General features: G+C 73.2%; 47 protein-coding genes and 3 tRNA genes (1 of these 50 running past the window's edge). 29 read left to right on the forward strand and 21 right to left on the reverse strand.

Features of this window, described 5'->3' with window-relative positions; genetic code table 11:
• Positions 1-153: 153 nt before the first annotated feature.
• The 3 genes from ACH4OA_RS03520 to ACH4OA_RS03530 form a co-directional block, all read right to left on the reverse strand.
• Positions 154-230, reverse strand: a tRNA-Ile gene (locus ACH4OA_RS03520).
• A 176-nt stretch (positions 231-406) separates the two neighbouring features.
• Positions 407-479, reverse strand: a tRNA-Asn gene (locus ACH4OA_RS03525).
• A gap of 6 nt (positions 480-485) precedes the next feature.
• A tRNA-Asn gene (locus ACH4OA_RS03530) sits at positions 486-558 on the reverse strand.
• A 158-nt stretch (positions 559-716) separates the two neighbouring features.
• On the opposite strand from ACH4OA_RS03530, the gene ACH4OA_RS03535 reads away from it, so the two are divergent.
• The 4 genes from ACH4OA_RS03535 to ACH4OA_RS03550 all read left to right on the forward strand — a co-directional run bounded on the left by ACH4OA_RS03535 (position 717) and on the right by ACH4OA_RS03550 (position 6,423).
• The gene (locus ACH4OA_RS03535; protein ID WP_365875770.1) at positions 717-1,022 is read left to right on the forward strand and encodes a YtxH domain-containing protein; all 306 of its coding nucleotides are present in this window, start codon (positions 717-719) and stop codon (positions 1,020-1,022) included.
• Between the two features lie 156 nt (positions 1,023-1,178).
• Positions 1,179-2,618, forward strand: a complete 1,440-nt coding sequence (locus ACH4OA_RS03540) for an FGGY family carbohydrate kinase (RefSeq protein ID WP_365875768.1) — start codon at positions 1,179-1,181, stop codon at positions 2,616-2,618.
• A 146-nt stretch (positions 2,619-2,764) separates the two neighbouring features.
• Positions 2,765-4,498 (forward strand): ABC transporter ATP-binding protein, encoded by a 1,734-nt coding sequence (locus tag ACH4OA_RS03545; RefSeq protein ID WP_397947620.1) that lies wholly within the window; start codon positions 2,765-2,767, stop codon positions 4,496-4,498.
• A complete protein-coding gene (locus ACH4OA_RS03550; protein WP_397942284.1) occupies positions 4,498-6,423 on the forward strand; it encodes an ABC transporter ATP-binding protein in 1,926 nt (641 codons plus the stop codon). The genes ACH4OA_RS03545 and ACH4OA_RS03550 overlap by 1 nt, the downstream gene beginning before the upstream one ends.
• A gap of 49 nt (positions 6,424-6,472) precedes the next feature.
• On the opposite strand, the gene ACH4OA_RS03555 is transcribed toward ACH4OA_RS03550, so the two are convergent.
• The 5 genes from ACH4OA_RS03555 to ACH4OA_RS03575 form a co-directional block, all read right to left on the reverse strand.
• Positions 6,473-7,705 carry an RNA polymerase sigma factor gene (locus tag ACH4OA_RS03555; protein ID WP_397942282.1) on the reverse strand — a complete coding sequence of 411 codons (1,233 nt, stop codon included), beginning with the start codon at positions 7,703-7,705 and terminating at the stop codon, positions 6,473-6,475.
• A gap of 139 nt (positions 7,706-7,844) precedes the next feature.
• Entirely contained in the window at positions 7,845-9,755 is a 1,911-nt protein-coding gene (dnaG, locus tag ACH4OA_RS03560) for a DNA primase (protein WP_397942281.1), read from the reverse strand.
• 47 nt (positions 9,756-9,802) lie between these two features.
• A complete protein-coding gene (locus ACH4OA_RS03565; protein WP_397967453.1) occupies positions 9,803-11,068 on the reverse strand; it encodes an NAD(P)/FAD-dependent oxidoreductase in 1,266 nt (421 codons plus the stop codon).
• Positions 11,069-11,162: 94 nt separating this feature from the next.
• Positions 11,163-12,440, reverse strand: a complete 1,278-nt coding sequence (locus tag ACH4OA_RS03570; RefSeq protein ID WP_397967456.1) for a deoxyguanosinetriphosphate triphosphohydrolase — start codon at positions 12,438-12,440, stop codon at positions 11,163-11,165.
• An 81-nt stretch (positions 12,441-12,521) separates the two neighbouring features.
• Positions 12,522-13,307 carry a sirohydrochlorin chelatase gene (locus ACH4OA_RS03575; protein WP_397967458.1) on the reverse strand — a complete coding sequence of 262 codons (786 nt, stop codon included), beginning with the start codon at positions 13,305-13,307 and terminating at the stop codon, positions 12,522-12,524.
• Positions 13,308-13,691: 384 nt separating this feature from the next.
• Here ACH4OA_RS03575 and ACH4OA_RS03580 point away from each other — a divergent pair, with 384 nt between their 5' ends.
• The 6 genes from ACH4OA_RS03580 to ACH4OA_RS03605 all read left to right on the forward strand — a co-directional run bounded on the left by ACH4OA_RS03580 (position 13,692) and on the right by ACH4OA_RS03605 (position 21,097).
• Entirely contained in the window at positions 13,692-14,303 is a 612-nt protein-coding gene (locus ACH4OA_RS03580) for an ElyC/SanA/YdcF family protein (RefSeq protein ID WP_365875752.1), read from the forward strand.
• 103 nt (positions 14,304-14,406) lie between these two features.
• A complete protein-coding gene (locus tag ACH4OA_RS03585; RefSeq protein ID WP_397967460.1) occupies positions 14,407-16,626 on the forward strand; it encodes a molybdopterin oxidoreductase family protein in 2,220 nt (739 codons plus the stop codon).
• Positions 16,627-16,635: 9 nt separating this feature from the next.
• Positions 16,636-17,466, forward strand: a complete 831-nt coding sequence (locus ACH4OA_RS03590) for an arylamine N-acetyltransferase (protein ID WP_397967461.1) — start codon at positions 16,636-16,638, stop codon at positions 17,464-17,466.
• 172 nt (positions 17,467-17,638) lie between these two features.
• Positions 17,639-19,288: a M4 family metallopeptidase gene (locus ACH4OA_RS03595; RefSeq protein WP_397967463.1), complete on the forward strand. Its 1,650-nt coding sequence runs from the start codon at positions 17,639-17,641 to the stop codon at positions 19,286-19,288.
• Positions 19,289-19,766: 478 nt separating this feature from the next.
• Positions 19,767-20,312 carry a hypothetical protein gene (locus ACH4OA_RS03600; protein WP_397967466.1) on the forward strand — a complete coding sequence of 182 codons (546 nt, stop codon included), beginning with the start codon at positions 19,767-19,769 and terminating at the stop codon, positions 20,310-20,312.
• Between the two features lie 122 nt (positions 20,313-20,434).
• On the forward strand, positions 20,435-21,097 hold the full coding sequence (locus tag ACH4OA_RS03605; protein WP_397967854.1) for a class F sortase: 663 nt from the start codon (positions 20,435-20,437) through the stop codon (positions 21,095-21,097).
• 3 nt (positions 21,098-21,100) lie between these two features.
• Here ACH4OA_RS03605 and ACH4OA_RS03610 read toward each other — a convergent pair whose 3' ends face one another.
• Positions 21,101-21,445 (reverse strand): winged helix-turn-helix transcriptional regulator, encoded by a 345-nt coding sequence (locus tag ACH4OA_RS03610; RefSeq protein WP_397942267.1) that lies wholly within the window; start codon positions 21,443-21,445, stop codon positions 21,101-21,103.
• Between the two features lie 99 nt (positions 21,446-21,544).
• Here ACH4OA_RS03610 and ACH4OA_RS03615 point away from each other — a divergent pair, with 99 nt between their 5' ends.
• The 6 genes from ACH4OA_RS03615 (at position 21,545) to ACH4OA_RS03640 (ending at position 28,226) form a co-directional block, all read left to right on the forward strand.
• A complete protein-coding gene (locus ACH4OA_RS03615) occupies positions 21,545-22,432 on the forward strand; it encodes an NAD(P)-dependent oxidoreductase (RefSeq protein WP_397942265.1) in 888 nt (295 codons plus the stop codon).
• 142 nt (positions 22,433-22,574) lie between these two features.
• Complete coding sequence (locus ACH4OA_RS03620; RefSeq protein WP_397947628.1) at positions 22,575-23,798, forward strand: NAD(P)/FAD-dependent oxidoreductase; 1,224 nt, start codon at positions 22,575-22,577, stop codon at positions 23,796-23,798.
• Positions 23,799-26,408 (forward strand): nitrite reductase large subunit NirB, encoded by a 2,610-nt coding sequence (gene nirB, locus ACH4OA_RS03625; RefSeq protein WP_397947630.1) that lies wholly within the window; start codon positions 23,799-23,801, stop codon positions 26,406-26,408.
• Positions 26,405-26,764, forward strand: coding sequence for a nitrite reductase small subunit NirD (gene nirD / locus ACH4OA_RS03630; RefSeq protein ID WP_365880091.1), 360 nt, complete (start codon positions 26,405-26,407; stop codon positions 26,762-26,764). The genes nirB and nirD overlap by 4 nt, the downstream gene beginning before the upstream one ends.
• 32 nt (positions 26,765-26,796) lie before the next feature.
• A complete protein-coding gene (locus ACH4OA_RS03635; RefSeq protein WP_397942260.1) occupies positions 26,797-27,381 on the forward strand; it encodes a TetR/AcrR family transcriptional regulator in 585 nt (194 codons plus the stop codon).
• Between the two features lie 77 nt (positions 27,382-27,458).
• Complete coding sequence (locus ACH4OA_RS03640; RefSeq protein WP_397967468.1) at positions 27,459-28,226, forward strand: SDR family NAD(P)-dependent oxidoreductase; 768 nt, start codon at positions 27,459-27,461, stop codon at positions 28,224-28,226.
• Between the two features lie 33 nt (positions 28,227-28,259).
• On the opposite strand, the gene ACH4OA_RS03645 is transcribed toward ACH4OA_RS03640, so the two are convergent.
• Genes ACH4OA_RS03645 through ACH4OA_RS03655 form a run of 3 tightly spaced genes read right to left on the reverse strand, consistent with a single transcriptional unit; the run spans position 28,260 to position 31,241 of the window.
• A complete protein-coding gene (locus ACH4OA_RS03645) occupies positions 28,260-29,093 on the reverse strand; it encodes a carbohydrate ABC transporter permease (protein WP_397942256.1) in 834 nt (277 codons plus the stop codon).
• Entirely contained in the window at positions 29,086-29,988 is a 903-nt protein-coding gene (locus ACH4OA_RS03650) for a carbohydrate ABC transporter permease (protein WP_397967470.1), read from the reverse strand. The genes ACH4OA_RS03645 and ACH4OA_RS03650 overlap by 8 nt, the downstream gene beginning before the upstream one ends.
• On the reverse strand, positions 29,985-31,241 hold the full coding sequence (locus ACH4OA_RS03655) for a sugar ABC transporter substrate-binding protein (RefSeq protein ID WP_365883641.1): 1,257 nt from the start codon (positions 31,239-31,241) through the stop codon (positions 29,985-29,987). The genes ACH4OA_RS03650 and ACH4OA_RS03655 overlap by 4 nt, the downstream gene beginning before the upstream one ends.
• A gap of 210 nt (positions 31,242-31,451) precedes the next feature.
• On the opposite strand from ACH4OA_RS03655, the gene ACH4OA_RS03660 reads away from it, so the two are divergent.
• Positions 31,452-32,003 (forward strand): DUF4232 domain-containing protein, encoded by a 552-nt coding sequence (locus tag ACH4OA_RS03660; RefSeq protein WP_365883640.1) that lies wholly within the window; start codon positions 31,452-31,454, stop codon positions 32,001-32,003.
• 133 nt (positions 32,004-32,136) lie between these two features.
• Entirely contained in the window at positions 32,137-32,586 is a 450-nt protein-coding gene (locus ACH4OA_RS03665) for an excalibur calcium-binding domain-containing protein (RefSeq protein WP_397942251.1), read from the forward strand.
• Between the two features lie 37 nt (positions 32,587-32,623).
• Here ACH4OA_RS03665 and ACH4OA_RS03670 read toward each other — a convergent pair whose 3' ends face one another.
• Positions 32,624-32,989: an ATP-binding protein gene (locus ACH4OA_RS03670; RefSeq protein WP_397947637.1), complete on the reverse strand. Its 366-nt coding sequence runs from the start codon at positions 32,987-32,989 to the stop codon at positions 32,624-32,626.
• 247 nt (positions 32,990-33,236) lie between these two features.
• Here ACH4OA_RS03670 and ACH4OA_RS03675 point away from each other — a divergent pair, with 247 nt between their 5' ends.
• Positions 33,237-33,686, forward strand: a complete 450-nt coding sequence (locus ACH4OA_RS03675) for a hypothetical protein (RefSeq protein ID WP_397967471.1) — start codon at positions 33,237-33,239, stop codon at positions 33,684-33,686.
• A gap of 16 nt (positions 33,687-33,702) precedes the next feature.
• Positions 33,703-34,059, forward strand: coding sequence for a hypothetical protein (locus tag ACH4OA_RS03680; RefSeq protein ID WP_397967473.1), 357 nt, complete (start codon positions 33,703-33,705; stop codon positions 34,057-34,059).
• Between the two features lie 126 nt (positions 34,060-34,185).
• Here ACH4OA_RS03680 and ppdK read toward each other — a convergent pair whose 3' ends face one another.
• On the reverse strand, positions 34,186-36,906 hold the full coding sequence (ppdK, locus tag ACH4OA_RS03685; RefSeq protein WP_397944572.1) for a pyruvate, phosphate dikinase: 2,721 nt from the start codon (positions 36,904-36,906) through the stop codon (positions 34,186-34,188).
• Between the two features lie 455 nt (positions 36,907-37,361).
• Complete coding sequence (locus ACH4OA_RS03690; protein ID WP_397967475.1) at positions 37,362-38,582, reverse strand: ROK family protein; 1,221 nt, start codon at positions 38,580-38,582, stop codon at positions 37,362-37,364.
• 120 nt (positions 38,583-38,702) lie between these two features.
• On the opposite strand from ACH4OA_RS03690, the gene ACH4OA_RS03695 reads away from it, so the two are divergent.
• The 3 genes from ACH4OA_RS03695 (at position 38,703) to ACH4OA_RS03705 (ending at position 43,998) form a co-directional block, all read left to right on the forward strand.
• On the forward strand, positions 38,703-40,187 hold the full coding sequence (locus ACH4OA_RS03695; protein WP_397967477.1) for an MGH1-like glycoside hydrolase domain-containing protein: 1,485 nt from the start codon (positions 38,703-38,705) through the stop codon (positions 40,185-40,187).
• Positions 40,184-42,121 carry a glycogen debranching N-terminal domain-containing protein gene (locus ACH4OA_RS03700; protein WP_365883272.1) on the forward strand — a complete coding sequence of 646 codons (1,938 nt, stop codon included), beginning with the start codon at positions 40,184-40,186 and terminating at the stop codon, positions 42,119-42,121. Before ACH4OA_RS03695 ends, ACH4OA_RS03700 begins: the two co-directional genes overlap by 4 nt.
• A 116-nt stretch (positions 42,122-42,237) precedes the next feature.
• Positions 42,238-43,998 carry a sulfatase-like hydrolase/transferase gene (locus ACH4OA_RS03705; RefSeq protein WP_397967479.1) on the forward strand — a complete coding sequence of 587 codons (1,761 nt, stop codon included), beginning with the start codon at positions 42,238-42,240 and terminating at the stop codon, positions 43,996-43,998.
• A 9-nt stretch (positions 43,999-44,007) separates the two neighbouring features.
• Here the strand turns inward: ACH4OA_RS03705 and dusB are convergent, their stop codons facing one another.
• Positions 44,008-45,141, reverse strand: coding sequence for a tRNA dihydrouridine synthase DusB (gene dusB, locus ACH4OA_RS03710; protein WP_365941665.1), 1,134 nt, complete (start codon positions 45,139-45,141; stop codon positions 44,008-44,010).
• Positions 45,142-45,345: 204 nt separating this feature from the next.
• Between dusB and ACH4OA_RS03715 the strand changes: the two genes are divergently transcribed.
• Positions 45,346-46,800, forward strand: coding sequence for an MFS transporter (locus ACH4OA_RS03715; RefSeq protein ID WP_365882479.1), 1,455 nt, complete (start codon positions 45,346-45,348; stop codon positions 46,798-46,800).
• A gap of 70 nt (positions 46,801-46,870) precedes the next feature.
• Here ACH4OA_RS03715 and ACH4OA_RS03720 read toward each other — a convergent pair whose 3' ends face one another.
• On the reverse strand, positions 46,871-47,464 hold the full coding sequence (locus ACH4OA_RS03720) for a TetR/AcrR family transcriptional regulator (RefSeq protein WP_397942916.1): 594 nt from the start codon (positions 47,462-47,464) through the stop codon (positions 46,871-46,873).
• Between the two features lie 25 nt (positions 47,465-47,489).
• Complete coding sequence (locus ACH4OA_RS03725) at positions 47,490-48,527, reverse strand: aldo/keto reductase (protein WP_397967481.1); 1,038 nt, start codon at positions 48,525-48,527, stop codon at positions 47,490-47,492.
• A 171-nt stretch (positions 48,528-48,698) separates the two neighbouring features.
• On the opposite strand from ACH4OA_RS03725, the gene ACH4OA_RS03730 reads away from it, so the two are divergent.
• A complete protein-coding gene (locus tag ACH4OA_RS03730) occupies positions 48,699-49,754 on the forward strand; it encodes a chitinase (RefSeq protein WP_397967857.1) in 1,056 nt (351 codons plus the stop codon).
• Between the two features lie 64 nt (positions 49,755-49,818).
• On the opposite strand, the gene ACH4OA_RS03735 is transcribed toward ACH4OA_RS03730, so the two are convergent.
• On the reverse strand, positions 49,819-51,201 hold the full coding sequence (locus ACH4OA_RS03735; RefSeq protein WP_397942913.1) for a glycine--tRNA ligase: 1,383 nt from the start codon (positions 51,199-51,201) through the stop codon (positions 49,819-49,821).
• Positions 51,202-51,361: 160 nt separating this feature from the next.
• Here ACH4OA_RS03735 and ACH4OA_RS03740 point away from each other — a divergent pair, with 160 nt between their 5' ends.
• The 4 genes from ACH4OA_RS03740 (at position 51,362) to ACH4OA_RS03755 (ending at position 54,481) form a co-directional block, all read left to right on the forward strand.
• Entirely contained in the window at positions 51,362-52,318 is a 957-nt protein-coding gene (locus ACH4OA_RS03740; protein WP_397942911.1) for a metal ABC transporter substrate-binding protein, read from the forward strand.
• Positions 52,319-52,335: 17 nt separating this feature from the next.
• The gene (locus ACH4OA_RS03745; protein WP_365882492.1) at positions 52,336-53,106 is read left to right on the forward strand and encodes a metal ABC transporter ATP-binding protein; all 771 of its coding nucleotides are present in this window, start codon (positions 52,336-52,338) and stop codon (positions 53,104-53,106) included.
• On the forward strand, positions 53,106-54,008 hold the full coding sequence (locus tag ACH4OA_RS03750) for a metal ABC transporter permease (RefSeq protein WP_397967483.1): 903 nt from the start codon (positions 53,106-53,108) through the stop codon (positions 54,006-54,008). Before ACH4OA_RS03745 ends, ACH4OA_RS03750 begins: the two co-directional genes overlap by 1 nt.
• A gap of 62 nt (positions 54,009-54,070) precedes the next feature.
• Positions 54,071-54,481 carry a transcriptional repressor gene (locus ACH4OA_RS03755; protein WP_365879950.1) on the forward strand — a complete coding sequence of 137 codons (411 nt, stop codon included), beginning with the start codon at positions 54,071-54,073 and terminating at the stop codon, positions 54,479-54,481.
• Here ACH4OA_RS03755 and ACH4OA_RS03760 read toward each other — a convergent pair.
• Together ACH4OA_RS03760 and ACH4OA_RS03765 are read right to left on the reverse strand one after the other, a co-directional pair.
• Positions 54,478-55,806 carry a histidine-type phosphatase gene (locus ACH4OA_RS03760; protein ID WP_397942907.1) on the reverse strand — a complete coding sequence of 443 codons (1,329 nt, stop codon included), beginning with the start codon at positions 55,804-55,806 and terminating at the stop codon, positions 54,478-54,480. The genes ACH4OA_RS03755 and ACH4OA_RS03760 overlap by 4 nt on opposite strands.
• Before the next feature lie 38 nt (positions 55,807-55,844).
• Positions 55,845-56,096, reverse strand: the 3' portion of a protein-coding gene (locus ACH4OA_RS03765) for an isoprenyl transferase (RefSeq protein ID WP_397942905.1). 597 nt of this gene lie beyond the right edge of the window; 252 of the gene's 849 nt are visible here — the last part of the coding sequence; the start codon falls outside the window, past its right edge; its stop codon occupies positions 55,845-55,847.

The following is a 56,096-nucleotide window of genomic DNA, read 5'->3' on the forward strand; positions in this document are numbered from 1 at the left end:
CGTACGGGGGCCGCCCGGTCTTTCTCACGTGCCGTCAGAACTCTCGGGCACCTATCGGGCACCCAAACGCCCTTGCACCGCTCGGGTGACGCTTCGGCGTGGTGGCGCTTTCGGTATCGGCGCAGGTGAGAACGTATCTGCGCCTGTGGCGCCTGGTGGGGCGGGTGGGACTCGAACCCACGGCCGACGGATTATGAGTCCGCTGCTCTAACCGGCTGAGCTACCGCCCCATAGCGGCGTGTCGCGTACAAGTGTGCGCGCCGTCTGCCGCAGCATAGCCGCTCATACGATCTCCTGCCTCGGCTGGTCGGCTGTCGCGGCCGCTCCTGACCTGGAGGACAGCGTGGGGGGTCCGGCGGTTCCCGGGGACATGAAAAAGGACCCCTCCCGGGGCCCTCGTTCAGCGCTCCCCCGACTGGACTCGAACCAGTAACCTGCCGGTTAACAGCCGGCTGCTCTGCCAATTGAGCTACGGAGGACCGAAGCTCCCCCGACTGGACTCGAACCAGTAACCTGCCGGTTAACAGCCGGCTGCTCTGCCAATTGAGCTACGGAGGATCGCTTCGTCTGCATCGAACGGACCTACCCGGGTATTCGCCAGGGGGCGGGCGCTCGCTGCGACACATACATTAGCGCAAGCAGGGGGGTGCTCCGCCAATCGGTACTCTCGGCGCCAGCGCCGCACCAGATACCTACGCACCGGAAGGGTGGCAGCCATGCGCTACCGGCTCACGTTCCTCGCCGGACTGGCTCTCGGTTACGTACTCGGCACGAAGGCCGGTCGTGAGCGCTACGAGCAGCTGAAGAAGTCGGCCCGGCAGATCGCGCAGAACCCCGCGGTCCGGAACACCGCCGAGACCGCCGCCCAGCAGGGCCGCTCGTACGCGGGCAAGGCCCTGCACACGGTCAGCGACAAGGTCGGCGACCGGGTCCCGGCGTCCGTGGCCCAGCGGGTGCGCTCCCTGCGCGAGCGCAACGTCGACGGCAGCCCCGGGGACGACTGGGGCACCAGCACCACCTAGGGCCTCTCGTGCGGATCATGCCGGGCTCGTGGGAGTCCGGCATGATCCGTGCGAAAGACCCTGGGGTGGCGCCGGGCGCGGGACTCCGCCCGGGGCCGGAGCGGTGATGGGGCACCCGGGCCCGGCGGCCCCCGCGGATGCTGCAAAATTCTCCGCATGGGGATAGTCGCCGGTTTGGACAGCTCGCCTGATTTCACTCGCATCGTGGTCTGCGACACGGACACCGGTGCCGTACTGCGGCAGGGATACGCGCCGCATCCGGTGGAGGGGCGTCCCAGCGACGTGGACCCACAGGTCTGGCTGCTCTCCCTCGGCGAGGCCGCCGGCGGCGGTCTGCTGGAGGGGGTGCAGGCCATCGGGGTGTCGGCGCAGGCGAACGCGGTGGTCCCGCTGGACGCCCAGGGCAACACCGTCCGTCCGGCGCTGGCCGGCGGCGACAAGCGCGCCCAGGTCGCGGCGGCCGATCTGGTGGACGCGCTCGGCGGCCGGGAGGCCTGGGCGCAGGCGGTCGGCTCCGTGCCGCAGGCCGCCCAGTCGGTCACGAAGCTGCGCTGGCTGGCCAGGAACGAACCGGAGAACGCGCAGCGCACGGCCGTCCTGCTCCAGGCGCACGACTGGCTCGTCTGGCAGCTGCTCGGGCGGCCGGTGCGGCGGACCACCGACCGCGGCGGGGCCTCCGCCACCGGGTACTGGTCGGCGGCCACCGGCGCCTACCGGCCCGAGCTGGTCGAGCTGGCCCTCGGTCACCAGGCGGTGCTGCCGGAGGTGATCGGCCCTGCGGACGCGGCCGGTACGACCCCGGAGGGGCTGCTGATCTCCGCCGGCACCGGCGAGACCATGGCCGCCGCGTTCGGGCTCGGCATCGGCCTGGGCGACGCGGTGGTGTCGCTCGGGGCCTCCGGGTCGGTGATGGCCGTGCACCCGGAGCCGCTGGCCGACCAGTCCGGGATGATCACCTCGCTCGCCGACGCCACCGGCCTGCACCTGCCGGTGGTCACCACGCTGAACGCCGTGCGCGCCCTGCGCGGCACCGCGGAACTCCTCGGCCTGCCGGATCTGGAGAGCCTGTCCGAGCTGGCGATGAAGTCCACGCCCGGGTCGCACGGGCTGGTGCTGCTGCCGTACCTGGAGGGCGAGCGGACGCCGAGCCTGCCGCACACCGCCGGGACGCTCGCGGGGCTGCGGCGCGAGTCGATGAAGCCCGAGCACCTGGCGCGGGCCGCCTTCGAGGGCATGCTGTGCGGGCTGGCCGACGCGCTGGACGTGCTGCGCGGGCGGGGCGTGGCGGTGCGGCGGATCTTCCTGCTGGGCGCCGCCGCGGAGCTGCCCGCGGTGCAGGCGGCGGCACCGTCGCTGTTCGGCGCGCAGGTCGTCGTACCGCAGCCGGCGGACTACGCGGCGATCGGCGCGGCCCGGCAGGCCGCCTGGGCGCTCGGTGTGTCGCAGGGCACCCTCGATCCGCGGACCCCGCCGGCCTGGCAGGGCGCGGCGGCGCAGGTGCTGGAGCCGGGCGAGGAGCTGGCCGTGGGGCAGGCGGTGCGGCAGCAGTTCACGGCGGTGCGGGAGCAGACCCACCCGGGAGCGTTCGCCTCATAGGCGGACACGACGGGACGCAATACCCCGAAACCACAAGGCCGGCGGACGCCGTCGGATTAATGGGTTGAGGTAACGCGGGTGGAGTGTCCGACGATAGGGGCGAAGGGCAACCGATCGCCCCTGTCGCCGACTCCGAGAGACGTAGCGTGCTCATACGACTTCTGCGGACCTATCTCAGGCCCTACAAGAAACCCATCGTCCTCCTGGTGGTGCTCCAGCTCCTCCAGACCTGCGCCACCCTCTATCTGCCCACGCTGAACGCGGACATCATCGACAACGGTGTCGTGAAGGGTGACACGGGCTACATCCTGTCCTTCGGTGCCCTCATGATCGGCATCTCGCTGGTCCAGGTCGTGTGCAACATCGGTGCCGTGTACTACGGCGCCCGGACCGCCTCCGCGCTCGGCCGGGACGTGCGCGGTGCCGTCTTCGACCGGGTGCAGTCCTTCTCGGCGCGTGAGGTCGCCCACTTCGGGGCGCCCTCGCTCATCACCCGTACGACGAACGACGTGCAGCAGGTCCAGATGCTGGCCCTGATGACGTTCACGCTGATGGTGTCGGCGCCCATCATGTGCGTGGGCGGGATCGTGCTGGCGCTCGGCCTGGACGTGCCGCTGTCCGGGGTGCTGGTCGCCGTCGTGCCGGTGCTCGGCGTGTCCGTGACGCTGATCGTGCGCCGGCTGCGGCCGCTGTTCCGGTCGATGCAGGTCCGGCTGGACACGGTGAACCGGGTGCTGCGCGAGCAGATCACCGGCAACCGCGTCATCCGCGCGTTCGTCCGGGACGAGTACGAGCAGGGCCGGTTCGGCAAGGCCAACACCGAGCTGACCGACATGCAGCTGGCCACCGGCCGGATGCTCGCCCTGATGTTCCCGATCGTGATGACGGTGGTGAACCTGTCGTCCATCGCGGTGGTGTGGTTCGGCGCCCACCGGATCGACGGCGGCCAGATGGCCATCGGCGACCTGACCGCGTTCCTCGCCTATCTGATGCAGATCGTCATGTCCGTGATGATGGCCACCTTCATGTTCATGATGGTGCCGCGCGCCGAGGTGTGCGCCGAGCGCATCCAGGACGTCCTGGACACCGACTCCAGCGTCGTGCCGCCGACGGCCCCCGTGACCGAATTGCGCGCCCACGGGCACCTGGAGATCCGCGGCGCGGGCTTCCGCTACCCGGGTGCCGAGGAGGCGGTGCTGAAGTCCGTCACCCTGGTGGCCCGGCCGGGTGAGACCACCGCCGTGATCGGCTCCACCGGCAGCGGCAAGTCGACGCTGCTCGGGCTCGTCCCCCGGCTGTTCGACGCCACCGAGGGCGAGGTCCTGGTGGACGGCGTGGACGTCCGGGAGGTCGACCCGGTGCTGCTCGCCAAGACCGTCGGGCTCGTGCCGCAGAAGCCGTACCTGTTCGCGGGCACGGTCGCCACCAACCTGCGCTACGGCAACCCGGACGCCACCGACGAGGAGCTGTGGCACGCGCTGGAGGTGGCGCAGGCCAAGGAGTTCGTGCGGAAGCTGGAGGGCGGCCTGGACGCGCCGATCGCGCAGGGCGGCACCAATGTCTCCGGCGGCCAGCGGCAGCGGCTCGCCATCGCCCGTACGCTGGTGCAGCGCCCGGAGATCTACCTCTTCGACGACTCCTTCTCGGCACTCGACTACGCCACCGACGCGGCCCTGCGCGCGGCGCTGGCCCGGGAGACCGCGGAGGCGACCGTGGTGATCGTCGCCCAGCGGGTGGCGACCATCCGGGACGCCGACCGGATCATCGTGCTGGACGAGGGCCGGGTGGTCGGCTCCGGCCGGCACGCGGAACTGATGGCAGCCAACGAGACCTACCGGGAGATCGTGCTCTCCCAGCTGACGGAAGCGGAGGCCGCCTGATGGCCGGTCCCATGGGACGCATGATGGCCGGGGGTCCCGACCAGCGCTCGATGGACTTCAAGGGGTCGGGGAAACGGCTCGTCGCCATGTTCCGGCCCGAACGGCTCACGATCTACGGCCTGCTGCTGTGCGTGGTGGTCAGCGTGGGCCTCAGTGTGATCGGCCCGAAGATCCTCGGCCGGGCCACCGACCTGGTGTTCGCCGGCATCATCGGCCGGGAGATGCCGAAGGGCGCCACCAAGGCGCAGGTGCTGGACTCCATGCGCGCGCACGGCCAGGGCCGGATGGCGGACATGCTGGGGGGCACCGACTTCACGCCCGGCGAGGGCATCGACTTCGATGCCGTCGGGCACGTGCTGCTGTACGCGCTCGGCACGTTCCTGGTCGCCGGTCTGCTGATGGCAGTCGCCACCCGGCTGGTCAACCGGGCCGTGAACCGCACGATGTACCGGATGCGGCGGGACGTGCAGGCGAAGCTGTCGCGGCTGCCGCTGTCGTACTTCGACAAGCGGCAGCGCGGTGAGGTGCTGTCCCGGGCGACGAACGACATCGACAACATCGGGCAGACGCTCCAGCAGTCGATGGGCCAGCTGATCAACTCGGTACTGACCATCATCGGCGTGCTCGTGATGATGTTCTGGGTGTCCTGGATCCTGGCGCTGGTGGCCCTGGTCACCGTGCCGCTGTCGTTCGTGGTCGCCACCCGGGTGGGCAAGCGGTCGCAGCCGCACTTCGTGCAGCAGTGGCGCTCCACCGGCAAACTGAACGCCCACATCGAGGAGATGTACACCGGGCACGCCCTGGTGAAGGTGTTCGGCCGGCAGGAGGAGTCGGCGCAGCAGTTCGCCGAGCAGAACGAAGCGCTCTACCAGGCCGCGTTCAAGGCCCAGTTCAACAGCGGTGTCATGCAGCCGCTGATGATGTTCGTGTCGAACCTGAACTACGTGCTGGTGGCGGTCGTCGGCGGCCTGCGGGTGGCGTCCGGCGCGCTGTCCATCGGCGATGTGCAGGCGTTCATCCAGTACTCGCGGCAGTTCTCGATGCCGCTGACGCAGGTCGCCTCGATGGCGAACCTGGTGCAGTCGGGTGTCGCGTCGGCCGAGCGGGTCTTCGAACTCCTCGACGCCCCGGAGCAGGAGGCGGACCCGGTGCCGGGCACGCGGCCGGAGCGGCTGCGCGGCCGGGTGTGCCTGGAGCACGTGTCGTTCCGCTACGACCCCGACAAGCCGCTGATCGAGGACCTCTCGCTCACGGTGGAGCCGGGGAACACGGTGGCGATCGTGGGACCGACCGGCGCGGGCAAGACCACGCTGGTCAACCTGCTGATGCGGTTCTACGACGTCTCGGGCGGCCGGATCACCCTGGACGGCGTGGACATCGGGAGCATGACCCGGGACGAACTGCGGTCCGGGATCGGCATGGTGCTCCAGGACACCTGGCTGTTCGGCGGCACCATCGCGGAGAACATCGCGTACGGCGCCGCGCGCGAGGTCACCCGGGGCGAGATCGAGGAGGCGGCGCGGGCCGCGCACGCGGACCGCTTCATCCGCACGCTTCCCGACGGCTACGACACCGTGATCGACGACGAGGGCAGCGGGGTCAGCGCCGGTGAGAAGCAGCTCATCACGATCGCGCGGGCGTTCCTGTCCGACCCGGTGATCCTGGTGCTGGACGAGGCGACCAGCTCCGTGGACACGCGGACCGAGGTGCTGATCCAGAAGGCGATGGCCAAACTGGCCGCCGGGCGCACGTCGTTCGTGATCGCGCACCGGCTGTCGACGATCCGGGACGCGGACACGATCCTGGTGATGGAGAACGGCTCCATCGTCGAACAGGGCGCGCACGCCGAGCTGCTGGCGGCGGACGGGGCGTACGCCCGGCTGTACCAGGCGCAGTTCGCGCAGGCCGTGGCCGAGGTGGACTAGGGCCTCGCGTTCGGATCACGCCGGGGGCCGCCGCGCGGCGGCGGCCCCTTCAGTCCAGATAGCCCCTCAGCTGGTCCGCGAAGGCGTGGTCCCGCAGCTTGCCGAGGGTCTTGGACTCGATCTGCCGTATCCGCTCCCGGGTGACCCCGAACAGCCGGCCGATCTCCTCCAGCGTGCGCGGGCGCCCGTCGGCCAGGCCGTACCGCAGCTGGACGACCTTGCGCTCGCGCTCGCCCAGCGTGGACAGCACCGCGTCCAGGTGCTCGCGCAGCAGCAGGAACGCCGCCGACTCCACCGGGCTCGCCGCGTCGCCGTCCTCGATGAGGTCACCGAGGGCGACGTCGTCCTCCTCGCCGACCGGGGCGTGCAGCGACACCGGTTCCAGGGCCAGGCGCAGCACCTCGCGGACCCGCTCGGGCGGCAGGTCGAGATGGGCGCCGACCTCCTCGGCGGTGGGCTCGTGGCCGCGTTCCTGGAGCATCCGCCGCTGGACGCGGACGACCCGGTTGATCAGCTCCACCACGTGCACCGGGACCCGGATGGTGCGGGCCTGGTCGGCCAGCGCCCGGGACATCGCCTGCCGGATCCACCAGGTGGCGTAGGTGGAGAACTTGTAGCCGCGGGCGTAGTCGAACTTCTCCACGGCCCGGATCAGCCCGAGGTTGCCCTCCTGGACGAGGTCGAGCATGGTCAGGCCGCGGCCGACGTAGCGCTTGGCGACGGAGACGACGAGCCGCAGGTTCGCCTCGATGAGCCGGCGCTTGGCCAGCCGGCCCAGGACGACGAGCCGGTCCAGGTCGAGCGCCAGCTCGCTGTCCAGGTCCGGGGTGGTGCCCAGTTTCTCCTCCGCGAAGAGGCCGGCCTCGACCCGGCGGGCGAGTTCCACCTCCTCGGCGGCGCTGAGCAGCGGGATCCGGCCGATCTCGCGCAGGTACTGGCGGAACAGGTCGGCCGAGGGGCCGCCGGACTCGGCCCGGGCGACGGCCGGGATACCGGTGTCGGGCGGCTCGTCCGGTTCGTCCGCCTCCGGCGCCTCTTCGGCGGGCGGCTCGGCCGCCTCCGGGTGCCCGGCGGCGAGGCTCTGCGGGGGCACGGCCCCGAGGACACCGCTCGGCGCTTCCGGCTCGCTCGTGGTGGTGCTGGTGGCGCCGGTACTGCTGTCGGTCTGGGTGAGGGTCTGGGTCTGCACGTGGGCGACCTCCAGGATGATCGCTGCTGAAGGTGTGCGGCAGCGCGCGCTCCGAGGACTCGGGCACCGCCCCCAGTGTGGGGTACGACACAACACCGCCACGAGGGGCGTGCGGTGACTTTTTGCATCCGTGCGGTGACCGCCTGGTGATGCGGTACGGCGGACTATGCGGCCGGCACCTGCCGGGCCGGACGGCCGCGCAGGAGGGCGGCGGGCAGCGGCCGGCCCCCGCTCACAGCGCCTGTGCGCCCCGCTCCCGCAGCGCCTGGTCGTACTGCTGGAGGACCCACATCTCGTTCTGCACGGCGGCGAGCTGGGCGGGGTCGCCGCCGGTGGACAGGCGGGTCAGCTGGGACTGGATGTCGTGGATGCGGCGCTCCACGGCGCGGCGGCGGATCTGGACCAGGACCGTGCCGGCGTAGGTCTCGTCCACCGTGCGGCGCAGGATCGGTTCGACGGCCAGCTCGGTGACCATCGCGCGGACCGTGTCGTCGGACGCGGCCTCGCGGACCCGGACCAGGTACTCCTGCGGGTCCGACAGGCCGTACTCCGCGCCGCCCGCCTCCGCGATGGTCTGGCGCACGGCCGCGTACGGCGGGGCCGTGAACTCGTCCACGCCGTAGGCGTCGAAGGCGGGCGAGACCAGTTCGGGGCGCTGGAGGGCGAGTTTGAGCAGCTCGCGTTCGGCGGCGAAGACCGGGTTGCGCAAGGTGAGCGCCGGCCCGGAGCTGGCGGGGCGCGGCGCCTCGGCCCACTGCTGCCCGCCGGCCGGGCGGCGCCGGTCCTGCTGCTGCGCGCCCTTGCCGCCCTCGCGGGCCCAGCGGGCGAGCTGGGCGACCCGGCGGACCACGAACTGGGTGTCGAGGATGCCGAGCATCCCGGCCAGGTCCACGGCGACCTCGTGCTGCGCGCCACTGTTCTTGATCTTGGCGACGATCGGCGCGGCCTCGTCCAGGGCGGCGGCGCGGCCGGCCGGGGTGTCCAGGTCGTACCGGCCGAGGATCTGGCGGAGCGCGAACTCGAAGAGCGGGGTGCGGGGTTCGACCAGGTCGGCCACCGCCTCGTCGCCCTTGGCCAGCCGCAGGTCGCAGGGGTCCATGCCGTCGGGCGCGATCGCGATGTAGGTCTCGGCGGCGAACTTCTGGTCGTCCTCGAAGGCGCGCAGGGCCGCCTTCTGCCCGGCCGAGTCCCCGTCGAAGGTGAAGATCACCCGGGCCGAGCCGTTGTCCATCAGCAGCCGGCGCAGGATCTTGATGTGGTCGCCGCCGAAGGCCGTGCCACAGGTGGCGATGGCGGTCGTGACCCCGGCGAGGTGACAGGCCATGACGTCGGTGTAGCCCTCGACGACCACCGCGCGGCTGGTCTTGGCGATCTCCTTCTTCGCCAGGTCGATGCCGTACAGCACCTGGCTCTTCCGGTAGATCGCCGTATCGGGCGTGTTGAGGTACTTCGGGCCGGTGTCCGCCTCGTACAGCTTGCGGGCGCCGAAGCCGACGACCTCGCCGCCGATGTCCCGGATCGGCCACATCAGCCGGCCCCGGAACCGGTCGATCGGGCCGCGGCGGCCTTCCTGGGCCAGTCCGGACAGGAGCAGTTCCTTGTCGGTGAAGCCCTTGCCGCGCAGGTAGCGGATGAGGTGGTCCCAGCCCTGCGGGCTGTAGCCGACGCCGAAGTGGACGGCGGCGGCCTGGTCGAAGCCGCGCTCGGCGAGGAAGATCCGGCCGGTCTCGGCCTCGGCGCTGGTGGCGAGCTGCTCGGCGTACCACTGCGCGGCGGCCTTGTGGGCCTCGACCAGGCGGATGCGTTCGCCGCGCTGGTGCGCCGGGTTGTACCCGCCCTCCTCGTAGCGCAGCGTGATGCCGGCCTGCGCGGCCAGCCGCTCGACCGCCTCCGAGAAGGAGAGGTGGTCCACCTTCATGACGAAGGTGAGGGTGTCGCCGCCCTCCTGGCAGCCGAAGCAGTGGAAGAGTCCCTTGCTCGGGCTGACCTGGAAGGACGGCGACTTCTCGTCGTGGAACGGGCACAGGCCCTTGAGGTTGCCGCCGCCCGCGTTGCGCAGCTGGAGGTACTCGGAGACCACGGCGTCGATCGGGACCGCGTCCCGTACCGCCTTCACGTCCTCGTCGTTGATCCGTCCGGCCACGGATGAATTCTACGGGGGCGCGGTGACCGCGGCGGTGCGCGCCGGGGTCAGGGGAGGAGGCTCGCGAGCGGTACGTGCGGGTCGGAGAGGGCGTCGGTGTTCACCCGGGCCCGGGACCTGATCAGGTTCTGGATGGGTTCTGTGACATCCCACACGTTCACGTTCATCCCGGCCAGCACGCGTCCCTCCTTCACCCAGAACGCGATGAACTCCCGCTTGCCGGCGTCGCCGCGGATCACCACCTCGTCGTACGTCCCGGGCGGCGCCCAGCCGCTGTACTCCATGCCCAGGTCGTACTGGTCGGTGAAGAAGTACGGCACCCGGTCGTGGACCGCCTCCCGGCCCAGCATCGCGCGGGCCGCCGCCGGGCCGCCGTTCAGGGCGTTCGCCCAGTGCTCCACGCGCAGCCGGGTGCCGAACAGCGGGAGCGGGAAGGAGGCCACGTCGCCGGCCGCGTAGATGTCCGGGTCGCGGGTGCGCAGCCGCTCGTCCACGAGGATGCCGCCGCCGTCCGCGGGACCGGCGATCTCCAGTCCGGCCGCCTCGGCGAGCGCCACCCGCGGTGCCGCGCCGATCGCCGCGAGCACGGCGTGCGCCGGGTGCTCCTCGCCGTCGTCCGTGCGGGCCGCGAGGACCACTCCGTCCTGGCCGACGATCTCGGCGAGCCGGGCGCCGAAGTGGAAGCGGACGCCGTGCTCGCGGTGCAGCTCGGCGAAGACGGTGCCCAGCTCGGGGCCGAGGACGCCGTGCAGCGGGGTCGGCGCCGGTTCGATCACCGTGACCTCCGCGCCGTACTCGCGGGCCGCCGCGGCGACCTCCAGGCCGATCCAGCCGGCCCCGGCGATCACCAGGTGCCCGTTGTCCCGGCCGAGGTGCTGCAGGACGCCCTTGAGGCGCTCGGCGTGGGCGAGGCGGCGCAGGTGGTGGACGCCCGCCAGGCCGGTGCCGGGCACGTCCAGGCGGCGCGGTTCTGCGCCGGTGACCAGCAGCAGCTTGTCGTAGCGCACGAGCGTGCCGTCGTCGCCGAAGCGGACCGTCTTCGCGGTGCGGTCGATCCGGTCCACGGTCTGGCCGAGGTGCAGTTCGACGTCGTGGCGCGCGTACCAGGCGGGCTCGTGCACGAAGACGCTGTCGCGCTCCTCCTTGCCGAGCAGATAGCCCTTGGACAGCGGCGGTCGCTCGTAGGGGTGGTCGCGTTCATCGCAGATCAGTATCACCCGTCCGCTGAAGCCCTCCGCCCGGAGCGTCTCGGCCGCCTTCGCGCCGGCGAGACCGCCGCCGACGATGACGAATGTCTGATCCGCGTCGACCACTTGTTTGCCTCCTCGTCAGGGTGCCGCCACAGGGGAGCGTCCCGCACTCGGCGTGCTGCGGGAAGAGGGTGTGACCCGATCAGGCCACGGGGTGTCATGTGCCGTTCACATATGCCCGGTCGGTCAGTGCGGCGTGCAGGGAGAGCGCGGAGGCGTCGGTGAGGGAGGCGATCTGGTCGACGATCACCCGCTTGCGCGCCCGGTCGTCGTCCGCCGCGTCGAACAGCGCCCGGAACTGCGGGTCGAGGCCCTCGGGGGCGCGGGCGGTCAGCGCCTCGGCCAGCTCGGCGACGATCACCCGCTGGTCGGCGCGGAGCCGTTCCTGCTCGGCGCGCTGCATCACGTACCGGTCCGCGACCGCCTTGAGCACCGCGCACTCCATCCGGGTCGCGCGGGGTACGACGAGCCGGGCGGCGTACCGGGTGAACCGCCCCGGGCCGTACTCGGCGCGCGTGGCGGCCTCGGCGGCCAGGCAGAACCGGCCGATGAGCTGGCTGGTGGCGTCCTTCAGCCGGGCCTGGGCGACGGCCGTGCCGTCGTAGCCGTGCGGCCACCACTCCTGGTCCTGGAGGCGGTCCAGGGCGGCGGCGAGTTCGGCCGGGTCGGTGTCCGCGGGCACGTACCGGCCGACGGCCACCTCGAACACCGCCTGCCGTTCCGGCTCGGCGCGCAGGGAGCCCGGGTCGACGTGGCCGGCGTGCAGCCCGTCCTCCACGTCGTGCACCGAGTACGCCACGTCGTCCGACCAGTCCATCACCTGCGCCTCGAAGCAGGTGCGGGTGCCGGGCGCGCAGGCGCGGACCCAGTCGAACACCGGGCGGTCGTCCTCGTACACGCCGAACTTCGGGGACGCCGGGTCGGTGGGGTGGGCGCCGCGCGGCCAGGGGTACTTGGTGGCGGCGTCCAGGGTGGCGCGGGTGAGGTTCAGGCCGACGGAGCGTCCCCCGGTGAAGCGCTTGGGCTCGGTCCGGGTGAGCAGCCGCAGCGACTGGGCGTTGCCCTCGAAGCCGCCGCAGTCGTCGGCGAACTCGTTCAGCGCGCTCTCGCCGTTGTGGCCGAAGGGCGGGTGGCCGAGGTCGTGGGCGAGGCAGGCGGCCTCCACCAGGTCCGGGTCGCAGCCGAGGGCCGCGCCCAGTTCCCGGCCCACCTGGGCGCACTCCAGGGAGTGGGTGAGCCGGGTGCGGGGGCTGGCGTCCCCGGCGTGGCCGCGGGTGCCCGGGGTGACCACCTGGGTCTTGCCGGCGAGGCGGCGCAGGGCGGCGGAGTGCAGGATGCGGGCGCGGTCACGCTGGAAGGCTGTGCGGCCGGGCCGTTTGTCGGGTTCGGGGGCCCAGCGTTCGGCGGACTCCGGGTCGTATGCGGTGCCTTCCATGGGACGACAGTAAGCCCATCGCCCGCCGGGCCCGGCTTCCGGGTGGCCGCGGGCCCGTCGTGGCTCCCCGCGCGGGCCCGCTCAGGCGGCCGACGCCCACGGCGCCGCGAGGCTCTGGTCGTACCGGTGCAGGACCAGGCGGGCCATGGCCTCGTGCGCTCCCAGCGGGGCCGAGGCGATCCACGGCGCCGCCTCGGCGCACTGGGCGGCGAAACGGCCCGGGGCCGTGAAGTACGAGGCGAGGGCCACCCGGCGCCGGCCGCGGGCCGCCAGGGCGCGCAGGGCGGCCGGGACCGTCGGGGCCGCCGCCGAGGCGTAGGCGGGCAGGACGGGGACGCCGAGGCGGTCGGCCAGGAGGCGGGCGGTGCGGCGGGTGTCGGCGGCCGAGCCGGGGTCGCGGGAGCCGGCCGCGGCCAGGACGACGGCGCTGTCCCGGCGGGCGGCGCCGTCCGGGGCGGCCGGCCAGCCGGCCTCGCGCAGCCGGGCGTGCAGGGTCTCGGCGAGCAGCGGGTGCGGGCCGAGCGGCCCGGCCACGCGCGTGGGAACCGCGGCGGCCGCGGCCATCTGCGGGATGTCGTGTCCGACGTGGTAGCCCCGGCCGAGGAGAAGCGGGACGAGGACGGCGTACGGTCCACCGAGGGCCGCGAGTGTGTCGGGCAGCAGGGGCTCGTTCAGCTCGATGTGGCCGAGGTGCACGGAGAGGGCGGGGCGCAGCGCGCGTACCCGGTGCGTCAGGGCCCGCACGGTGGTGAGCGCCCGGGGGTCGCGGCTGCCGTGGGCGACCAGGACGAGGGCGGGCGGTGCCGGGCGGCGGCCGGGCACGGAGAGCGGCCGGCCGGCGGTGCGGAAGGGGAGCGACGCCGTCATGACGACGATCGTGGTCCCGCGAGGTTGCGCGGCCGTTGCCGGGCCGTCACGGACGTTTTCCATCCGGTCACCGCGGCCGGCGGCGCGGTGTGAGGCCGGTGCGGCGAACCGGACCGGCGCCGTGGACGTCCTTACCGGTCGGAGACGGTATGGGGGAATCACATGGAGCGTCGTGCGGAGGCCTCGGGGCGTGCGGAGGACACGGGTCGCACGGGGGGCTCGGGGCGTGCGGAGGACACGGGTCACACGGGGGGCTCGGGGCGTGCGGAGGACACGGGTCGCACGGGGGGCTCGGGGCGTGTGGAGGACACGGGTCGTGCGGAGGGCCGCCGGCCGCGCGGGCCGCGTACGCGGGCCGGGCGGCGGCTGCTGGTGCGGGCGGTGATGGCCGGGTGTGCGCTGGCGCTGCTGCCGGCGGCCTGGCTGCGGGTGTCCACCGAGGACCGGCTGCGCACGGTGGCGGACGTGCCGCGCACCGAGGTGGCGGTGGTGTTCGGGGCGGGACTGTGGAACGGCCGGCCGTCGCCGTACCTCGCGCACCGGCTGGACGCGGCGGCCGAGCTGTACCGGTCGGGGCGGATCCGGGTCGTCCTGGTCACCGGGGACAACAGCCGGGAGGAGTACGACGAGCCGGACGCCATGCGCGCCTACCTCGTCCGGCACGGCGTGCCGGACCGGCGGATCGTCGGCGACTACGCCGGGTTCGACACCTGGGACTCCTGCGTCCGGGCCAAGCGGATCTTCGGCGTGGACCGGGCGGTGCTGATCAGCCAGGACTTCCACATCCGGCGGGCGGTGGCGCTGTGCGAGGCGGCGGGGGTGGACTCGTACGGCGTCGGGGTGGCCGCGAAGCACGACGCGACCTGGTACTACGGCGGGACGCGCGAGGTGTTCGCGGCGGGCAAGGCGGCGCTGGACGCGCTGTTCCGGCCGGACCCGCGGTTCCTCGGACCGCGGGAGCCGGGGGTGGCGCGGGCGCTCGCGGCCGGGCGGTGACGGCCCCCTCACGGCGTCCGGGGCGGCGCGGGGAGGCGGCCGTGCCGGGCGCGTAACCCGGGACGGCCCGGGGCCGTAACACGGCCGGCGCACGCTGGGCCGCATGGAGAACACCTCGACGCCCACCCACTGCCCGTACTGCGCCTTGCAGTGCGGGATGAACATCACGCCCCTGCCGCAGGGGGGCGTCGAGGTCACCGAGCGCCCGGACTTCCCGGTGAACCGGGGCGCGCTGTGCGGCAAGGGCCGGACGGCGGCCGAGGTGCTGTCCCCGGCGGTACGGCTGACCACGCCGCTGGTGCGCGAGGGCGGCCGGCTGGTCGAGGCGGACTGGCCGCGGGCGCTGGACCGGATCGCCGGGCAGCTCGCGCGGACCCGGGAGCGGTACGGCCCGGACGCGCTCGGCGTGTTCGGCGGGGGCGGGCTGACCAACGAGAAGGCGTACGCGCTGGGCAAGTTCGCGCGGGTGGTGCTGGGCACCTCGCAGATCGACTACAACGGCCGGTTCTGCATGTCCTCGGCCGCGGCGGCGGGCACCAAGGCGTTCGGTCTGGACCGCGGGCTGCCGTTCCCGCTGGAGGACATCCCGCGGACCGGGTGCGTGATCCTCGTCGGGTCCAACCTCGCCGAGACCATGCCGCCGTCGCTGCGCTTCTTCTCGGAGCTGCGGGAGAACGGCGGCACGCTGATCGTCGTCGACCCGCGCCGGACCCGGACCGCGGACCAGGCCGACCTGCACCTGGCGCCCCGGCCGGGCACCGATCTGGCGCTGGCGCTCGGCCTGTTGCACCTGGTGGTGGCCGAGGGCCGGACCGACGAGGAGTACATCCGGGAGCGGACCACGGGCTGGGCCGAGGCACGGGCCGCGGCGATGGCCCACTGGCCGGAGTACGTGGAGCGGATCACCGGTGTGCCGGTGCCGCGACTGCGGCAGGCGGTGCGGATGTTCTGCGAGCCCGAGGCGGCGATGGTGCTCACCGCGCGCGGACCGGAGCAGCAGTCCAAGGGCACGGACACCGTGGGCGCGTGGATCAACCTGTGCCTGGCCACCGGCCGGGCGGGCCGCCCGCTGTCCGGGTACGGCTGCCTGACCGGGCAGGGCAACGGGCAGGGCGGGCGCGAACACGGCCAGAAGGCCGACCAGTTGCCCGGCTACCGCAAGCTGGACGACCCGGCGGCGCGACGGCACGTGGCCGGGGTGTGGGGCGTGGACCCGGACACGCTGCCCGGTCCGGGGCGCAGCGCGTACGAACTCCTCGACGCGCTCGGCGGGGACGTGCGGGCGCTGCTGCTGATGGGCTCCAACCCGGTGGTGTCGGCCCCGCACGCGGCGCACGTGGAGGAGCGGCTGCGGTCGCTGGACTTCCTCGCGGTGGCCGACGTGGTGCTGTCGGAGACGGCGGAACTGGCGGACGTGGTGCTGCCGGTGACCCAGTGGGCGGAGGAGACGGGCACGACGACCAGTCTGGAGGGCCGCGTCCTGCTGCGCCGCCAGGCCGTCACCGCCCCGCCCGGTGTCCACAGCGACCTGTACGTCCTGCACGAACTGGCCGGCCGCCTCGGCGTGGAGAAGGGCTTCCCGACCGACCCGGAGGAGGTCTTCGAGGAACTCCGCCGCGCCAGCGCCGGCGGCCCGGCCGACTACTCCGGCATCACCTACCGCCGCCTGACGGAGGAAAACGGCGTCTTCTGGCCCTGCCCGGAGGGAACGACGGGGGGCGGGGGTTCGACGGGGGCTGGGGAACGGGGTACGGCGGGGGCCGGGGGCCCTGCGGCGGTCGCAGCCGGGGACGTGGCCGGGGGTCCCGGGTCGGTTCATCCCGGTACTCCTCGGCTCTTTCTCGACCGGTTCGCCACGCCGGACGGGCGGGCGCGGTTCGTGGCGGCCGGGTACCGGGCGACCGCCGAGGAGCCGGACGCCGAGTACCCGCTGCTGCTGACCACCGGCCGGGTGGTGGCCCAGTACCAGTCGGGGGCGCAGACCCGGCGCGTGGCGGAGCTGAACGCGGCGGCGCCCGGCCCGTTCGTGGAACTGCACCCGCGGCTCGCGGCCCGGCTGGGCGCGGCCGACGGCGAACCCGTGGCGGTGGTCTCCCGGCGCGGCCGTGCCGTCGCGCCGGCCCGGATCACCGACACCATCCGCCCGGACACCGTGTTCATGCCCTTCCACTGGCCGGGCGAGGGCCGCGCCAACACGCTCACCAACCCGGCGCTCGACCCGACGTCCCGGATGCCGGAGTTCAAGTCCTGCGCGGTGCGGGTGGAGGTCCTCGGCCCCGGCAGTGACCCGGTGGGTGCGGCGGACGCGGAGAGGCTCACGTAGGTTCGCGGTATGTCCGACACCGACCCGTACGACCTCGACGCCTATCTCGACCGCATCGGCTGGAAGGGCGAACGGCACGCCGGCCTCGCCACCCTGCGGGGCGTGCACCTGGCACACGCGCTGTCGCTGCCCTTCGAGAACCTGGACCCGCTGCGGGGCACGGCCCCCTCGCTCGCACCCGCCGACCTGATGGCCAAGATGGTGCACGGCCGGCGCGGCGGCTACTGCTACGAGCACAACACCCTGCTGCGGCTGGCCCTGGAGGCGCTCGGCTTCCCCGTGACGCCGCTGGCCGCCCGGGTGGTGGCCGGCGCCGGGACACCGGAGAACCGGCCGCGCACGCACGCGCTGCTCAAGGTGGAGGTGCCGGGCGAGCCGCGGCCGTACCTGGCGGACGTCGGCTTCGGCGCGGCCGGGGCGCTGCTGCTGCCGGTGCCGCTGGCGCCCGGCACCGAGCACGAGGGCGCCGGGCGCCGGCACCGGCTGGCGCGGGCGGCGCACGACGGCCCGCTGGAGCTGTGGGAGTTGCAGGCGTACGACCGGCGGACCGGCGAGTGGGCCGGCCAGTACCGGTTCACCGAAGAGCCGTTCACCGCGGCCGACTTCGAGGTGTTCAACTGGTTCGTCGGCACCCATCCGCGCTCCCCGTTCACCCGCCGCCCCTACCTCCAGCGGACCACCGCCGCGTGGCACCTCTCCCTGGACGGCGCCCGGCTGACGCGGACGGCGGCCGACGGCACGGTGACCGAGCGCACGCTGACCGACGAGGCCGCGGCGCGGCGCCTGGCGGCACAGGAGTTCGGCATCGAGGTGCCCGAGGGGCTGGCGCTGCTCGACTGAACCGGCGGGGGCCGGCCGGCGGCCGTTCACGAGCACGGGAACGCCGCCATACCCGCGCCGGCCCCCCACACATCTCCCCACGGGGACTATGGACACGACATGTCATGGCCATTTAAATCTCGGGCATCAGCGCCGCCCCCACGCCTAGCCTGGCGCCTTCCCGAGGAGACAGATGAGCCGGATACGGCAGCACGTCCGAGGAACCCGCCGCACAGCCACCGCCGGTGCCGCCGCCGCCACCGCGGCCCTGCTGGCCGTCGGCCTGGCCCCCGCCGCCCACGCCGCCGGCGGACCGACCCGGGCCACCGCGATCGAGCACGCGGCCTCCGCGCTCCTCGCGCACGCGTCCGCACTGGGCCTCGCCGCCTCCCAGGACACCAGCGTCCGGGACGTGATCGTGGACCGGGACGGCGCCCAGCACGTCCGCTACGACCGCACCTACCGCCATCTCCCCGTCCTCGGCGGCGACTTCGTCGTCCACCTCGCCCCGGACGGCGCCTACCGCGGCGCCGACCGCGCCACCCGGCAGCCGGTCTCCGTGCCCACCGTCACCCCGCGGGTCTCCGGTCCCGAGGCGGCCGGCCTCGCCGTCGGCGCGCTGCGCGCGGCCCACCCCGGCACCGCCCTGAAGCAGGTCAAGGCCAGGCCGGAGCTGGTGGTCGACGCCCTGCACGGCAGCCCGAGACTGGCGTGGCGGACCAACGCCGCCGGCCTGGACTCGCTCGGCAACCCCGTCGCCCGGACCGTGCTGACCGACGCGCGCTCCGGCGCCCGGATCGACGCCTGGGACAGCATCGAGACGGCCACCGGGGACGGCGCGTCCCTGTACGGCGGGACGGTGCCGCTGCAGACCACCCAGTCCGGGTCGTCGTACCAGCTCAAGGACCCGACGCGCGGCAACACCTACACCGGTGACGCCGAGAACAAGACCGACCTGTGCCTGTTCGGCATCTGCTTCAGCCGGGCCCCCGCGACCCTGTTCACGGACGCCGACAACCACTGGGGCACCGGCAGCACCGCGGACCGCGCCTCGGCCGCCGTCGACGCGCAGTACGGCACCGACGCGACCTGGGACTACTACAAGAACGTGCACGGGCGCACCGGCATCGCCGGGGACGGCAAGGGCTCGTACAACCGGGTCCACTACGGCAGCAATTACAACAACGCCTTCTGGGACGACAGTTGCTTCTGCATGACGTACGGCGACGGTGACGGGACCACCTTCGGGCCGCTGGTCGCCCTCGACGTCGCCGGGCACGAGATGTCCCACGGCGTGACCTCCAAGACGGCCGCGCTGACCTACTCGGGCGAGTCCGGCGGCCTGAACGAGGCCACCTCCGACATCCTCGGCACGATGGTGGAGTGGTACGCGGCCAACGGCTCCGACCCCGGCGACTACCTGATCGGCGAGAAGATCGTGAAGCCCGGCTTCGGCAAGGCGGCCCTGCGCTTCATGGACAAGCCGTCCCGGGACGGCAGTTCGGCGGACTACTGGAGTTCCTCGGTCGGGAACCTCGACGTCCACTACTCCTCGGGCGTCGCCAACCACTTCGCCTATCTGCTCGCCGAGGGCAGCGGCGCGAAGACCGTCAACGGCGTCGCCTACGACTCGCCGACCTACAACGGCTCCACGGTCACCGGCATCGGCCGGGACAAGGTCGGCAAGATCTGGTACCGGGCGCTGACCGTCTACATGACGTCCTCGACGAACTACAAGGGCGCCCGCACGGCGACCCTCAGCGCGGCGCAGGACCTCTACGGCGCCGGCAGCGCGGAGTACAACGCCGTGGCGGCGGCCTGGAGCGCGGTCAACGTCACCTGAGCGGACGCCGGGCCTCCGGTGGCCGGTGCCGCACGCGGGCACCGGCCACCGGTGTGTCCGCCGCCGGACGCCGGCCGGGCCAGTCCGGTCCGCACCGCGCCGGGCCGCGCCGGGCTGGGCCGGTCCGCACCGCGCCGGGCTGGGCCGCGCCGGGCTGGGCCGGGCTGGGTCGGTCCGCGCCGGGCCACACCCGCACCCGCACCCGCACCCACGCCATGGGCTGCCGGGCCTGCCGTCACCCGTTCACGCCCACCACCGCCCCATTCGTGTGTTTGTCGTACCGATATCCCCCGGTCCTCGCCCACCCGCCCGCGACCTGCCCGAACACCGCGCGGGCTCACCCGTGCGGAGGGCCGGGGCGGCACCCGTTCACCGTAGTCCTGACGCTCCCTCAGGAAGCGGGCCGGCCGCGGAGCCACTTATCTCGGAAGGGCAGGGGCGCACCCCTGGACGAGTCGGACAAGCCCTGGGGAGCACCATGCGACGCACTGCCCGTCTCCTGGCCGGTACCGCGCTCGCCGTGGCCGCCGCGGCGCCCGCCCACGCCGTGGCCCCCGCACGCGCGGCGGCCGCCTCGCCGGGCGTCCCCGCCGGTCGGCTGGAGGCGTCCCCGGCCACCGTGATCCCGGGCGAGGAGGTCACCGTGCACACCGCCGGGTGCGGCAGCGCGGGCGCCGCGACCGGGGACGCGGGCGCGCTCGGCGCCGGCGCCTTCCCGCTGGCGCCCGGTGCCCGGCAGGGCGAGGCGACCGGCCGGTTCCGGGTGCCGCCGAGCGCGCAGCCCGGGACGTACGAGATCGTCGCCCGGTGCGCCGACGGGGACCGGCAGGTCTCGGGCGACCTGGTGGTGACGCTGACCGCGGCGCACGCGCAGGTGCAGCCGCGGGGCAGCGTGAAGACGGGGGTCGGCGGCGGACTCGGCCGCGACCCCGGGCAGACCGCGGCGGGTGTGGCGGCCCTGGCCGTCGCCGCCGCGGGCGGTACCTGGCTCCTGCATCGCCGGGCGAGAGGCGACGGGATCTGACGGACACCCTCCGCTGTCCGTCCGCCGGTACCGCACATCCCGCCCCCTCCGGGTCCGACGCCCCTCGCGGCCCGGAGGGGGCGGGATACGAAGGGGGCCCGTCTCCGGGAGAGGGGATGCGTATGCGCAGGAAGGCGAGGAGCGCCGGGGGTGTCAGGCGCGGCCGGGGCTCCCGGCGCGGCGACACCGCCATAGCCGCCGTCACCGCCGTCGCGCTCGGCGCGGGCCTGTGGCTGCTGGGCGGCACCGGGCCGCGCACGCCACCGCAGCCGACTGCCGCCGAGGGCCGCCCCGACCCCGGCGGCGACGGGCTCGCGGCCCCCGCCCTCCCGCCGTCCCCGCCGCTGCGCGTCCGCATCCCCGCGATCGGGGTGAACGCGCCCCTGACCGGCCTGGCCCTCACCTCCTCCGGCAGCCTGGACGCGCCGCCCGCGAAGGAGAAGAACCTGGCCGGCTGGTACGAGGCCGGCACCACGCCCGGTGAGACGGGCACCGCGGTCATCGCCGGCCATGTCGACAACGCCGAGGGTCCCGCCGTCTTCTACGACCTCGGCGCGCTGCGGCGCGGCGCCCGGATCGAGGTGGACCGCCGGGACGGCTCGGTGGCCGTGTTCACCGTGGACGCGGTGGAGGTGTACGCGGCCCGGGACTTCCCCGACGACAAGGTCTACGGCGCGGCGCCCCGGCCCGAACTCCGCGTCATCACCTGCGGCGGCGGCTACTCGAAGACCACCGGCTACCAGGGCAACGTGGTGGTGTTCGCCCGCCTGACGGGCAGCCGCTGACCCTCAGTGCGCCACCGGCTCCCCGCCGAGCACATGCTTCTCCCCCCACGTCCCGAGCGGCGCCAGCGCCTCGTTCAGCTGCACGCCGACGCCGGTCAGCGAGTACTCCACGCGGGGCGGGACCTCGTCGTACTCCACGCGGTGCACGATGCCGTCGGCCTCCAGCTCCCGCAGTTGCGCGGCGAGCACCTTCTCGGTGACGCCCGGCAGCAGCCGGCGCAGCGCGCCGAACCGCCGGGTCCCCTCGCCCAGCGCCCACAGGATCGACACCTTCCATTTGCCGTCGATGACGTCCATCGCCGCGTCCGTGCCGCACACGTACGACCCCGGCCGCCGTCCCACCGGCATGCTGTTCCCCCTTCCGACCCGCACACTTCCCTGCCGGTAACCACCCACTCGCAAGTACGTACTTCTGCGCGGCGGCTCCGCTGGGCGAGCCTAGTCGCCATGACCGACACCTCCCTCTCCCCCGCCTCCCCCACGCCCCTGACCCTGCTCGGCACCGGTGCGATGGGCACCGCGCTCGGGCGGGCCTGGCTCGCCGCCGGGCACCCGCTGACCGTCTGGAACCGCACGCCCGGGCGCACGGCCGCACTGACCGCCGAGGGCGCGGTGGCCGCCGGGAGCGCCGCGGAGGCGGTGGCCGCGAACCGGCTCGTCGTGGTCTGCCTGCTGGACGACGCCTCGGTGGGCACCGCCCTGGCGGACGCCGGTCTGGCCGGCCGGGACCTGGTGAACCTCACCACCGGCACACCCGCCGACGCCCGCGCCCGCGCCGCCTGGGCCGAGGAGCGCGGCGCCCGTTTCCTGGACGGCGGGATCATGGCCGTACCGCCGATGATCGGCGCGCCCGGCGCCTTCGTGTTCTACAGCGGCCACCCGGAGCTGTTCGCGGAGCACCAAGCCACCCTCGCCGTTCCGGCCGGCACCGAGTACACCGGCGCGGACGCCGGGCTGGCCGCGCTGTACGACGTGGCGCTGCTGAGCGGCATGTACGGCATGTTCGCGGGGCTCACGCACGCGTTCGCGCTGGTGCGCGGCACGGAGGTGGCGCCCGAGAACCTCGCCGCGCCGCTCGTGCGCTGGCTGGACGCGATGGCCGGGTCGGCCCACGACACGGCCGCGCGGCTGACGTCCGGCGACTACACGACCGGGGTCGTCTCCCACCTGGCGATGCAGGTCGCGGGCAGCGAGACGCTGGTGCGCACGGCGGCGGAACAGGGCGTGAGCGCGGAGCTGCTCACGCCGTTCCTGGAGCTGATGCGCCGCCGGCTGGCCGACGGCCACGGCGCGGAGGACACCACCGGCCTGGTGGACCTGCTGCGCACCCGGTGACCGCGGGTCCGCGGGCCTCGCCCCGCTTCCCCGCGCCCGTCCGGTCCCCTCACACCCGCCGCCCCGTCCCGCTGAGGGCAGCGTTCCGCCCGGGAAACAGGGGTGATGCCGCCGGGTAACGTCCGGGCCGCACGCTCGGGACATGACCTCGAATACGCGTGTGGTGGTGATCGGCGCCGGCCTGGCGGGCGTGACGCTCGCCCGGCTCCTCGCCGAGCTGGGCACGCCCGCGCTGCTGGTCGGCGAGGAGCGGCACGCGCCGTACAACCGGGTGCTGCTCGCCGAAGTGCTGGCCGGCCGGTACGCGCCGGAGGTGATCACCCTCCCGCCGCCGGCCGGCCTGCTGTGCGCCCGCGTCACCGGCATCGACCGCGCAGCCCGGACCGTCGCCTGCGCGGACGGCATGTCGATCGCATACGACACGCTGGTCCTGGCCACCGGTTCCAACCCGGTGCTGCCCCCGCTGCGCGGCCTGTTCACCCCGGACCGCCGGCTGCCCGAGGGCGTCCACGCCTTCCGCACCCTGGACGACTGCCTCGGCCTGGCCGGGGCCGTGCGGCCCGGGACGCGCGCGGTCGTCATCGGCGGCGGGCTGCTCGGCGTGTCCGCGGCCCGCGCCCTCGCCGTGCGCGGCGCCCAGGTGGTCCTGGCCCAGCAGGGCGAACGGCTCATGGAGCGCCAGCTCGACCCGGACGCCTCCGGCCTGGTGCTGCGGCACCTGACCGGGCTGGGCGTGGAGGTGCACACCGAGTGCCGGGTGCGGGACGTGCGCTGCGTGGCCGGCGCGGTCCGCTCGGTGGAGCTGGCCGACGGCTACGCCCTCGACGCCGACCTGGTGGTCCTCGCCTGCGGGGTCCGGCCGCGCACGGCCCTCGCCGAGCAGGCCGGCCTCGCCGTCCGCCAGGGCGTCCTCGTCGACGACGAGCTGCGCACCTCCGACCCGCACGTCCACGCCGTCGGCGACTGCGCCCAGCACGACGGCACCGTCTACGGCCTGGCCGCACCGGCCCTGGAACAGGCCGGCACGCTCGCCGAACTGCTCGCGGGCGACACCGGCGCCCGCTACCGCGGCACCCGGTCCCTGACCCGGCTGACCCTCACCGGTCCCGGCTCCCCCCTGGCCCCCTTCGACCTCGCCGCGTTCGGCGAGACCGAGGCGCGTCCCGGCGACGACGTGGTGCGGATCGCCGACGCCACCCGGGGCACCTACCGCAAGGTCGTCGTCCGCGACGACCGCCTGGTCGGCGGGGTCCTCGTCGGCGAACTCGGCACCGTCGGCGCGCTCGCCCGCGCCTGGGAGGGAGCCGAACCGCTCCCCGGCGACACTCCCCTGCTCCACCTGCTCACCAACGATGGAGGCTCCTGAATGTCCGCCACCCCCGGGGCCACCCCCACGATCGTGCTCGTCGGCCACGGCATGGTCGGCCAGCGCTTCCTGGAGGCGCTCGCCGAGCGCGGCCTGACCGCCACGCACCGCGTGGTCGTGCTCTGCGAGGAGCCGCGTCCGGCCTACGACCGCGTACAGCTGACCTCGTACTTCTCCGGCCGCACGCCCGAGGAGCTGTCGCTGACCGACCCGCGGTTCCTCGAAGAGCACGGCATCGAACTGCACCTCGGCGACCCGGCCGAGACGATCGACCGCGAGGCGCGGCGGGTGACCGCCCGCTCGGGCCTGACCGTCGGCTACGACGTGCTGGTGCTGGCCACCGGCTCCTACCCGTTCGTGCCGCCGGTGCCGAACAAGGACGCCGCCGGCTGCTTCGTCTACCGCACCATCGAGGACCTGCTCGCCATCGAGGAGTACGCGCGGACCAGGGCCGTCACCGGTGCCGTCGTCGGCGGCGGACTGCTCGGCCTGGAGGCCGCCGGCGCGCTCAAGGGCCTCGGACTGAACGCGCACATCGTGGAGTTCGCGCCGCGCCTGATGCCGGTGCAGGTGGACGAGGGCGGCGGCGCGGCGCTGCTGCGCACCATCGAGGAGATGGGCCTGACGGTGCACACCGGCGTGGGCACCCAGGAGATCGTCACGGACGAGGCCGGCGCCGTCACCGGGATGAAGCTGTCCGACGGCTCCGAACTCGCCACGGATTTGGTGGTGTTCAGCGCCGGCGTCCGGCCCCGCGACCAGCTGGCCCGGGAGGCGGGCCTGACGGTCGGCGAGCGCGGCGGCATCGCGGTGGACGAGCAGTGCCGGACCGTCTCGGACCCGCACGTGTTCGCGATCGGCGAGTGCGCGCTGGCCGCCGACGGCCGGGTGTACGGCCTGGTGGCGCCCGGTTACGAGCAGGCCGAGACGGCCGCCGCGACCATCGCCGCGGACGAGGCGTCCTTCACCGGCGCCGACCTGTCGACCAAGCTGAAGCTGCTCGGCGTGGACGTCGCCTCCTTCGGCGACGCGCACGGCACCACCGCCGACTGCCTGGACGTCGTCTACTCCGACTCTCGCTCCGGTCTGTACAAGAAGCTGGTCATCGGCCGGGACGGCACGCTGCTCGGCGGCATCCTGGTCGGTGACGCCGAGGCGTACGGCACCCTGCGCGCGCTCACCGGCTCGGTGCCCCCCGTCTCCCCCGAGGCGCTCGTCCTGCCCGCCTCGGCGGGCTCCGGGGCCCAGCTCGGCCCGTCGGCGCTGCCGGACGAGGCGGTCATCTGCTCCTGCCACAACGTCAGCAAGGGCACGATCCGCGCCGCGGTCACCGAGCACCGCTGCACCACCGTGCCCGAGGTGAAGAAGTGCACCAAGGCCGGTACCGGCTGCGGAAGCTGTGTGAAGGTGCTGGGCCAGCTCGTCACCGCCGAGCTGGAGGCGTCCGGGGTCGAGGTCGACAAGGGCCTGTGCGGCTGCTTCGGGCAGACCCGCGAGGAGCTGTACGAGATCGTCCGCGCGCTGCGCCTCACGTCGTACCGGGACCTGCTGGACCGCTACGGCCGGGAGGGCGCCCGGGGCGGCGAGGGGTGCGAGGTGTGCAAGCCGGCGGTCGGCTCGATCATCGCCTCGCTGGCCCCGTCGATCGGCGCGAGCGGCTATGTCCTGGACGGCGAGCAGGCCGCGCTCCAGGACACCAACGACCACTTCCTCGCCAACCTCCAGAAGAACGGCTCGTACTCGGTCGTCCCGCGCATCCCCGGCGGTGAGATCGCGCCCGAGAAGCTGATCGTCATCGGGGAGGTCGCCCGGGACTTCGGGCTCTACACGAAGATCACCGGCGGGCAGCGGATCGACCTGTTCGGCGCCCGGGTGGAGCAGCTCCCGCTGATCTGGGCCCGGCTGGTGGACGCCGGCTTCGAGTCGGGGCACGCCTACGGCAAGGCACTGCGCACGGTGAAGTCCTGTGTGGGCTCGACGTGGTGCCGGTACGGCGTGCAGGACTCGGTCCGGATGGCGATCGACCTGGAGCTGCGCTACCGGGGCCTGCGGTCCCCGCACAAGCTGAAGTCGGCGGTCTCCGGCTGCCAGCGCGAGTGCGCCGAGGCCCAGTCGAAGGACTTCGGCGTGATCGCCACCGCGAACGGCTGGAACCTGTACGTCGGCGGCAACGGCGGCGCCACCCCGCGCCACGCCGACCTGCTGGCCCAGGACCTGTCCGACGCCGAACTGGTCCGCCTGATCGACCGGTTCCTGATGTTCTACATCCGCACCGCCGACCGTCTGGAGCGCACCAGCACCTGGCTGGAGCGCATCCCGGGCGGCCTGGAGCACGTGCGCGACGTGGTGGTGCACGACTCGCTCGGCATCTGCGACGAGCTGGAGAAGCTGATGCGCGAGCACGTCGCGCACTACCGCGACGAGTGGGCGCAGACCGTCAACGACCCGGAGAAGCTGGCCCGGTTCGTGTCCTTCGTGAACGCCCCGGACACCCCGGACCCGGTGGTCTCCTTCGTGCCCGAACGCGACCAGATCAAGCCCGACCTGCCGCTGCTGTCCATCGGCACGCGGCCCGCCGACGACGTCCTGGAAGGAAGCGCCCAGCGATGACCCTGGCAGTTGAGACGACCGATCTGAAGGTCCAGCTCCGGCTGGAGGACGGCTGGTTCACGGTCTGCGACCTGAGCGCGCTGGTGCCGGGCCGCGGGGTGGCCGCCCTGCTGCCGGACGGCCGCCAGGCGGCCCTGTTCCGCGACCGCGGGGACCGGCTGTACGCCGTCGACAACCGCGACCCGTTCACCGGCGCGGCCGTGCTGTCCCGCGGCCTGACCGGCACCCACCGGGGCCGCCCGTTCGTGGCCTCCCCGCTGCTGAAGCAGCGCTTCGACCTGGCCGGCGGGCAGTGCCTGGACGACGAGTCGGTGCGGGTGGCGGTGTACGCGGTGCGCACCCTCCAGCTTTCTTGACCGATCGTTTCAGTAAGCCTAGGCTGCACCCCATGGCCAGGACCAAGGAGTTCGACCCGGACGCCGCCCTCCAGGCAGCCCTGGAGCTGTTCTGGCGGCGCGGCTACGAGGCCACCTCGATGGCCGACCTGGTCGCGCACCTGGGCATCGGCAAGGCGAGCCTGTACGCCACCTTCGGCAGCAAGCACGAGCTGTACCTGCGGGCGCTGGAGCGGTACGGGCAGGCACAGGACCCGGTGCTGACGCGCGAGCTGTCCGCGCCCGGCGCGGTGCTGCCGGCCGTGCGCGCGCTGGTGCGGCGGTTCGCCGCCGAGGCCACCACGGCGCCCACCCGGGAGCGGGGCTGCCTGGTCACCAACACGGCGGTCGAACTGGCCCCGCACGACCGGGAGGCCGCCCGCCGGGTGGAGCGCAGCTGGGACACCGTCGAGACCCTGCTGCACTCCGCCCTGGTCCGCGCCCGGGCCCAGGGGGAGCTGGCCGCCGACCGCGATCCGGCGGCCCTCGCCCGCCTGCTGTTCGTGCTGCTCCAGGGTCTGCGGGTGGTCGGCAAGGCGTCGGCGGACCCGGCCCGGGTGCGGGACGCGGCGGAACAGGCCCTGGCCCTGCTGGACTGACGGACGCGCTTCCTCCGGGAGGCGCGTTCTTTTCCGCCCTCAAACTGAACCGATCGGTCTAGAAAAGGGAACCTCTGATGACCCACCGCTTCACCGGCCGCACCGCCCTCGTCACGGGCGCCGGCTCCGGCATCGGCCGCGGGGTGGCCCTCGCCCTCGCCCGGGAGGGCGCCCGGGTCGTCGTCGCCGGGCGGCGCCGCGAGCCCCTGGACGAGACCGCGGCCCTGATCGGGCGGGAGGGCGGCACGGCGCTCGCCGTGACCGCCGACGTCACCCGGGCCGGCGAGGTGCGGGACCTGGTGGCCGCCGCCGTGGACCGGTTCGGTTCGCTGGACGTGGCGGTGAACAACGCCGGTGTCCTCGCGGGCGGCGGACGGCCCGTGGGCGAGCTGTCCGAGGAGGACTGGCAGCAGATGCTCGGCATCAACGTCACCGGCGTCTTCCTCGCCCTCCAGGCCGAGATCGCCCGGATGCGCACCCAGCCGGACGGCGGCGCCATCGTCAACATCGCCTCCCGGATCGGCGTGCACAGCCGGCTGCCCGGGACCACCGGCTACGCCGTGAGCAAGGCGGCCGTATCGGTCCTGACCCGTGGCGCCGCCCTGGACCACATCGCCGACGGGGTGCGGATCAACGCCGTCAGCCCCGGCCCCACCGCCACCGCCATGTCCCTCAGGCCCGGCGAGACGGAGGCCGGCCGGGCCGCGCGGATGCGCACCGAGGCGCCGCTCGGCCGGATCTCCACGGTCGAGGAGGTGGCCGCGGCCGTGCTGTACCTGGCCTCGGACGACGCGGCCTCGGTGGTCGGCGCGGACCTGGTGATCGACGGCGGCTCCACGGCCTGAGCCGCGCCGCCCGCCGGCCGGGGCCGCCGCCCGTCAGTCGATCCCGGACCGCTCCACGCCGGCCACGATCCACCGCTGGAAGCACAGGAACACCAGCAGCAGCGGCAGGACCGACACGGCCGCCGCGACGAACAGCTCGTGCAGCCGTACGACCTGGGCGGTGGTGAACGAGGACAGGGCCACCTGCACCGTCCAGGCGCTCTGGTCCTGTCCGATCACCAGCGGCCACAGGAAGGAGTTCCACGCGCCGAGGAACACGATCGTGCCGACGGCCGCGAACACCGGACGGGCGTTCGGCACGACGACGAGCCAGTACGTCCGCCAGTACCCGAGCCCGTCCACCTGCGCCGCGTCCTCCAGCTCGCGCGGGAAGCCGAGGAAGTACTGCCGGAAGACGAAGCAGGCGAACGCGGAGAACAGCGTCGGGACGATCAGGCCGCGCAGCGTGGACACCCAGCCCAGCGACGACACCAGCACGAAACTCGGCACGAAGGTGACGGCCGCCGGGACCAGCAGGGTGCCCAGGATGCCGTAGAAGACCTTGTTCGCGTGCCGGTAGGGGATGCGGGCCAGGCCGTAGCCGGCGAGGGAGGCCAGGAGCAGGGTGCCGAGGGTGGTGGCGACGGCGATCAGCGCGGAGTTGAGCAGGGAGCGCGCGAAGGGCACGGAGGGGTCGGCGAACAGTTCCCGCACATGGCCCCAGCGCGGCCGGGCCGGGAAGAAGGTCCAGTCGGGCGAGGTGATGTCCCGCTCGTCGGCGAGTCCGTTGCGCACGAGCAGGTAGAACGGGACCAGGAAGAGCAGGGCGAGCGCGCTCAGCAGCGCCAGCCGCAGCGCCCGCCCGGCCCGTACCAGGGCGTCATCCATCGCCGTCCGTCCTTCCCAGCCGCAGCCAGCGCGTCTGCGCCACCGTGACGACCGCGACGACCAGCGCGAGGATCACCGCGCCCGCGCTGCCCAGCCCCAGGTTCTGGCCCTGGCCGAGCGCGGTGTAGTAGAGGTAGACCAGCGGCGGGCGGGCGTACGGCGGATAGCCCCGGGCGTCGGACAGCAGGTTGTAGAACTCGTCGAAGGCCTGGAAGGCGCCCACGACGAGCAGCAGCACCACCGCGACCGAGGTGCCCCGCAGCTGGGGCAGGGTGATGTGCCGCAGCACCGTCCAGCCGGGCCGGGCCCCGTCCACGGCCGCCGCCTCGTACAGCACCGGGTCGATCCGCTGGAGCCCGGCGAGGAACAGGATCATGTAGAACCCGGCTTGCAGCCACAGCCGTACGGTCACGATGACCAGCCAGTACCAGGGCGGGTCGGTGGTGGACAGCCAGGCGACGGGTTCGCCGCCGAACCAGCCCAGCACCGTGTTGGCCAGCCCGAACCGCACCCCGCTGAAGATCGACGTCTTCCAGATGAGCGCCGCCACCACATAGCTGCACGCGGCCGGCAGGAAGAACACCGACCGGAAGAACGCCCGGGCCCACCGGACGCGGTTGACCATCAGGGCGAGGGCCAGGGAGGACACGTAGGTGACGGGCACGATGAAGGCGGTGAAGAGGAGGAAGGTCCGCAGGCTGTCGGTGAACGCCCCGTCGCGCAGCATGGCCGTGTAGTTGCCCAGCCCCGCGAAGTCCGTGGGCGTGACGGTGTTGTGCGCGTCGAAGAAGCTGAGCGCCACGCTCCACAGCAGCGGCACATAGGTGAACAGCGCCAGCCCGAGCGCGAACGGCCCGGTGAACACCCAGAACCACAGGGTGCGCCGGTGCCTCACGACGGCTTCTTCACGTGCCGCACGCGCTTCAGCTCGGCCGTCACCCTGGCCACGACCGCGCGCAGTTCACGCGCCGGGTCCGCCCCGTCCTTGATGATCCGGCTGAGCGCGTCCTGGTAGGCGGTCTGGGCGGCCGGGGTCCACAGCAGCGGCTGGGCGTAGCCGTGGTCGGCGGCGAACCGCACGGCGTCGGCGGCCGGCCCCGTCCGCAGCCGGCCGGCCTTCGCTGCGAGGGACAGCCGGGCGGGGATGTGGAAGCCGTAGGACAGCGCGAAGTCCGTCTGGAAGTCGGTGCGTTCCACCCACAGCCACTTCACGTACTCCTTGGCCGGCTCCCGGTGGCCGCTGCGGGCGCTGACGGCGGCGCCGTAGGCTCCCACGGGCACGGCGGGCCGGCCCCGGGCGCCGTCCGCCGGGAACGGCAGCACCCCGAAGTCGTCCCCGAGTTCCTCGCGGACCCGGGGCAGCGCCCACAGTCCGCACCACTGCATCGCGGTCAGCCCCTGGACGAACGCCGACGGGTCGGACCAGTCGGCGGGCGCGCCGAGCAGGAGGGACTTGCCGGCGTAGAGCCGGCGCAGCTTGCCGAGGGTACGGGCGGCGGCCGGATCGTCGAAGCCGGCCGCGCCGTCGGCGGTGACCAGGTCGAACCCGGCCGCGCGCAGGGGTGTCCCGCCGAGCACGCCCGCTCCGCCGTCGTTGCCGAGGAAGAGTCCCTTCGTCTCGCCGTCGGTGAGCCGCGCGGCGGCGTCGATCAGGGCGTCCAGGGTGGCGGGCGGCTCGACGCCGGCGTCCCTCAGCAGGCTCTTGCGGTAGTAGAGCAGTTGCATGTCGACGACCTGGGGAATGCCGTAGACCTTCCCCTCGTACGTCATCGGTCCGAGCACGGCGGGGTTGAAGTCGTCCCGCACGCCCGCCAGCAGGTCGGTGAGCTCGACGACCTGGCCCTGCTGGATCTGGTCCAGTGTGGGCCCGTTGACCTCGAAGACGTCGGGCCCGGAGTCGGTCAGCAGCGCGGCGGCGGTCTGCTGGTCGTAGTTCCCGGGGCGCCACTGTACGGAGACGCGCGCCTTCTTGAAGGCGGCGGCGTACCGCTGCACGGCCCGCTCGGTGCCGGGCTCGCCGTACTGGTGGTACCAGTGCGACAGCCGTGGCCCCGAACCGCCGTCATCGCGGCCGGTGTTCGCGCCACACGCCGTGAGCAGTCCGGCGCCCGCGCCCGCGGCCAGCAGCGCCCTGCGGCTGATCGTCATCCCGTGCCCCCCTGCCGTCCGTCACCGATGCACGGCCCAACGATCAACCATGCGGGGCGAATACGAAAGAGGGCCTCGGGGCCGTAGGCCGGCGTGGGATGGGCACCCGGATTCGGACGTCCCGGCGGCGGCGCACAACTTTTCCGGCGCGGGACGCATCCAACACAGTGACCTTCATCCACCCATTCGTCCGATGGAGGAGGATGTGCCATGTTTCCGTATCCGTCATCTCCCCGAGTCGCCCGCGCCGCGCGCGGGCGCGGCCCGGTGCTCGCGCTGACCACGGCGCTCGTCGGTGTCACCGCCGCCGGTGCCGCCTGGAGCGCGGCACCGGCGGCGGCCGGCGCCCCGGCCGCCGCGCGCACCTGTGCCGTGAGCGACCTGTACCTGTCCATGGGCGGCAAGGAGGGCGCGGCCGGATCGCTCTACTGGCCGGTCCGGTTCACCAACACCAGCACCACCAAGTGCGCCCTGCGCGGTTATCCGGGCGTCAGCGCGCTGGACAGCACCCACCGCCGGATCGGCCCGGCCGCCGCCCACAGCGGCAGCCGCTACGGCACCGTCACCCTGAGCCCCGGCCACTCCGCCTCGGCGGTCGTCCGCACCACGAACGGCCCGGTGGGCGGCCCCTGCCTGCGCACCGGCAGCTACCTGCGGGTCTACCCGCCGGCCTCCCGCACCGCGACCCTGGTCCCGGCCCCCTGGAAGATCTGCTCCGGCGTCTTCCAGGTCGGCCCGGTCAACACGGAGGGCACGCTCTGACCCTCTGAGTTCCTTCCGCACGCCACCTGTTCATCACGAAACCATCACCTTCCCCCCACGCACGGCGCGCCGCACCTACGGTCGTCGGCACGTGCCACCGTCCGGTGCACGTGCCGTCGTCTGGGGGGACGCCATGACGAACCCGTACACCACACCGCCCGCGCCGCGAAGCCCCCGCTGGGCCCGCAAGCGCTACCTGCTCCCCGCCCTGGCCCTCACGCTCTTCGCCGGCGTGGGCATAGGCGCCGCGGGCGAGGACACCGCGCCCCGCACCGAACCGGCCGCCGCCGCCCCGCACCCGACGGTGACCGTGACCGCCACGGCGACGGCCACGCAGACGGCCGCACCGGAGCCCGCTCCCACGGTGACCCGCACCCACACGGTGAAGGTCAAGGTCAGGGTCACCCACACCGTCACGGCCGAACCGGCGGCCGACACCGGCACCGGCACCGACACCTCGGCCGGCGTCTACTACGCCAACTGCACCGAGGCCCGAGCCGCGGGCGTCACCCCCCTGCACACGGGCGACCCGGGCTACGACGGCCACCTGGACCGGGACGGAGACGGCGTGGCCTGCGAGTAGCCCCCCTCCGGCGCCCACGGACGTCCCGCAACACACCTCACTCAGCGGGCCCCAGACGCAGTTCAGCCCACACGACCTTCCACGCCCGGTACCGGTCGTATCCCCACCGGTCGCAGAGGGCGTCGAGCAACAGCAGGCCACGGCCGCTCTCGGCGCCCTCGCCGGGACGGTCCATGACGGGCAGCCCCTGCCCGGTATCCGAGACGCCGATCCGCACACGGTCCCCGGTGAGCCGATGGACGGTGACCCGGGCCGTACGGCAGCGGGTGTGTCGCAGCGTGTTCGTCAGCAGCTCACCGACGACCAGCGTGGCCGCGTCCACCAGTTCCTCTATGGCCCAGACGCTCAGAGCCGAAGCGATGAGCAGCCGGGCTCGCCTGGCGGACTCCGGCTCACACGGCATCATCTCGGCATATCCGGGTGCGCCAACAGACTCGGGTCTGGCAGCGGGTTCGCGCACGGACTTCGTCCCTCCACCTAGGAGCCGCCCTTCCGGGTGCGAGCGGCACTGTGCTTCACCGCCGCCCGGGGAGCCGACGGGCACTCCCGGGCGATGGTGACCAGGCAACCGCACTGCGTTACCGTCGCCCAGAGCGGGGCCCGGGCGTTTTCCGGGCACTGCCCCCGCACGGACGCTGCGGTCTGCGACGATGCCGATCGGACCAGCGCAGGAGGCGATGATGGGCAGGCGGCCGAGGCTCGCCGGGCAACGCGCGGCGCGGGGTTGCGGCCCGGCGCACAGCGGCGGATGGCTCCGGTTCGACGGCTCGCGTCTCGCCGAGGAACGCGGAGCTTGCTACCTCACGCTCGGCCGCCCCGACCTCGCCGAAGACGCGCTGGCGTCGGCGATGGCGCAGAACCTCAGCCCTCGTCGGCGTGGTGCCGTCCTCGTCGATCTCGCGGCGCTGGGGGCGCATCGGGGCGATGTCGACCAGGTGGTTCACTTCGCCGGCCAGGCCCTCGCCGTGGCCGGGCGGACGCATTCGGGATACGTGTCCGCCCGGCTCCACGGTCTGCGTCCCCGGCTCGCCGGGCTGTCCTCCGACGCCCGGGTCCCGGACCTGCACCACCGGATCGCGGCACTGCCGGGGTCCGCCTGACGAAGGGAAGAACTGCATGAGCGAGGACGGCCGGATCTTCCGGGAGGCGTGGATCGCCGGTGTGCGCAGGCACTTTCCCGGGGAGCCGAAGTCCGGTTACGTCACTCCGTGGGAGGAGACGCCCGCATGGGAGCGGGAGGCCGCCGCGGTGGTGTGCGGCCAGGTACGCGACTTCCTCCGGGTCAGCGCGGGGCGTGCCGCCCGGCTGAGCCGTGAGCAGAAGGGCCAGTTCGTCGCGGTGTGCTGGGCGGCGCAGATGCACCGGCACTTCGAGGACCCGAAGCCGGGGTATGTCGCCGGCTGGGACCTGCTTCCCGCATGGCAGCGCGAGACCGACGCCGACATCTTCGAGGCCGTCGAGCGAAGTGTCTGAGTCTGTGAGGGCGCGCGGAAGGGCGGCATCCCCCGCACTGGGATGCCGCCCTTCCTCTTTCGTGCTCCGCGGCCGCCGCCGACCGGTTGAGGGTCGGGGACCGGCGACGGCCGCGGGGTCCGGGGGTCAGCGGTGGTCGCTGCCCGTCGACTGGGTGGCCGCGCGGCCGGCCTCCAGGCGGGCGACCGGGATGCGGAACGGAGAGCAGGAGACGTAGTCCAGGCCCACCTCGTGGAAGAAGTGGACCGACTCCGGGTCGCCGCCGTGCTCGCCGCAGACACCCAGCTTCAGGTCGGGGCGGGTGCGCCGGCCCGCCTCGGCCGCCGACTTCACCAGGGAGCCGACGCCGTCCCTGTCGATCGTCTCGAACGGGGAGACGCCGAAGATGCCCTTCTCCAGGTAGGCCGTGAAGAAGCTGGCCTCGACGTCGTCGCGGCTGAAGCCCCACACCGTCTGCGTCAGGTCGTTCGTGCCGAAGGAGAAGAACTCCGCCGCCTCGGCGATCTGACCCGCCGTGAGGGCGGCACGCGGCAGCTCGATCATCGTGCCGATCGCCAGCTTCAGCCGCGTGCCCGTCGCCGCCTGGACCTCGGCGACGACCCGGTCGGCCTCCTCGCGGACGATCTCCAGCTCCTGGACGGTGCCGACGAGCGGGATCATGATCTCGGCGCGCGGGTCGCCCTTGGCCGCCTTGCGCTCGGCCGCCGCCTCGGCGATCGCGCGGACCTGCATGGTGAACAGGCCCGGGATGACCAGCCCGAGGCGTACGCCGCGCAGGCCCAGCATCGGGTTCTGCTCGTGCAGCCGGTGCACGGCCTGGAGCAGGCGCAGCTCGTTCTCGTGCGGCTCCTGGCGGGACTCGGCCAGGGCCACGCGGACCGAGAGTTCCGTGATGTCGGGCAGGAACTCGTGCAGCGGCGGGTCCAGCAGGCGGATGGTGACGGGCAGGCCGTCCATCGCCTCGAACAGCTCCACGAAGTCCTTCTTCTGGAGCGGCAGCAGGGCCTTGAGGGACGCCTCGCGCTCCTCCTCCGTGTCCGCCAGGATCAGCCGCTCGACCAGCTCACGGCGGTCGCCGAGGAACATGTGCTCCGTGCGGCACAGGCCGATGCCCTGGGCGCCGAAGCGGCGGGCGCGCAGCGCGTCCTCGGCGTTGTCGGCGTTGGCGCGCACCCGCAGCCGGCGCTTGCGGTCGGCGAAGGCCATCATCCGGTGCACGGCCTCGACCAGCTCGTCGGCGTCGTCGGCGCCCGGGTGCATCCGGCCCTCGAAGTACTCCACGACCGGCGACGGCACGACCGGGACCTCGCCCAGGTAGACCTTGCCGCTGGAGCCGTCGATGGAGATCAGGTCGCCTTCCTCGACGACGTGTCCGCCGGGGACCGTCATCCGGCGGCGCTTGGTGTCGACCTCCAGCTCCTCCGCGCCGCAGACACAGGTCTTGCCCATGCCGCGGGCGACCACGGCCGCGTGCGAGGTCTTGCCGCCGCGGCTGGTGAGGATGCCCTCCGCCGCGATCATGCCGTCCAGGTCGTCCGGGTTGGTCTCGCGGCGGACCAGGATGACCTTCTCGCCCGAGCGGGACCACTTCACGGCCGTGTACGAGTCGAAGACCGCCTTGCCGACCGCCGCGCCCGGCGAGGCCGCGATGCCGCGGGCGACCTGCCCGGCCTTCGCCTCCTCGTCGAAGCGCGGGAACATCAGCTGGGCGAGCTGGGCGCCGGTGACGCGCTGGAGCGCCTCGGTCTCGTCGATCAGGCCCTGGTCGACGAGCTGGGTCGCGATGCGGAAGGCCGCGCCCGCCGTGCGCTTGCCGACCCGGGTCTGGAGCATCCAGAGCTGGCCGCGCTCGATGGTGAACTCGATGTCGCAGAGATCCTTGTAGTGGTTCTCCAGGGTCTCCATGATCTGCATAAGCTGGTCGTAGGACTTCTTGTCGATCCGCTCCAGCTCGGCCAGCGGGACCGTGTTGCGGATGCCCGCGACGACGTCCTCGCCCTGCGCGTTCTGCAGGTAGTCGCCGTAGACGCCCTGGTGGCCGGAGGCCGGGTCCCGGGTGAAGGCGACGCCGGTGCCGGAGTCGGGGCCGAGGTTGCCGAAGACCATCGAGCAGACGTTGACGGCGGTGCCGAGGTCGTGCGGGATGCGCTCCTGGCGGCGGTACAGCTTGGCGCGGTCGCCGTTCCAGGAGTCGAAGACCGCCTTGATGGCGAGGTCCATCTGCTCGCGCGGGTCCTGCGGGAAGTCCCGGCCGGCCTCCTTCTTGACGATCTTCTTGAAGGTGGTGACCAGCTTCTTGAGGTCCGCGGCCTCCAGGTCGGTGTCGACGGTGACCTTCTTGGCGGCCTTGGCCTTCTCCAGGGCCTCCTCGAAGAGGTCGCCGTCGACGCCGAGGACGGTCTTGCCGAACATCTGGATGAGGCGCCGGTAGGAGTCCCAGGCGAACCGCTCGTCGCCGGCCTGCTGGGCCAGCCCCTGCACGGACTCGTCGGACAGGCCGATGTTCAGGACGGTGTCCATCATGCCGGGCATGGAGAACTTGGCGCCGGAGCGGACCGAGACCAGCAGCGGGTTGTCGGCCTGGCCCAGCTTCTTGCCCATCGTGGCTTCCAGGGCGTCGAGATGCGCACTCACCTCGTCACGCAGTGCCGCGGGCTCCTCACCGCTGTCCAGGTAGACCTTGCAGGCCTCCGTGGTGATGGTGAAGCCGGGAGGGACCGGCAGACCGAGGTTGGTCATCTCGGCGAGATTGGCACCCTTGCCGCCGAGAAGGTCCTTGAGGTCCTTGTTGCCTTCGGTGAAGTCGTAAACGAACTTCGCTGCGTGGGGTTCTTTGTTTTCCGACACGGGTCTCGACTCCTTGAGGCCACGGTGGCTGCCCTGACGGCGAGGAACATACCCAGATCGAAGGCTCATGGGGAGGTCCACTTGTCCGTCATGCGCCTGTAACCACTCGTCCGCCAGCGGATCGAAAGTCAAGGCTTGGCAAGCGAAGCCGGGCTTATGTTTTCACTTCTTGAACGCAACCGCGCCCACAGGTGCAGATTTACGCTCACATGAGCAACCACCGCCACGACTGATTTCGATCGATGAACGATCAAGGGGTGGCACCCAGTGCCACCCCTTGGAGAAGTGCAGCCGCTCAAGATCCGCTCATGTGAGCGGGACCCTTATCAAGGGTGGCGAGAATCACGCTGCCACAGACCGTTCCGTTCCACCATCCGGACCACCTCCCGGACACCAGTCCGAGCCCCCCGCCGGCCCTGGCGGCGCCGCCCCGGCCGGCCCCGGCGGTGCCCCGGTCACACGCCCAGCTCCGCGAGCCGTTCCTCCACCCGTTCCGGCGCGTACAGGTACTCCACCACCAGCGCACCGGCCCCGATCAGCCCCGCCCGCTCCCCGAGCCGGGAGGTGACGACCTCCAGGTGGGCCGTGGAGCGGGGCAGCGCCCGCTGGTAGAGCAGCTCGCGCACACCGGTCAGGAAGGGCGTCCCGGCCAGGTCGCCCGCGATCATCAGCACGCCCGGGTTGAGCAGCGTCACGACCGTCGCCAGCACGTCCCCGACCCGGCGCCCGGCCTCCCGGGCCAGTGCGGCGGCCTCCGGGTGCCCGTCGGCCAGCAGCTCCCGCACGTCCGAGCCCGAGGTGGCCGGCACCCCGGACGCGGCCAGCCGCCGGGCCACGGCGCCGCCGCTGGCGACCGCCGCGAGACAGCCGTGGGAGCCGCACCGGCACAGCGCGTCGGCGCCGACCCGGATGTGCCCGAGGTCGCCCGCACCGCCGTCGGCGCCCCGGTAGATCGAGCCGTCCACGACCACCCCGGCGCCGATGCCGGTGGACACCTTGACCAGCACGAAGGCCGGGCAGTCGGGGTACCCGGTGCGCTGTTCGCCGTAGGCCATGAGGTTGGCGTCGTTGTCGACCAGGACCGGCACCGCGGGAGCGCCGGTGTACTCGGTGAGGGCGCGGGACAGCCGGCCGCGGATGTCGTAGCCGTCCCAGCCCGGCATGATCGGCGGCTGGACCACCCGGCCGGACTCGCTGTCCACCGGGCCCGGCACCGCGAGCCCGATCCCGCACACCTGCGCCGGCAGGTGCCCGGTTGTGACCAGCAACTCGGCGAACCAGCGGGCGAGTTCGCCGAGGACCGGGCCGGGGCCGTCCTCCACCACCAGCGTGCCGGCGTGTTCGGCGAGGATGTCACCGGTCAGCGTCAGGACGGCCGCGCGGCCGTGCCGGGTGTCCAGGTCGGCGGCCAGGACCACCGCGTGCGAGCCGTCGAACTCCAGGGTGGCGGAGGGGCGTCCGCCCAGCGGGGAGCCGACACCTCCGCCGGCGCCCTCGCGCAGCCAGCCCGCCCGGAACAGCCGGTCCAGCCGCTGGCCCACGGTGGCCCGGGACAGTCCGGTCGCCTGCTGGAGCGCCCCGCGGGTCACGGCCCGTCCATGGCGCACGAGTTGGAGCAGATCGCCGGCACCCGCCTGGTTCCCGCTCCTGCCGGTCCTGCCCGGACGTCCGGTCATGCGCACCCCCTTGTGTTCCTCAAGTCTGCATTACATAGTGAGTTTTGCGTGTTAAATAGACGTAACCCTACGGTGGCCGCAGCCGAACCCGGGCGGCCGGACGTCTCCGGGGAGTCCCGAGTGGATCGCACCGCCCAGCTCAGTTCCCGTCCCACTCCGTTCGAGATCGCATACGATCCGCCCGCCGGACCGGCGTCCGCCCACGTCAGGGCGGCCCGGGTGCTGGAGGCCAACTGGACGGGCGCCTCCACGGTGCCGTCCCGCAACCTGTATCCGCACCAGTGGTCCTGGGACAGCGCGTTCATCGCCATCGGGCTGCGGCACCTCTCGCCGCTGCGCGCCCAGACGGAGCTGGAGACGCTGCTGGCCGCCCAGTGGGCCGACGGACGCGTCCCGCACATCGTCTTCAACCCCTCCGTACCGCTCGACGCCTACTTCCCCAGCCCCGACTTCTGGCGCTCCGCCACCGCCGGCCGCGCCGCGGGCGCCCCGCGCACCGTACAGACGTCCGGCATCGTCCAGCCACCGGTGCACGCGCTGGCGGTCTGGCTGGTGCACCGCGCCGACCCGGACCTGTCCCGGTCCCGGGGCTTCCTGGCCCGGATGTACCCGCGGCTGGCCGCCTGGCACCGGTATCTGCTGCACCGGCGCGACCTGGGCGGCGGCGGTCTGGTCTCGGTGGTCCACCCCTGGGAGCAGGGCATGGACAACAGCCCCTGCTGGGACGCCCCGCTGGCCCGGATCGCCCCGGCCCCGGCCCGCTCCTTCCGCCGCGCCGACCTCGACCACGGCGCGCCCGAGGACCGGCCCACGGACCTGGACTACGGGCGGTACGTGCGGCTGGCCGCCGACTACCGGGACGGCGGCTACCGGGACGGGCCGGACGGCGGCCGGGGCGGCGAGGAGTTCGCCGTGGAGGACCCGGCGTTCAACGCGCTGCTCATCGCCTCCGAGCACGCCCTCGCCCGGATCGCCGGGGAACTGGGCGCGACCGGCTCCGCCCGGCGGGAGCGCGCCGAACGGCTGACCCGGGCCCTGGTGGAGCGGCTGTGGGACGGCGCGGCCGGGCTGTTCCGCTGCCGGGACCTGCGCGGCGGCGGACTGCTGCCCGAGCGCGGGGTGTCCGGGCTGGTGCCGCTGCTGCTGCCCGGACTGCCCCGCGAGATCGCCGCCGCGCTGGTGCGCACGGTCCACGGCCCGCACTTCTCGCTCGGCGACCGCACCCGGCTGGTGCCGAGCTACGACCTCCAGGGCGAGGCCTTCGACCCGCACCGGTACTGGCGCGGCCCGGCCTGGTTCAACATCAACTGGCTGCTGGAGCGCGGGCTGCGGGCGCACGGCGAGACCGGCGCGGCCGACGCGCTGCGCACCGCGTTCCTGGACCTGGCCGACGCCACCGGCTTCGCCGAGTACGTCGACCCGTACACCGGCGAGCCCTGCGGGGCGGCCGGCTTCGGCTGGACGGCGGCGCTCGCGCTCGACCTGCACCACGAGCGGTCCGCACCGCACGAGCGTCAAAGGCTGGACAAGAGCCCGCCAAGGGGCGTGTCCGAGCCGGGCGTCAGCACGTTCGTCAGAAGTGACCAAGGAGGGGACCGGGGATGACGGACCGGCATCATCTGCTCGTGCACGGCGCCACCTTCGCCGCCGTGGGCGACCGCGGCGACATCACCGGGGTGCGCGGTGGCGGCTCCCCGGACGGGTTGTTCGTCCGGGACGCCCGGCACCTCAGCCGCTGGCAGCTCACCGTCGACGGCGCGGTGCCCGAACCGCTCGCCCCGGTGGCGGACGGGGACGCAGCCCGCTGTGTGCTGGTCCCGCGCGGCGGCCGGCAGGAGCCGGCGGCCCACACCCTGTTCCGGGAACAGGCCGTCGGCGACAGCTCGTTCGTGGAGTCGGTGAAGGTGACCAGCAACCGGCCGGCGCCGACCACCGTCCGACTGGCGCTCACCGTCGACGCCGACTTCACCGACCAGTTCGAACTCCGCTCCGACCACCGCACCTACGCCAAGGCCGGCGCCGTGCGCTCCCGTCAGGTGCTGTCCGACGGCATCGAGTTCACCTACCGGCGGGCCGAATGGCGGTCCGTCACGACGATCACCGCCGATCCGGCGCCGGACGGCGTGGAGGAGACGGGCACCGGTGCCCGCCGGCTGGTGTGGACGCTCGACCTCCCGCCGCACGGCACGACCGAGCTGCTGCTGCGGGTGATCGCCCGCCCGCACGGTGAGCGGCGGGCCCTGCGGGTGCCCCGCGACCCGGCCGCCGTGCACCGGCAACTGCGCGCCCGCGAGGAAGAGTTCAGCGAGGGCGTGGCCTTCCCGACCGGCTGGCCGGAGCTGGCCGCGGCCTGCGCGCGGGGCCTGGCCGACCTGGCCGCGCTCCAGGTGCCGGCCGCCGGTCCGGACGGCGAGGAGCTGCGCGTCCCGGCCGCCGGCGCGCCCTGGTTCCTCACCCTGCTGGGCCGGGACGCGCTGCTCACCTCCCTGTTCACGCTGCCGTACCGCCCCGGGCCGGCCGCCGCCACCCTGCTGGCCCTGGCCGCCACCCAGGCAGGCGGCGGCACCGGGTCCCCGGCCGCCCAGCCCGGCAAGATCGTGCACGAGGTGCGGCACGGGGAGCTGGCCCACTTCGGACAGGTGCCGTACGGCCGCTACTACGGCTCGGTCGACGCCACCCCGCTGTTCCTGATCCTGCTCGGCGCCTACACCGAGCGGACCGGGGACCCCGCCCTCGCCCGCCGCCTGGAACCGCACGCCCGGGCCGCCATCGGCTGGATGCTCGACCACGGCGGGCTGACCTCGCGCGGCTACCTCGTCTACCGCGCCGACGAGGGCGGCCTCGCCAACCAGAACTGGAAGGACTCCCCCGGCGCGATCTGCTGCGCCGACGGCACCCGGCCCACCGGCGCGGTGATGGCGGCGGGCGCGCAGGGCTACGCGTACGACGCGCTGCGCCGCACGGCGGGGCTGGCGCGCGCGGTGTGGGCCGACGAGACGTACGCCGCGCTGCTGGAGCAGGCCGCCGCCGATCTCCGCGACCGGTTCCAGCGGGACTTCTGGATGCGGGAGCAGTCCTTTCCGGCGCTGGCCCTGGACGGACACGGCCGCCAGATCGACGCGCTGGCCTCCGACGCCGGGCATCTGCTGTGGTCGGGGCTGCTGGACAAGGAGTACGGCGAGGTGGTCGGCCGGCGGCTGCTGGAGCCGGACTTCTTCTCGGGCTGGGGCGTGCGCACGCTGGCCTCCGGACAGCCGGCGTACCACCCGCTGTCGTACCACCGCGGCTCGGTCTGGCCGCACGACAACGCGCTGATCACGCTGGGGCTGGCGCGGTACGGGCTGCACGACGAGGCCCGCACGGTGGCGCACGCGCTCATCGACGCGGCGGCGGTCACCGGGCACCGGCTGCCGGAGGTGCTGGCCGGGTACGGGCGCGATCCGCAGGCGGCACCGGTGCCCTACCCGCACGCCTGCGTGCGGGAGGCCCGGTCGGCGGCGGCGCCGCTCGCCCTGCTGACGGCGGTGGGGGGCGCCTGAGGGACGGGGCGGCCCGGCCGCATCCCTCAGGGGCGCTGCCTCGGCACCGGCTCCGTTGACCAGGTGTTTGCCCGGGCGGGGTGAACGGCGCCCGGGGGCGGGCCGTACCCGGAGGCATGAGCGCGCTGCCGTCGGCCGAGGACGTGGCCGAAGAGATCACCGGACCCGCCCCGCCCGGCTCCCGCCGCCCCCGGGTCCCCTGGCGGGCGTGGACGCGGCGGTGGCGGGCACGGCACCCGGGGGCCGCGCGGGCGCTGTCCGTGACCGTCACCGTGCTGGCCGCGGCGGTCGTCCTCGCCGCGCTCGTGATGCCCGACTCCGTGGCCCGGCTCGGGCCCGCCGCCTTCGTGCGGCTGCCGGCGGAGGCCGTCGTCGGGGCCGCCGTGCTGCTCGCGCTGCCGCACCGGCCCCGGGTGGCGGTCGCGGCGGTGTCCGGGGTGCTGCTCGGGGCGGTGACCGTGCTGGATGCGCTGGACATGGGCTTCGGCCAGTACCTCGGCCGCACGTTCGACGTGGTGCTCGACTGGAGCCTGCTCGGTGACGCGGAGTCGTATCTGGAGGACTCCCTGGGGCGCCCGGCCGCGCTGGCCGCCGTGGCCGGGGCGGTCGTCCTCGTGCTGCTCGCCCTCGTCCTGCCGGCGCTGTCCCTGGTGCGGCTCGCGGGCCTGCTCGCCCGGCACCCCGGCCCGGCGCACCGCGCCACGCTGGTCGCCGCCGTCGTCTGGATCACCTGCTCCGCCCTCGGCCTGCGCTTGACGGACGTGCCGGTCGCCTCCGACCGCACCGTGAGCGCGCTGCGGACCCAGGCCCACCGGATCGCGGACACCCTCAGGGACGAGGCGGCCTTCCGGAAAACGGCCCGGACCGACGCCTTCGGGAACACACCGCCCGGCCAGCTCGTGCCCGACCTGCGCGGCAAGGACGTGATCTTCACGTTCATCGAGAGCTACGGCCGCAGCGCCGTGGAGGACCCGGGCATCGCGCCCGGCGTGGACCGGACGCTCGACGCCCGCACCCGGGCCCTGGCCAAGGCCGGTTTCCACGCCAGGAGCGGCTGGCTGACCTCGGCGACCTACGGCGGCAGCAGCTGGCTCGGCCACTCCACCACCATGTCCGGGCTGTGGATCAGCAACCAGCAGCGCTACCGCACGGTCATGGCCAGCGATCACCTCAGTCTCACGGAGGCGTTCCGGAAGACCGGCGCGTATCAGACGGTCGGGGTGATGCCGGGCGTGCAGAAGGGCTGGCCGGAACAGGCGTGGTACGGCCTGGACAAGGTCTACGACGCGTTTCAACTCGGCTACCGGGGACCGAAGTTCAGCTGGTCGACCATGCCCGACCAGTACGCGCTCCAGCAGTACCAGGAGCGGGTGCACGCCCGGCCGCCGGCCGCCGGCAAGTCCCGGATGTCGCTGCTCATCCTGACCTCCAGCCACCAGCCCTGGGCGCCGGTCCCCCGGATGACCGACTGGGACCGGCTCGGCGACGGCTCGGTCTTCGGGCCCATGGCGGCGGCCGGCGACGACCCGGCCGACGTCATCGCCGACACCGCCCGCTCCCGCGAGGCGTACGGCAGGTCGGTGCGGTACTCGGTGACCGCGCTCACCGAGTGGCTGGAGCGGTACGGCACCGACGACACCGTGCTGGTCTTCCTCGGCGACCACCAGCCCATCGCCCGGGTCAGCGGCGGCCACGCCAGCCGCGACGTGCCGGTGTCGATCGTCGCCAAGGACCCCCGGATCCTGGACAAGACCGACGCCTGGCACTGGACGGACGGCCTGCGCCCGGCCCATGACGCGCCGGTGTGGCGGATGAGCGCCTTCCGGGACCGCTTCCTGCGGGCCTACGGCTCGACACCGCACCCCAGGAAGGGCTGACCGGACGGCTCAGCCGCCGGAGGTGTCCAGCTCCGCGTCCTCGCCGAGACCCGCGCAGTCGTAGGGGTCCGTCAGCCAGCCGTCCGGCAGCACCACCCGGTTGTTGCCGGACGTACGGCCGCGCGGCCCCTCCGCACCGGCCGGCCACGGCTGGTCGAGGTCCAGCTCGTCCAGCCCGGCCCGCAGCTCCGCCAGCGAGGAGGTGATCGCGAGCCGCTTGCGCATCTCGGAGCCGACCGCGAAGCCCTTCAGGTACCAGGCGACGTGCTTGCGGAAGTCGACCACGCCCTTGGACTCGTCGCCGAGCCACTCCCCGAGCAGCGTGGCGTGCCGGACCATGACGTCGGCGACCTCGCGCAGCACGGGCCGCACCCGGTCCCCGGCGCGTCCCTCGAACGCGGCGACCAGGTCCGCGAACAGCCACGGCCGGCCCAGGCAGCCACGGCCGACCACGACGCCGTCGCAGCCGGTCTCCCGCACCATGCGCAGCGCGTCCTCGGCCGACCAGATGTCGCCGTTGCCGAGCACGGGGATCTCCGGCACATGCTCCTTCAGCCGGGCGATGGCCTCCCAGTCGGCGGTGCCGCCGTAGTGCTGGGCGGCGGTGCGGCCGTGCAGCGCGATGGCGGTCACGCCCTCCTCGACGGCGATCCGGCCGGCGTCGAGGTAGGTGATGTGGTCGTCGTCGATGCCCTTGCGCATCTTCATGGTCACCGGCAGGTCACCGGCGCCGGTGACCGCCTCGCGCAGGATCGCCCGCAGCAGGTTCCGCTTGAACGGCAGCGCGGAGCCGCCGCCCTTGCGGGTCACCTTCGGCACCGGGCACCCGAAGTTCAGGTCGATGTGGTCGGCCAGGTCCTCTTCCGCGATCATGCGGACGGCCTTGCCGACGGTCGCCGGGTCGACGCCGTACAGCTGGATCGAGCGCGGCTGCTCGCTCGCGTCGAACCTGATCAGCTGCATGGTCTTCTCGTTGCGCTCGACCAGCGCCCGGGTGGTGATCATCTCGCTGACGAACAGTCCCCGGCCACCGCTGAACTCCCGGCACAGGGTGCGGAACGGCGCGTTGGTGATGCCCGCCATGGGTGCGAGCACGACGGGCGGCGTCACGGCGTGCGGGCCGATGGGAAGCGGGTGGGTCATCGTCAGGACTCCGGGGGTGGACGGGGGCACTCGGCACGGGACTACGGTCACCCATTGTCCCCCACTCGGCCGGCAGTCCGCCCGGAAGTCCCGCGAGCCGCGCCGGCCGGCCCTCGTCCCGGTCCGGCGCACCGGCCGGACCAGCAGACCCGTGCACCACTCATTAGTTAGACGCACTATCGAAGTCGGCGTACGATGAGGCGCATGCCCGAGTTGAGCCATCGCCGACGCCTGCTCGTGCTCGCCATCTGCTGCATGAGCCTGCTGATCGTGAGCCTGGACACCACCGCGCTGAACGTGGCGCTGCCCGCGATGCAGCGCGACCTGCACGCCACCACCTCCGGTCTGCAGTGGACGATCGACGCCTACACGCTCGTCCTGGCCTCGCTGCTGATGCTGGCGGGCTCCACGGCCGACCGGATCGGACGCAAACGCGTCTTCATGGCCGGCCTGACGGTGTTCACCGCGGGCTCCCTGCTCTGCTCCCTGGCCCCGAACCTGGAGCTGCTCGTCGTCTTCCGGATGATCCAGGCGGTGGGCGGCTCGATGCTCAACCCGGTCGCCATGTCGATCATCACCAACACCTTCACCGACGCCCGCGAGCGCGCCCGCGCGATCGGCGCCTGGGGCGCGGTGGTCGGCATCTCCATGGCGGCCGGCCCGCTGGTCGGCGGGCTGCTGGTGCAGTCGGTGAGCTGGCGCTCGATCTTCTGGGTCAACCTCCCGGTCGGCCTCGCCGCCCTCCTGCTCACCTTCCGCTGCGTCCCCGAGTCCCGCGCGCCCCGGGCCCGCCGCCCCGACCCGGTCGGCCAGGTGCTGGTGATCGCCCTGTTCGGCTCGCTGACGTACGCGATCATCGAGGCGCCGGAGTCGGGCGCCGGACCGGTGGTGCCGTTCGCCGTGCTCGCCGTGGCCGCGCTGCTGGCCCTGCTGTGGTACGAGCCCCGGCGCGCCGAACCCCTCATCGACCTGCGGTTCTTCCGCTCGGCGCCGTTCTCCGGCGCCACCGTGATCGCGATCAGCGCGTTCGCGGCGCTGGGCGGCTTCCTGTTCCTGTCCACCCTGTACCTGCAGAACGTGCGGGGCCTGGACGCCCTGCACGCGGGCCTGTGGATGCTGCCGATGGCCGTGCCGACGTTCCTGTGCGCGCCGCTGTCCGGCCGCCTCGTCGGCACCCGCGGCCCCCGGCTGCCCCTGCTGCTGGCCGGTACGGCGATGACCGCGAGCGGTGTCCTGTTCGCCGCGTTCGAGGCGCAGACGTCGGACACCACCCTGCTGCTCGCCTACGTCCTGTTCGGCATCGGCTTCGGTTTCGTGAACGCGCCGATCACCAACACGGCCGTGTCGGGCATGCCCCGCGCCCAGGCCGGGGTCGCCGCCGCCGTCGCCTCCACCAGCCGGCAGCTGGGTTCGACGCTCGGCGTCGCGGTGGTCGGCGCGGTCCTGGCGTCCGGCATAGGGGCCTCGCCGTACCGGCAGGTGTTCGTCACCGCGGCTCGCCCCGGCTGGTGGATCCTCACCGGCTGCGGCCTGGCCGTCCTCGTCCTCGGCCTGCTGACCAGCGGCCGCTGGGCCCGCCGCACCGCCGAACACACGGCGGCGAGCCTGGAGACGGCGGAGATACGCCCGGTCGCGGGAACGGCGGCGGAGCGGGCCTGAGCCGGGGGGCGGGGCCCGGGCCGTACGGACGCACCCGGGCGGCCGGCACCAGGCGGTGGCCGCCTGCCGGTTACGCCGGGCGCAGTCCGCGCACCAGGAGTCCCACGACCGCCTCGAACTCCTCCTCGATGCCGGGCGCCGTCCACTCCCGGGCGTAGCACGGGTCGTGGAAGCGGCCCGTGGCGTGGAAGACGGCCCGGGCCGCGGCGGCCGGGTCGGGCGCCTGGAAGGCGCCCGAGGCGGCGCCCGCCGCGACGATGCGGGCGAGCTGGGCGATGAGGTCCGCCACGTGGTCGCCGATCGCGCCGCCGAGGTCGTCGGCGAGGACGGAGTAGGTGGCGAACAGCTCCGGATCGCCGCCCGCCTTCTGCCGCTTCGCGGCGAAGAGCGTCGCGAGCCAGTCCCGCAGCCGCTGCTCCGGGTCGCGGTCCTCGGCGGCGGCGATCCCGGCGAGCTGCCGCGTGGTCTTGTCCAGCCAGCGCTTGGTGACCGCCTCGCGCAGCGCCGCCTTGGTGCGGAAGTGCCGGTAGACGCTCCCGTGGCTGACACCGAGCGCGCGGGCCACGTCGACCACGGTGGCCTTGGCCGGGCCGTGCCGGCGCAGCACCTCCTCGGTGGCTTCGAGGATGCGCTCGGCGGTCAGGATCTCGCTGGTCGGTGGCATGCCTAGACGGTACCCGGCACCCGGGTCAGCGTTCGCTGTCGAGCATGGCCATCTGCTCCGCCGCGTACCGCTCGCCGGCCGCCGCGTTTGCCGGCACGGCGGCCTCGATCACGGCGAGGTCGGCCGCGTCCAGGGTCACGTCCAGGGCGCCGAGGGCCTCGCCGAGCCGCTCGCGGGTGCGGGCGCCGATCAGCGGGACGATCTCGGTGGAGTACCGCGCGCCCCGGGTGAGCACCCAGGCGATGGCGAGCTGGGCGACCGTGACGCCCTTGCGTTCGGCGATCGCGCGCAGGGCGTCGACCAGGGTGAGGTTGTGCCGCAGGTTGTCGCCCTGGAAGCGGGGCGAGTGGGCGCGGAAGTCGTCCGCGCCCAGCGGCCGGCCGGCCGTGATGTGGCCGGAGAGCAGCCCGCGCGAGAGCACACCGTACGCGGTGACGGCGATGCCCAGTTCGCCGAGGGTGGGCAGGATCTCCCGCTCGGGGCTCCGGGAGATGAGCGCGTACTCGATCTGGAGGTCGGTGATCGGGGCGGTGGCTGCGGCCCGGCGGATGGTGTCCGCGCCGACCTCGCTGAGCCCGATGTGCCGGACCCAGCCCTTCTCGACGAGTTCGGCGATGGCGCCGACGGTCTCCTCGATCGGCACGTCCGGGTCGAGCCGGGCGGGGCGGTAGATGTCGATGTGGTCGACGCCGAGGCGCGTCAGGGAGTACGCGGCGAAGTTCTTGACGGCGGCCGGGCGGCCGTCGAAGCCGGACCAGCCGTCGTCCGGATCGCGCAGGGCGCCGAACTTGACGCTGAGCAGCGCGTTCTCGCGCGAGGCGGCCGGGGCGGTGCGCAGCGCCTCGGCGATCAGCAGTTCGTTGTGGCCCATGCCGTAGAAGTCGCCGGTGTCGAGCAGGGTCACGCCGGCCGCCAGGGCGGCGTGCACGGTGGCGATCGACTCGGCGCGGTCGGACGCGCCGTAGGCGCCGGACATGCCCATGCAGCCCAGCCCGAGGGCGGAGACCCGGGGGCCGGTGGTGCCGAGGGCGCTGGTGGGCATCGGGTGGGTTCGCGTCGTCATGCCCTCCACCCTGTCATGACGACTGACAGATTTCAATATCTGTCATTCCCTACTTGTCATCGGTGTGCGCGCATGTGGTCCAGACCTCTTGACGAAAGGTCTGGACCAGCGCACTGTCATGGCGACAGTGTCATGCCTCTGACACCCCACGACCCCCTGCCGGGAGGCCCGATGCTCCGCCGCACCCTGCGCCTGCTCACCGCCGCCCTCACCACCACCGTCCTCGCCCCGCTCGCGATCGCCGCCGCGCCCGCCGCCTCCGCCGCCGCCGACACCTGCGCGGTGAAGTCACGGCCGGTGGGCAAGGTGCTCCAGGGCTACTGGGAGAACTGGGACGGCTCCGCCAACGGGGTCCACCCGCCCTTCGGCTGGACCCCGATCACCGACTCCCGCATCGCCGCCCACGGCTACAACGTGATCAACGCGGCCTTCCCGGTGATCCGCTCCGACGGCACGGCCCTGTGGGAGGACGGGATGGACGCCGGCGTGAAGGTGGCCACGCCCGCCGAGATGTGTCAGGCCAAGGCGTCCGGCCAGACGATCCTGCTGTCCATCGGCGGGGCGGCGGCCGGCATCGACCTGTCCTCCCCGGCCGTCGCCGACCGGTTCGTGGCGACCATCGTGCCGATCCTGAAGAAGTACAACTTCGACGGCATCGACATCGACATCGAGACGGGCCTGGTCGGCAGCGGGAACATCAACCAGTTGTCGGCGTCCCAGACCAACCTGATCCGCATCATCGACGGCGTCCTCGCCCAGATGCCGTCCAACTTCGGCCTGACGATGGCGCCCGAGACGGCGTACGTCACCGGCGGCAGCGTCACCTACGGCTCGATCTGGGGCGCCTACCTGCCGATCGTCAAGAAGTACGCGGACAACGGCCGGCTGTGGTGGCTGAACATGCAGTACTACAACGGCAGCATGTACGGCTGCTCCGGCGACTCGTACGCGGCCGGCACCGTGCAGGGCTTCACCGCGCAGACCGACTGCCTGAACAAGGGCCTGGTGGTGCAGGGCACGACGGTGAAGGTGCCCTACGACAAGCAGGTCCCGGGGCTGCCCGCCCAGCCCGGCGCGGGCGGCGGCTACCTGTCCCCGTCGCTGGTCTCCCAGGCGTGGCGCACCTACGGGACGTCGCTCAAGGGCCTGATGACGTGGTCGGTCAACTGGGACGGCTCGAAGAACTGGACGTTCGGCGACAACGTCAAGGCACTCCAGGGCCGCTGAGCGGGCCCGGACACACGGATGCCGGGCGGGCCGAGATCGGCCCGCCCGGCATCCGGCGGTGTGACTAGGCGCCCAGGAGGCGCTGGGCGAGGTAGCCCTCGACCTGGTCGAGGGAGACCCGCTCCTGCTTCATCGAGTCGCGCTCGCGCACGGTGACGGCGTTGTCCTCCAGGGTGTCGAAGTCGACGGTCACGCAGAACGGCGTGCCGATCTCGTCCTGGCGGCGGTAGCGGCGGCCGATGGCACCGGCGTCGTCGAAGTCGATGTTCCAGTGCTGGCGCAGCGCCTGGGCGAGACCCTTGGCCTTCGGCGACAGCTCCGGGTTGCGGGACAGCGGGAGCACCGCGACCTTCACCGGGGCCAGCCGGTGGTCGAGCCGCAGGACGGTCCGCTTCTCCATCTTGCCCTTGGCGTTCGGCGCCTCGTCCTCGACGTAGGCGTCGAGCAGGAAGGCCAGCATGGTGCGGCCGACACCCGCCGCCGGCTCGATGACGTACGGCATCCAGCGCTCGCCGGCGTCCTGGTCGTAGTACGACAGGTCCTGGCCGGAGGCCTGGGAGTGCGCGGTCAGGTCGTAGTCGGTGCGGTTGGCGACGCCCTCCAGCTCGCCCCACTCGCTGCCGCCGAACTGGAAGCGGTACTCGATGTCGGCGGTGCGCTTGGAGTAGTGGGAGAGCTTCTCCTTCGGGTGCTCGTACCAGCGCATGTTCTCCTCACGGAGACCCAGGCCGGTGTACCAGTTCCAGCGCTGCTCCATCCAGTATTCCTGCCACTGCTCGTCCTCGCCGGGCTTGACGAAGAACTCCATCTCCATCTGCTCGAACTCGCGGGTGCGGAAGATGAAGTTGCCCGGCGTGATCTCGTTGCGGAACGACTTGCCCATCTGGGCGATGCCGAACGGCGGCTTGCGGCGCGCGGTGGTCTGCACCTGGGCGAAGTTGGTGAAGATGCCCTGGGCGGTCTCGGGGCGCAGGTAGGCGACGGAGCCGGAGTCCTGGGTGGGGCCGAGGTGGGTGGAGAGCAGACCGGAGAACTGCTTGGGCTCGGTGAACTGGCCCTTGTTGCCGCAGTTCGGGCAGTTCACGTCCGCCAGGCCGTTCGCCGGGGCGTGGCCCTTCTTCTCCTCGTACGCCTCCTCCAGGTGGTCGGCGCGGAACCGCTTGTGACACGAGGTGCACTCGGTCAGCGGGTCCGTGAACGTGGCGACGTGGCCGGAGGCGACCCAGACCTCCGGGGCCAGGATCACGGACGAGTCGATCCCGACGACGTCCTCGCGCGACGTCACCATGTAGCGCCACCACTGGCGCTTGATGTTCTCCTTGAGCTCGACACCCAGCGGTCCGTAGTCCCAGGCGGCACGCTGTCCGCCGTAGATCTCACTGCAGGGGTAAACGAAGCCACGGCGCTTGCTCAGGCTGACGATGGTGTCGATCTTGTCGGCGGCCACGGTGCTCTCTTCATTACGACGACGGGCGTTGAAGCGAGATGCTTCCAGCGAATGATTCAGGTTACCGGCGCAGGCTCCCCCACGACCAAATCGGCCCCTGTCCCGACCGTCTGACGAGCGTTGTTGACAACGGTTTCCATGTTTGTTGAAAATGACTGTCATGAACGTACGACGACACCTCATACCCGCCGCCGCGGTCGCCGCGGTCACCGCCCTCGGGGCCGCCACCCTGTCCGCCTGCTCCACGGACACGGCGGCGGGCAACACCGGCAGGTTCGACGTCGTCGCGTCGTTCTACCCGATGGCCTTCCTCGCCGAGCGGATCGGCGGGGACCACGTCCACGTCACCACCCTCACCTCGCCCGGCCAGGAACCGCACGACCTGGAACTCAGCCCCCGGCAGATCGCCTCCCTGGAGGAGTCCGACGCGGTCCTGTACCTCAAGGGCCTCCAGCCCTCGGTGGACGAGGCCGTGGCCCAGGCCCCGGTCAAGACCCGGATCGACGCGGCCACCCTGACCACCCTGGAGCGCCACGGCGACGAGGTCGGCGGGCACGCGGCCGGGCACGACGGCCACGAGGACGGCGAGAAGGCGGGCCGGGACCCGCACGTCTGGCTCGACCCGGTGCGCTACGCCCAGGTCGCCGAGGGCGTCGCCAAGGCCTTCGAGCGGGCCGACCCCCAGCACGCGGCCGACTACAAGAAGAACACCGCCGCCCTGGTCAAGCAGCTCGACGAGCTGAACACCGAGTTCACGGACGGCCTCGCGCACACTCGGACCAAGGTCTTCATCACCACGCACGCCGCCTTCGGCTACCTCGCCGAGCGCTACGGCCTCACGGAGGAGGCCGTGAACGGTCTCGACCCCGAGTCGGAGCCGAGCGCCGCCCGGGTCCGGGACCTGGAGAGGATCGCCAAGGCCGACGGCGTCTCCACCGTCTTCTACGAGACCCTGGTCAGCGACAAGACCGCGAAGACCCTCGCCGCCGACTCCGGGCTGCGCACGGACGTCCTGGACCCGCTGGAGGGCATCACCGGCACGTCCCGCGGCAAGGACTACTTCGCGGTCCAGCACGCCAATCTGACGGCCCTGCGGCAGGCCCTGGGCGCCAAGTGAGCAGCACGGGAGACGAGATGACCAGCGAACCCGTCATAGCCCTGCGCGCGGTGACCGCCGAACTCGGCGCCCGTCCCGTGCTGCGCGGCATCGACCTCACCGTCGGCCGCGGCGAGGTCGTCGCGCTGCTCGGTGCCAACGGCTCGGGCAAGTCCACGGCGATCCGCACGATCATCGGCCAGGTGCCCGCCACCGGCGGCACGGTCGAACTCTTCGGCACCCCGCGCAAGTCCTTCCGGGACTGGGCGCGCGTGGGCTACGTCCCGCAGCGCACGACGGCCGCGGGCGGCGTCCCGGCGACGGTCACCGAGATCGTCGCCTCGGGCCGCCTCGCCCGCACCCGCTTCGGACCGTTCCGCAGGACCGACCGGGCGGCCGTCCACCGCGCCCTGGAGCAGGTCGGCATGGCCGACCGCGCCAAGGACACGGTGACCGCCCTGTCCGGCGGCCAGCACCAGCGGGTGCTGATCGCCCGCGCGCTGGTCGCCGAGCCCGACCTGCTGATCATGGACGAGCCGATGGCGGGCGTCGACCTGGCCAGCCAGGAAGTGCTGGCCCGGACGCTGGAGCGGCAGGTCGAGGCCGGCACGACGGTCCTCCTCGTGCTGCACGAGCTGGGCCCGCTGGAACCGCTGATCGACCGGGCGGTGGTGCTGCGCGACGGCTGCGTCCTGCACGACGGCCCGCCGCCGCGCGCGGTCGGCCAGCACGCCCTGCCCGGCCACGACCACGTACACCCGCACGCGCCGGAGGGCGCCGCGCCGATCCGCACGGGACTGCTGAGCTGATGGACTTCCTGAACTACGCCTTCATGCAGCGGGCGCTGCTGGCCGCCGTGCTGGTCGGCATCACCGCGCCCGCGGTGGGCATCTACCTGGTCCAGCGCCGCCAGGCCCTGATGGGCGACGGCATCGGGCACGTCGCCATGACCGGTGTCGGCCTCGGCTTCCTGCTGTCCGCGTCCCCGGTGTGGATGGCGACGGCCGTCTCGGTCCTCGGCGCGGTGCTGATGGAGCTGATCCGCTGGTACGGCCGGACCCGCGGCGACATCGCCCTCGCCATGCTGTTCTACGGCGGCATGGCCGGCGGCGTGATGCTGATCAACCTGGCGCCGGGCGGCTCCAACGCCAACCTGACGTCGTACCTGTTCGGCTCCCTCTCCACCGTCTCCCCGTCCGACGTGACGGCGATCGTGGTCCTGGCCGCGTTCGTGCTGCTGGTCACGCTGGGCCTGCGCCGGCAGTTGTTCGCGGTCAGCCAGGACGAGGAGTTCGCGCGGGTCACCGGTCTGCCGGTGCGCGCCCTGAACCTGCTGACCGCGGTCACCGCGGCGGTCACGGTGACGGTCGCCATGCGGGTGGTCGGGCTGCTGCTGGTCTCCGCGCTGATGGTGGTGCCGGTGGCCGCCGCGCAGCAGCTCAGCCGCAGCTTCGCCGTGACGTTCGCGCTCGCGGTGGCGATCGGGGTGGCGGTGACCGTCGGCGGCACGGTCACGTCGTACTACCAGGACGTGCCGCCCGGCGCCACGATCGTCCTGCTGACCATCGCCGCGTTCATCGCGCTGACCGCGCTGGCCACGCCGCTGGCCCGGCGGCGCGCCCGCGCGGCGGCGGCGGCACAGCCCGCCGGAGACCCGGCGGAGTGCACCCTTCCGGCCGCGCGGGGCGCCGCGGACGAGGTCGGCGCCTGACCGCTGTCCGCCCGGGCTGGCACAATGGCCCGGGCAGGAGCGAGGCAGCTAAGGAGACAACGGTGACGACCGCCGGACCGCCCGTGAAGGGCCGCGCGACCCGCCAGCGTGCAGCCGTGGCAGCGGCCCTGGACGAGGTCGACGAGTTCCGCAGCGCGCAGGAACTGCACGACATGCTCAAGCACAAGGGCGATTCCGTCGGTCTGACCACGGTCTACCGCACCCTGCAGTCCCTCGCCGAGGCCGGCGAGGTCGACGTCCTGCGCACCTCCGACGGCGAGTCGGTCTACCGCCGCTGCTCGACCGGCGAACACCACCACCACCTGGTCTGCCGCGCCTGCGGCAAGGCGGTGGAGGTGGAGGGCCCGGCGGTGGAGAAGTGGGCGGAGGCCATCGCCGCGGAACACGGTTTCGTCAACGTGGCCCACACCGTGGAGATCTTCGGCACCTGCGCGGACTGCGCGGCGGGCTAGCGCCGGCCGAAGCAGCGCTCCAGTTCGTCCAGGTCGTAGAAGGCGCTGCCCTCGGCGACCGGACGGCAGCCCTCCTTGAAGGCCGTCTCCTTCTCGTTGTAGAGCATGCGGACCAGATAGCGGTCGCCCTTGGCGAAGACGTCCCACTGGATGTTGGCGCCCAGCGGGGAGACCGAGGCACCGCGCCAGGAGTTGCCGGCGTAGGTGTACGGCTCGTCCGGCGCCGCCGGCTCGGTGCTGCCCGGCAGCCCCATCAGCGCGGCCAGCGGGATGATCTCCTCGGCGTGGCTGAAGCGCAGCTCGGCGCCGAGGTCGCTGGTGCCGGCCCGCTTGGCCTCCGCCTGCCGGAAGAAGTCGTCCAGCAGGACGTCCGCCATCTTGTACGTGATGTCGCTGCCGGCGAAGCCGGGGCCCTTCTCGTAGAAGTCCTCGGCGTCGGACAGGTAGCCGAACCAGGCCGCGTCCGCCGGGGACAGGAAGCGCTCCATGCCCCAGCCCCGGCCCTCCGGGCTCTCCTCGCTCATCGCGGGCGCGATGGCGTACAGGTCGTAGACGGCACGGGCCGCGCCCACCGGGTCGGCGATCCGCGCGACGAACGGCTCCTGGAACAGCTTCCGCAGCACGCTGTGGGCGGCCTTGAGGGTCTTCGGCCGGCCGGTGATGCCGTCCAGGGTGTCCTTGAGGCGCTGGTCGTGCTCGATGTAGTCCCGGTAGGCGGCGCCGCCGGCCGCCTTGTGGAAGTACAGCAGGTCCTTGTCGGTGCGGGCCGGCCCGATCAGCGGCTTCAGCTCCGGGTCGGCGGCGGCGAGGGCGGCGGTGAACTCGGTGCCGCTGTCCACGGCCCGGCCCTGCCCGGAGCTGACCACGTCGATCCGCTCGCCGTCGGCGGCGATCTTCGTGAACAGCGCCGGCAGCCGCCGCTCCAGGCGCACGGCGGTGTCCGCCAGCTCCCGCCGGCCGCGCCCGCTGAGGTTGCCGTAGCCGACCTTGGCCATGGCGGCCTGGAGGGCGCGCGCCTTCGGGCCGAACTCCCGGCCCAGACCGGTGAGGCGGTCCTCCGCGCGGGCCTGGTCCCACAGGGCGAGGACGAGGTCGGCGTCGTCGCTGTCGCTGGCCGCGCGGGACCCGTGCCGGGAGACGTTCTCGGTGAAGACGGGAACGAAACCGGCCGGGGCCTGCTGGTAGCCGTGCCGGCCCTGCCGGGGCGCGTACGGCGCCTTCGTGCCGTAGCTCTCGCGGTGCGCCGGGCCGTCCTGCGTGGCGTGGGCGGGCAGCGCGGTGAGGAGGAGGGTGCCGAGGGCGAGCACGGGGAGGAGACGTCTCATGAGCCGCATCCTCGGCACCCCGGGTGAACGGTTGGTGACTACGAGGCGGAATCGCCGCGCATGGCGGCTTCCATGGCGAGGAGTTCCTCGTTCGGCACGGCCCCGCCGAAGCGCCGGTCGCGGGAGGCGAACTCGACGCAGGCCCGCCACAGGTCACGGCGGTCGAAGTCGGGCCACAGCACGTCCTGGAAGACCATCTCGGCGTAGGCGCTCTGCCAGAGCAGGTAGTTGGAGGTGCGCTGCTCGCCACTCGGGCGCAGGAACAGGTCGACGTCCGGCATGTCCGGGTA

This window comes from Streptomyces sp. NPDC017095 (assembly GCF_044332325.1).
Taxonomy (GTDB): domain Bacteria; phylum Actinomycetota; class Actinomycetes; order Streptomycetales; family Streptomycetaceae; genus Streptomyces.

Excerpts from the sequence above, each read along its gene's own strand:
- ACH4OA_RS03615 (WP_397942265.1), top strand. The coding sequence starts at position 21,545 with ATGACCGACACCTCCCTCTCCCCCGCCTCCCCCACGCCCCTGACCCTG.
- ACH4OA_RS03725 (WP_397967481.1), bottom strand. The coding sequence starts at position 48,527 with ATGACGACGCGAACCCACCCGATGCCCACCAGCGCCCTCGGCACCACC.
- ACH4OA_RS03620 (WP_397947628.1), top strand. The coding sequence starts at position 22,575 with ATGACCTCGAATACGCGTGTGGTGGTGATCGGCGCCGGCCTGGCGGGC.
- ACH4OA_RS03580 (WP_365875752.1), top strand. The coding sequence starts at position 13,692 with ATGGCCGGGTGTGCGCTGGCGCTGCTGCCGGCGGCCTGGCTGCGGGTG.
- ACH4OA_RS03740 (WP_397942911.1), top strand. The coding sequence starts at position 51,362 with ATGAACGTACGACGACACCTCATACCCGCCGCCGCGGTCGCCGCGGTC.
- ACH4OA_RS03585 (WP_397967460.1), top strand. The coding sequence starts at position 14,407 with ATGGAGAACACCTCGACGCCCACCCACTGCCCGTACTGCGCCTTGCAG.
- ACH4OA_RS03700 (WP_365883272.1), top strand. The coding sequence starts at position 40,184 with ATGACGGACCGGCATCATCTGCTCGTGCACGGCGCCACCTTCGCCGCC.
- ACH4OA_RS03655 (WP_365883641.1), bottom strand. The coding sequence starts at position 31,241 with ATGACGATCAGCCGCAGGGCGCTGCTGGCCGCGGGCGCGGGCGCCGGA.
- ACH4OA_RS03645 (WP_397942256.1), bottom strand. The coding sequence starts at position 29,093 with ATGGATGACGCCCTGGTACGGGCCGGGCGGGCGCTGCGGCTGGCGCTG.
- ACH4OA_RS03595 (WP_397967463.1), top strand. The coding sequence starts at position 17,639 with ATGAGCCGGATACGGCAGCACGTCCGAGGAACCCGCCGCACAGCCACC.
- ACH4OA_RS03675 (WP_397967471.1), top strand. The coding sequence starts at position 33,237 with ATGCCGATCGGACCAGCGCAGGAGGCGATGATGGGCAGGCGGCCGAGG.
- ACH4OA_RS03745 (WP_365882492.1), top strand. The coding sequence starts at position 52,336 with ATGACCAGCGAACCCGTCATAGCCCTGCGCGCGGTGACCGCCGAACTC.
- ACH4OA_RS03660 (WP_365883640.1), top strand. The coding sequence starts at position 31,452 with ATGTTTCCGTATCCGTCATCTCCCCGAGTCGCCCGCGCCGCGCGCGGG.
- ACH4OA_RS03570 (WP_397967456.1), bottom strand. The coding sequence starts at position 12,440 with ATGGAAGGCACCGCATACGACCCGGAGTCCGCCGAACGCTGGGCCCCC.
- nirD (WP_365880091.1), top strand. The coding sequence starts at position 26,405 with ATGACCCTGGCAGTTGAGACGACCGATCTGAAGGTCCAGCTCCGGCTG.
- ACH4OA_RS03535 (WP_365875770.1), top strand. The coding sequence starts at position 717 with ATGCGCTACCGGCTCACGTTCCTCGCCGGACTGGCTCTCGGTTACGTA.
- ACH4OA_RS03540 (WP_365875768.1), top strand. The coding sequence starts at position 1,179 with ATGGGGATAGTCGCCGGTTTGGACAGCTCGCCTGATTTCACTCGCATC.
- ACH4OA_RS03550 (WP_397942284.1), top strand. The coding sequence starts at position 4,498 with ATGGCCGGTCCCATGGGACGCATGATGGCCGGGGGTCCCGACCAGCGC.
- ACH4OA_RS03605 (WP_397967854.1), top strand. The coding sequence starts at position 20,435 with ATGCGCAGGAAGGCGAGGAGCGCCGGGGGTGTCAGGCGCGGCCGGGGC.
- ACH4OA_RS03575 (WP_397967458.1), bottom strand. The coding sequence starts at position 13,307 with ATGACGGCGTCGCTCCCCTTCCGCACCGCCGGCCGGCCGCTCTCCGTG.
- ACH4OA_RS03715 (WP_365882479.1), top strand. The coding sequence starts at position 45,346 with ATGCCCGAGTTGAGCCATCGCCGACGCCTGCTCGTGCTCGCCATCTGC.
- nirB (WP_397947630.1), top strand. The coding sequence starts at position 23,799 with ATGTCCGCCACCCCCGGGGCCACCCCCACGATCGTGCTCGTCGGCCAC.
- ACH4OA_RS03665 (WP_397942251.1), top strand. The coding sequence starts at position 32,137 with ATGACGAACCCGTACACCACACCGCCCGCGCCGCGAAGCCCCCGCTGG.
- ACH4OA_RS03600 (WP_397967466.1), top strand. The coding sequence starts at position 19,767 with ATGCGACGCACTGCCCGTCTCCTGGCCGGTACCGCGCTCGCCGTGGCC.
- ACH4OA_RS03670 (WP_397947637.1), bottom strand. The coding sequence starts at position 32,989 with ATGCCGTGTGAGCCGGAGTCCGCCAGGCGAGCCCGGCTGCTCATCGCT.
- ACH4OA_RS03730 (WP_397967857.1), top strand. The coding sequence starts at position 48,699 with ATGCTCCGCCGCACCCTGCGCCTGCTCACCGCCGCCCTCACCACCACC.
- ACH4OA_RS03590 (WP_397967461.1), top strand. The coding sequence starts at position 16,636 with ATGTCCGACACCGACCCGTACGACCTCGACGCCTATCTCGACCGCATC.
- ACH4OA_RS03640 (WP_397967468.1), top strand. The coding sequence starts at position 27,459 with ATGACCCACCGCTTCACCGGCCGCACCGCCCTCGTCACGGGCGCCGGC.
- ACH4OA_RS03705 (WP_397967479.1), top strand. The coding sequence starts at position 42,238 with ATGAGCGCGCTGCCGTCGGCCGAGGACGTGGCCGAAGAGATCACCGGA.
- ACH4OA_RS03690 (WP_397967475.1), bottom strand. The coding sequence starts at position 38,582 with ATGACCGGACGTCCGGGCAGGACCGGCAGGAGCGGGAACCAGGCGGGT.
- ACH4OA_RS03760 (WP_397942907.1), bottom strand. The coding sequence starts at position 55,806 with ATGAGACGTCTCCTCCCCGTGCTCGCCCTCGGCACCCTCCTCCTCACC.
- ACH4OA_RS03610 (WP_397942267.1), bottom strand. The coding sequence starts at position 21,445 with ATGCCGGTGGGACGGCGGCCGGGGTCGTACGTGTGCGGCACGGACGCG.
- dusB (WP_365941665.1), bottom strand. The coding sequence starts at position 45,141 with ATGACCCACCCGCTTCCCATCGGCCCGCACGCCGTGACGCCGCCCGTC.
- ACH4OA_RS03635 (WP_397942260.1), top strand. The coding sequence starts at position 26,797 with ATGGCCAGGACCAAGGAGTTCGACCCGGACGCCGCCCTCCAGGCAGCC.
- ACH4OA_RS03750 (WP_397967483.1), top strand. The coding sequence starts at position 53,106 with ATGGACTTCCTGAACTACGCCTTCATGCAGCGGGCGCTGCTGGCCGCC.
- ACH4OA_RS03680 (WP_397967473.1), top strand. The coding sequence starts at position 33,703 with ATGAGCGAGGACGGCCGGATCTTCCGGGAGGCGTGGATCGCCGGTGTG.
- ACH4OA_RS03720 (WP_397942916.1), bottom strand. The coding sequence starts at position 47,464 with ATGCCACCGACCAGCGAGATCCTGACCGCCGAGCGCATCCTCGAAGCC.